49 protein-coding genes and 4 pseudogenes (1 of these 53 cut by a window edge) are annotated in these 56853 nt (G+C 72.4%); 26 read left to right on the top strand and 27 right to left on the bottom strand.

Annotated elements, in window-relative coordinates:
* The 6 genes in view from AB0B86_RS21440 to AB0B86_RS21415 are tightly spaced (at most 46 nt apart) and all read left to right on the top strand, a layout consistent with a single transcriptional unit that may run on beyond the window.
* Positions 1-1099 carry the 3' portion of a DegT/DnrJ/EryC1/StrS family aminotransferase gene (locus AB0B86_RS21440; RefSeq protein WP_357419551.1) on the top strand. It extends 59 nt beyond the left edge of the window, so 1099 of the gene's 1158 nt are visible here — the last part of the coding sequence; the start codon falls outside the window, past its left edge; its stop codon occupies positions 1097-1099.
* Positions 1100-1109: 10 nt separating this feature from the next.
* Positions 1110-1958: a hypothetical protein gene (locus AB0B86_RS21435; RefSeq protein WP_357419549.1), complete on the top strand. Its 849-nt coding sequence runs from the start codon at positions 1110-1112 to the stop codon at positions 1956-1958.
* Positions 1948-3762, top strand: coding sequence for a class I SAM-dependent methyltransferase (locus AB0B86_RS21430; protein WP_357419546.1), 1815 nt, complete (start codon positions 1948-1950; stop codon positions 3760-3762). The genes AB0B86_RS21435 and AB0B86_RS21430 overlap by 11 nt, the downstream gene beginning before the upstream one ends.
* Positions 3763-3782: 20 nt before the next feature.
* A complete protein-coding gene (locus tag AB0B86_RS21425; RefSeq protein ID WP_357404530.1) occupies positions 3783-4535 on the top strand; it encodes a glycosyltransferase family protein in 753 nt (250 codons plus the stop codon).
* A complete protein-coding gene (locus AB0B86_RS21420; protein ID WP_357404532.1) occupies positions 4532-5578 on the top strand; it encodes a spore coat protein in 1047 nt (348 codons plus the stop codon). The genes AB0B86_RS21425 and AB0B86_RS21420 overlap by 4 nt, the downstream gene beginning before the upstream one ends.
* A gap of 46 nt (positions 5579-5624) precedes the next feature.
* Positions 5625-6260: an alpha-ketoglutarate-dependent dioxygenase AlkB gene (locus AB0B86_RS21415; protein WP_357404262.1), complete on the top strand. Its 636-nt coding sequence runs from the start codon at positions 5625-5627 to the stop codon at positions 6258-6260.
* Positions 6261-6275: 15 nt separating this feature from the next.
* Here the strand turns inward: AB0B86_RS21415 and AB0B86_RS21410 are convergent, their stop codons facing one another.
* From AB0B86_RS21410 to AB0B86_RS21385, 6 genes and pseudogenes are all read right to left on the bottom strand, one after another.
* On the bottom strand, positions 6276-6794 hold the full coding sequence (locus tag AB0B86_RS21410; protein WP_357404264.1) for a TrmH family RNA methyltransferase: 519 nt from the start codon (positions 6792-6794) through the stop codon (positions 6276-6278).
* 250 nt (positions 6795-7044) lie between these two features.
* Positions 7045-9744, bottom strand: a complete 2700-nt coding sequence (locus AB0B86_RS21405) for a DNA topoisomerase (ATP-hydrolyzing) (RefSeq protein ID WP_357404534.1) — start codon at positions 9742-9744, stop codon at positions 7045-7047.
* A gap of 27 nt (positions 9745-9771) precedes the next feature.
* Positions 9772-10407: pseudogene (locus AB0B86_RS21400) on the bottom strand (LAGLIDADG family homing endonuclease); the annotation flags it as partial.
* Positions 10408-10578: 171 nt separating this feature from the next.
* Positions 10579-10833, bottom strand: a pseudogene (locus AB0B86_RS21395) (DNA gyrase subunit A); the annotation flags it as partial.
* Between the two features lie 32 nt (positions 10834-10865).
* A pseudogene (locus tag AB0B86_RS21390) lies at positions 10866-11504 on the bottom strand (toprim domain-containing protein); the annotation flags it as partial.
* Between the two features lie 6 nt (positions 11505-11510).
* A pseudogene (locus AB0B86_RS21385) lies at positions 11511-14472 on the bottom strand (ATP-binding protein); the annotation flags it as partial.
* A gap of 180 nt (positions 14473-14652) precedes the next feature.
* On the opposite strand from AB0B86_RS21385, the gene AB0B86_RS21380 reads away from it, so the two are divergent.
* From AB0B86_RS21380 to AB0B86_RS21370, 3 genes are all read left to right on the top strand, one after another.
* Positions 14653-15351, top strand: a complete 699-nt coding sequence (locus AB0B86_RS21380; protein ID WP_357404266.1) for a hypothetical protein — start codon at positions 14653-14655, stop codon at positions 15349-15351.
* 193 nt (positions 15352-15544) lie between these two features.
* Positions 15545-16801 carry a hypothetical protein gene (locus AB0B86_RS21375; RefSeq protein ID WP_357404268.1) on the top strand — a complete coding sequence of 419 codons (1257 nt, stop codon included), beginning with the start codon at positions 15545-15547 and terminating at the stop codon, positions 16799-16801.
* 100 nt (positions 16802-16901) lie between these two features.
* Entirely contained in the window at positions 16902-17765 is an 864-nt protein-coding gene (locus AB0B86_RS21370) for an alpha/beta fold hydrolase (protein WP_357404270.1), read from the top strand.
* A gap of 24 nt (positions 17766-17789) precedes the next feature.
* Here the strand turns inward: AB0B86_RS21370 and AB0B86_RS21365 are convergent, their stop codons facing one another.
* The gene (locus AB0B86_RS21365; protein WP_357404272.1) at positions 17790-17960 is read right to left on the bottom strand and encodes a hypothetical protein; all 171 of its coding nucleotides are present in this window, start codon (positions 17958-17960) and stop codon (positions 17790-17792) included.
* Positions 17961-18157: 197 nt separating this feature from the next.
* Here AB0B86_RS21365 and AB0B86_RS21360 point away from each other — a divergent pair, with 197 nt between their 5' ends.
* Entirely contained in the window at positions 18158-18787 is a 630-nt protein-coding gene (locus AB0B86_RS21360; protein ID WP_357404274.1) for a hypothetical protein, read from the top strand.
* A 158-nt stretch (positions 18788-18945) separates the two neighbouring features.
* Positions 18946-19356 (top strand): hypothetical protein, encoded by a 411-nt coding sequence (locus tag AB0B86_RS21355; RefSeq protein ID WP_357404276.1) that lies wholly within the window; start codon positions 18946-18948, stop codon positions 19354-19356.
* A 36-nt stretch (positions 19357-19392) separates the two neighbouring features.
* On the opposite strand, the gene AB0B86_RS21350 is transcribed toward AB0B86_RS21355, so the two are convergent.
* Complete coding sequence (locus AB0B86_RS21350) at positions 19393-20298, bottom strand: DUF72 domain-containing protein (RefSeq protein ID WP_357404278.1); 906 nt, start codon at positions 20296-20298, stop codon at positions 19393-19395.
* Between the two features lie 136 nt (positions 20299-20434).
* Here AB0B86_RS21350 and AB0B86_RS21345 point away from each other — a divergent pair, with 136 nt between their 5' ends.
* Entirely contained in the window at positions 20435-20938 is a 504-nt protein-coding gene (locus AB0B86_RS21345; RefSeq protein WP_357404280.1) for a DinB family protein, read from the top strand.
* A gap of 18 nt (positions 20939-20956) precedes the next feature.
* Here the strand turns inward: AB0B86_RS21345 and AB0B86_RS21340 are convergent, their stop codons facing one another.
* Positions 20957-23020: a glycogen debranching N-terminal domain-containing protein gene (locus AB0B86_RS21340; protein ID WP_357404282.1), complete on the bottom strand. Its 2064-nt coding sequence runs from the start codon at positions 23018-23020 to the stop codon at positions 20957-20959.
* Positions 23017-23424 carry an SCP2 sterol-binding domain-containing protein gene (locus tag AB0B86_RS21335; protein WP_357404284.1) on the bottom strand — a complete coding sequence of 136 codons (408 nt, stop codon included), beginning with the start codon at positions 23422-23424 and terminating at the stop codon, positions 23017-23019. The genes AB0B86_RS21340 and AB0B86_RS21335 overlap by 4 nt, the downstream gene beginning before the upstream one ends.
* Before the next feature lie 153 nt (positions 23425-23577).
* Here AB0B86_RS21335 and AB0B86_RS21330 point away from each other — a divergent pair, with 153 nt between their 5' ends.
* Positions 23578-24624, top strand: a complete 1047-nt coding sequence (locus tag AB0B86_RS21330) for an NAD(P)-dependent alcohol dehydrogenase (protein ID WP_357419536.1) — start codon at positions 23578-23580, stop codon at positions 24622-24624.
* Positions 24625-24639: 15 nt separating this feature from the next.
* On the opposite strand, the gene AB0B86_RS21325 is transcribed toward AB0B86_RS21330, so the two are convergent.
* Complete coding sequence (locus tag AB0B86_RS21325) at positions 24640-25149, bottom strand: DUF664 domain-containing protein (RefSeq protein ID WP_357419533.1); 510 nt, start codon at positions 25147-25149, stop codon at positions 24640-24642.
* A gap of 77 nt (positions 25150-25226) precedes the next feature.
* Here AB0B86_RS21325 and AB0B86_RS21320 point away from each other — a divergent pair, with 77 nt between their 5' ends.
* Positions 25227-25742: a 2'-5' RNA ligase family protein gene (locus AB0B86_RS21320; RefSeq protein WP_357404290.1), complete on the top strand. Its 516-nt coding sequence runs from the start codon at positions 25227-25229 to the stop codon at positions 25740-25742.
* Between the two features lie 184 nt (positions 25743-25926).
* Positions 25927-26112: a hypothetical protein gene (locus tag AB0B86_RS21315; protein WP_357245912.1), complete on the top strand. Its 186-nt coding sequence runs from the start codon at positions 25927-25929 to the stop codon at positions 26110-26112.
* A 15-nt stretch (positions 26113-26127) separates the two neighbouring features.
* Here the strand turns inward: AB0B86_RS21315 and corA are convergent, their stop codons facing one another.
* Positions 26128-27258 carry a magnesium/cobalt transporter CorA gene (corA, locus tag AB0B86_RS21310; RefSeq protein ID WP_357404292.1) on the bottom strand — a complete coding sequence of 377 codons (1131 nt, stop codon included), beginning with the start codon at positions 27256-27258 and terminating at the stop codon, positions 26128-26130.
* 185 nt (positions 27259-27443) lie between these two features.
* Here corA and AB0B86_RS21305 point away from each other — a divergent pair, with 185 nt between their 5' ends.
* Complete coding sequence (locus AB0B86_RS21305) at positions 27444-29384, top strand: amino acid transporter (protein WP_357404294.1); 1941 nt, start codon at positions 27444-27446, stop codon at positions 29382-29384.
* 52 nt (positions 29385-29436) lie between these two features.
* Here AB0B86_RS21305 and AB0B86_RS21300 read toward each other — a convergent pair whose 3' ends face one another.
* Together AB0B86_RS21300 and AB0B86_RS21295 are read right to left on the bottom strand one after the other, a co-directional pair.
* Entirely contained in the window at positions 29437-31011 is a 1575-nt protein-coding gene (locus AB0B86_RS21300; RefSeq protein ID WP_357404296.1) for a Na+/H+ antiporter, read from the bottom strand.
* A gap of 170 nt (positions 31012-31181) precedes the next feature.
* Positions 31182-34508, bottom strand: a complete 3327-nt coding sequence (locus tag AB0B86_RS21295; RefSeq protein WP_357419525.1) for a BTAD domain-containing putative transcriptional regulator — start codon at positions 34506-34508, stop codon at positions 31182-31184.
* 138 nt (positions 34509-34646) lie between these two features.
* Here AB0B86_RS21295 and AB0B86_RS21290 point away from each other — a divergent pair, with 138 nt between their 5' ends.
* From AB0B86_RS21290 to AB0B86_RS21280, 3 genes are all read left to right on the top strand, one after another.
* Positions 34647-35525, top strand: coding sequence for an alpha/beta hydrolase (locus tag AB0B86_RS21290; RefSeq protein ID WP_357404300.1), 879 nt, complete (start codon positions 34647-34649; stop codon positions 35523-35525).
* Between the two features lie 332 nt (positions 35526-35857).
* Positions 35858-36307: a hypothetical protein gene (locus AB0B86_RS21285; protein WP_357404302.1), complete on the top strand. Its 450-nt coding sequence runs from the start codon at positions 35858-35860 to the stop codon at positions 36305-36307.
* Positions 36304-36699, top strand: a complete 396-nt coding sequence (locus AB0B86_RS21280; RefSeq protein ID WP_357404304.1) for a hypothetical protein — start codon at positions 36304-36306, stop codon at positions 36697-36699. The genes AB0B86_RS21285 and AB0B86_RS21280 overlap by 4 nt, the downstream gene beginning before the upstream one ends.
* Positions 36700-36716: 17 nt before the next feature.
* On the opposite strand, the gene AB0B86_RS21275 is transcribed toward AB0B86_RS21280, so the two are convergent.
* From AB0B86_RS21275 to AB0B86_RS21265, 3 genes are all read right to left on the bottom strand, one after another.
* Positions 36717-38924, bottom strand: coding sequence for a hypothetical protein (locus AB0B86_RS21275; RefSeq protein WP_357404305.1), 2208 nt, complete (start codon positions 38922-38924; stop codon positions 36717-36719).
* Positions 38896-39318 (bottom strand): low temperature requirement protein A, encoded by a 423-nt coding sequence (locus tag AB0B86_RS21270; RefSeq protein WP_357404307.1) that lies wholly within the window; start codon positions 39316-39318, stop codon positions 38896-38898. Before AB0B86_RS21270 ends, AB0B86_RS21275 begins: the two co-directional genes overlap by 29 nt.
* A gap of 115 nt (positions 39319-39433) precedes the next feature.
* Complete coding sequence (locus AB0B86_RS21265; protein WP_357404309.1) at positions 39434-40381, bottom strand: SDR family NAD(P)-dependent oxidoreductase; 948 nt, start codon at positions 40379-40381, stop codon at positions 39434-39436.
* Between the two features lie 132 nt (positions 40382-40513).
* On the opposite strand from AB0B86_RS21265, the gene AB0B86_RS21260 reads away from it, so the two are divergent.
* The gene (locus tag AB0B86_RS21260) at positions 40514-41365 is read left to right on the top strand and encodes a helix-turn-helix transcriptional regulator (protein ID WP_357419515.1); all 852 of its coding nucleotides are present in this window, start codon (positions 40514-40516) and stop codon (positions 41363-41365) included.
* On the opposite strand, the gene AB0B86_RS21255 is transcribed toward AB0B86_RS21260, so the two are convergent.
* A complete protein-coding gene (locus AB0B86_RS21255; protein WP_357404313.1) occupies positions 41362-42129 on the bottom strand; it encodes a TetR/AcrR family transcriptional regulator in 768 nt (255 codons plus the stop codon). The genes AB0B86_RS21260 and AB0B86_RS21255 overlap by 4 nt on opposite strands.
* 179 nt (positions 42130-42308) lie before the next feature.
* On the opposite strand from AB0B86_RS21255, the gene AB0B86_RS21250 reads away from it, so the two are divergent.
* The 3 genes from AB0B86_RS21250 to AB0B86_RS21240 all read left to right on the top strand — a co-directional run bounded on the left by AB0B86_RS21250 (position 42309) and on the right by AB0B86_RS21240 (position 45397).
* Positions 42309-43595, top strand: coding sequence for a histidine kinase (locus tag AB0B86_RS21250; RefSeq protein ID WP_357404315.1), 1287 nt, complete (start codon positions 42309-42311; stop codon positions 43593-43595).
* Positions 43583-44248 carry a response regulator transcription factor gene (locus AB0B86_RS21245; protein WP_357404317.1) on the top strand — a complete coding sequence of 222 codons (666 nt, stop codon included), beginning with the start codon at positions 43583-43585 and terminating at the stop codon, positions 44246-44248. Before AB0B86_RS21250 ends, AB0B86_RS21245 begins: the two co-directional genes overlap by 13 nt.
* Positions 44249-44335: 87 nt before the next feature.
* A complete protein-coding gene (locus AB0B86_RS21240) occupies positions 44336-45397 on the top strand; it encodes a Gfo/Idh/MocA family oxidoreductase (protein ID WP_357404319.1) in 1062 nt (353 codons plus the stop codon).
* Between the two features lie 116 nt (positions 45398-45513).
* Here AB0B86_RS21240 and AB0B86_RS21235 read toward each other — a convergent pair whose 3' ends face one another.
* The 4 genes from AB0B86_RS21235 to AB0B86_RS21220 form a co-directional block, all read right to left on the bottom strand.
* Positions 45514-45675: a hypothetical protein gene (locus AB0B86_RS21235; protein WP_357404321.1), complete on the bottom strand. Its 162-nt coding sequence runs from the start codon at positions 45673-45675 to the stop codon at positions 45514-45516.
* A gap of 364 nt (positions 45676-46039) precedes the next feature.
* A complete protein-coding gene (locus AB0B86_RS21230) occupies positions 46040-46261 on the bottom strand; it encodes a hypothetical protein (RefSeq protein ID WP_030335934.1) in 222 nt (73 codons plus the stop codon).
* A 157-nt stretch (positions 46262-46418) separates the two neighbouring features.
* Complete coding sequence (locus AB0B86_RS21225) at positions 46419-46550, bottom strand: hypothetical protein (RefSeq protein WP_357404323.1); 132 nt, start codon at positions 46548-46550, stop codon at positions 46419-46421.
* Between the two features lie 67 nt (positions 46551-46617).
* Positions 46618-47715 carry a PIN domain-containing protein gene (locus tag AB0B86_RS21220; protein ID WP_357404325.1) on the bottom strand — a complete coding sequence of 366 codons (1098 nt, stop codon included), beginning with the start codon at positions 47713-47715 and terminating at the stop codon, positions 46618-46620.
* 220 nt (positions 47716-47935) lie between these two features.
* Between AB0B86_RS21220 and AB0B86_RS21215 the strand changes: the two genes are divergently transcribed.
* The gene (locus AB0B86_RS21215; RefSeq protein ID WP_357404327.1) at positions 47936-49972 is read left to right on the top strand and encodes a glycosyl hydrolase family 28-related protein; all 2037 of its coding nucleotides are present in this window, start codon (positions 47936-47938) and stop codon (positions 49970-49972) included.
* Positions 49973-50014: 42 nt separating this feature from the next.
* Here AB0B86_RS21215 and AB0B86_RS21210 read toward each other — a convergent pair whose 3' ends face one another.
* The 4 genes from AB0B86_RS21210 to AB0B86_RS21195 are packed head-to-tail and all read right to left on the bottom strand — an operon-like array spanning position 50015 to position 54001.
* Positions 50015-50644 carry a hypothetical protein gene (locus AB0B86_RS21210; protein WP_357404329.1) on the bottom strand — a complete coding sequence of 210 codons (630 nt, stop codon included), beginning with the start codon at positions 50642-50644 and terminating at the stop codon, positions 50015-50017.
* A gap of 13 nt (positions 50645-50657) precedes the next feature.
* Positions 50658-51752 (bottom strand): SRPBCC domain-containing protein, encoded by a 1095-nt coding sequence (locus AB0B86_RS21205; RefSeq protein ID WP_357404331.1) that lies wholly within the window; start codon positions 51750-51752, stop codon positions 50658-50660.
* A 49-nt stretch (positions 51753-51801) separates the two neighbouring features.
* Positions 51802-52854, bottom strand: coding sequence for a nitronate monooxygenase (locus AB0B86_RS21200; protein WP_357419505.1), 1053 nt, complete (start codon positions 52852-52854; stop codon positions 51802-51804).
* Between the two features lie 31 nt (positions 52855-52885).
* Positions 52886-54001 (bottom strand): hypothetical protein, encoded by a 1116-nt coding sequence (locus tag AB0B86_RS21195; protein ID WP_357404333.1) that lies wholly within the window; start codon positions 53999-54001, stop codon positions 52886-52888.
* A gap of 147 nt (positions 54002-54148) precedes the next feature.
* Between AB0B86_RS21195 and AB0B86_RS21190 the strand changes: the two genes are divergently transcribed.
* Both AB0B86_RS21190 and AB0B86_RS21185 read left to right on the top strand, forming a co-directional pair.
* The gene (locus AB0B86_RS21190; RefSeq protein WP_357404335.1) at positions 54149-55108 is read left to right on the top strand and encodes a hypothetical protein; all 960 of its coding nucleotides are present in this window, start codon (positions 54149-54151) and stop codon (positions 55106-55108) included.
* A 35-nt stretch (positions 55109-55143) separates the two neighbouring features.
* Positions 55144-55416 (top strand): hypothetical protein, encoded by a 273-nt coding sequence (locus AB0B86_RS21185; protein WP_357404337.1) that lies wholly within the window; start codon positions 55144-55146, stop codon positions 55414-55416.
* 62 nt (positions 55417-55478) lie between these two features.
* On the opposite strand, the gene AB0B86_RS21180 is transcribed toward AB0B86_RS21185, so the two are convergent.
* Positions 55479-56747, bottom strand: coding sequence for an Nramp family divalent metal transporter (locus AB0B86_RS21180; RefSeq protein WP_357404339.1), 1269 nt, complete (start codon positions 56745-56747; stop codon positions 55479-55481).
* Between the last annotated feature and the right edge of the window lie 106 nt (positions 56748-56853).

Here is a 56853-nt window from a genome sequence, read left to right as displayed (position 1 = left end):
GGCCGGTGTGCTGCGCGGCGACTGGCTCACCACGGGCCCACAGGTCAACGCCTTCGAGGCCGACCTCGCGGTCTGGACCGGTGGGGTCGGCGTCGCCGCCGTCTCCAACGGCACCGCCGCGCTGCACGTGGCGTACGCGGCGGCCGGGGTGGGCCCCGGCGACGAGGTGGTCGTCCCGCCGATGACCTTCGTGGCGACCGCCAGCAGCGCCGTCGCCCTCGGCGCGAAGATCGTGTTCGCCGACGTCGACGACGAGACGTTCTGCCTCGACCCGGCTGCCGCCGCCGCCGCGGTCACCGCACGGACCAGGGTCGTCGCCGCCGTCGACTACGCCGGCCACCCCGCCGACTACGACGCGCTGCGCGAGTCGGTAGCGGGCAGCGACGCGTTGCTCCTCGCCGACGCGGCGCACTCGATCGGCGGGACGTACCACGGTCGGCCGGTCGGCTCACTCGCCGACCTGACCACGTTCTCGTTCTTCCCCACCAAGAACCTGACCACCGCCGAGGGTGGCGCCGTCGCCGCGCTCGACCCGCGGCTGCTCAAGCGGGCCCGGCGCTTCCGCGGCGTCGGGATGGTCCGCGAACGCGACGAGCTGCGCCTGAATGACGAGGGCGGCTGGCACCAGGAGGTGCACGAGTTCGGGCTGAACTACCGCCTGCCGGACGTGCTCTGCGCCCTGGGCCGCAGCCAGCTGCGCCGGCTCGGCGAGTTCAAGGCCCGCCGCGCCGCCCTGGTCGCCCGCTACGACGAGGCACTCGCCGACCTGGACGGCGTGCTCCGACCGCACCGCAGGTCGTGGGCCGACCCGGCCTGGCACCTCTACCCGATCCGGGTCCTCGACGGGCGACGCCGCGAGGTGTACGACCGGATGCGCGCCGCCGGCATCGGCGTCCAGGTCAACTACATCCCGGTGCACTGGCACCCGGCCTTCGCCGACCTCGGCTACCGGCGCGGGTCCTGCCCGGTGGCCGAGTCGTTCTACTCCCAGCAGCTGTCACTGCCGCTCTACCCGGGGCTCAGCGACGCCGAGCAGGATCGCGTCATCGACGCGCTGACCGCGGCCCTGCGGTTCGGCTCGGTGCGTACCGCCGCCTGATGGGAACCTGATGCACCACGCCAACCACTTCTACGGCCACGCGCACGTGCTGGCCCGCTACGCCGGTCTCGGTGACCGGCACCCACCGCGGATCAACGGGTACGTGCAGCACGGCTGGAACATCGGCGACGGCCTGGCCCCCGGTCACCCGTACGCCGAGCGCGCCCCGAGCCTGCTCTGGTCCGAGCAGACCCGCCGGCGGGCCTGGTCGGTGGGGCGGCGCAACGTGGTGGTCATCGGCGCGCCGTTCATATACCTGCTGGCCATGCGCCCCGACGAGCCACCGGCCGAGGAGCGGGTGGGCACCATCTGGTACCCGTTCCACGGCTGGGAGGGCCAGCACGTCAAGGGCGACCACCGGAAGTTGATCGCCCTGATCCGGGACACCGAGCCCGGCCCGGTCACCGTCTGCCTGTACTGGCACGAGTACCGGATGCGCAGCGTCCGCCGGCTCTACGAGCGCGCCGGCTTCCGGGTGATCTGCCACGGCTACCGGGGGCACTGGTGGAAGGACACCGACCCGGATTTCCTGGACAAGCAGCTCACCGAGCTGCGTCGACACCGCCGGGTAGCATCCAACCGGCTGACCAGTGCGATCTTCTACGGCATCGCGGCCGGCTGCGAACCGGCGGTCTACGGCGACCCGATGATCCTGTCCAACGAGGACCCGACGTTCGGCGGGACGGCCCGCATCCGGCGGCAGTGGCCGCAGTTGCACGGCGCCGAGGTCGACCTGCCCACCGCTGTCGAGATCGCCCGCGCCGAGTTGGGCACCGACCACCGCTGCACGCCGGCGGAGCTGCGGGAGCTGCTCGGTTGGGCGAACCTCCAGGAGGAAGAGGACCACAGTGACGACTGAGACGGCACCCGCCGGCCGGATCACGCTGCCCGGCGGCGAGATGCTGGCCTGGTCGGACCTGCCGCAGCAGCGCCTGGCCGACGGCGGGCCCCTGGCCGCGCTGGCCGCCCGACTCGTGCCGCCCGGCGCCCGGGTGCTGGTGGCCGGGCCCCACGACCCGGCCCTGCTCGACCAACTCGGCCACGCCGAGGTGACCTGCCTGCTGCGCAGCCACCCGGACGCGGTCGCGCTCGCCCAGCGGGCCGCCCACCTGGTCGTGGGTGGTCCGGCCGGGTTGCCCGACGACGAGACGTACGACGTGGTGATCGCCCCCGCCGGCCTGGACCCGGTGGAGTCGGTGGAGGGCACCCGCCTCGGTTGGGACGGCGTGCTGGCCCGACTGGTCGCCGCGGTGCGACCGGGCGGCGCGCTGGTGCTACGCGTGGACAACCCGCTCGGCCTGCACCGGCTGGTCGCCACCACCCCCTGGTACGCCGACCGGGAGGATTCCGCGTGGACGATCGGCGGGGTCCTCGACCGGACCCACCCGGCCAACCGGGACCAGCTCCGCGAGCGGCTCACCGCGGCGGGACTGCGACCGGGTACGTGCTGGGCCGCGTACCCCGACGCCGGCACCCCGACGGCGCTGCTCGACGCCGACCACCTCGACCGGGACACCGGCTCGGGCCTCTTCGACGCGGTGCTGCACGGCGCGTGCGCCGGCGGCTGCACCGGCGACACGGTGCTCCAGGACCCGTCCCGGCTGGCGGTGGACGCGCTGCACGCCGGCCGCGCCGCGGACCTCGCGCCGGGTTGGCTGGTGCTCGCTCACCGGCCCGCCGACCCGGCTGATCCCAGCACGCCGGCCGACGGCGCGGATCTGCCGGTGGTGCTGGCGCAGACCGGGATCGGCGTGCTGGAGGTGCTGCACGGGCCGTCGGGACTGCGGTGGGGACGCGTCCAGACCACCGGCACGCAGCCGCCGGCCGCCGCGCCGTTCGCCAGCCGCGAGGCCGCCTACCGGGACGCTGACGCGTTGTCCGGGCCGGTGCCGGCCGGCCGGCTGTTGCGGACCCTGCTGCTCGACGCGGCAGTGCGCCGCGACCTGACCGCCCTGCGCGCGCTGCTGCACGGCTACGCGGGCTGGCTCGCCGACCAGACCGACGCCGACTCGCGGATCGCCGGCGCGGCGGCGCTGGCCGGCACCGACAACGTGGTCGTCGACGACGAGCGGTACGCGGTGCTCGACCCGAGCTGGCGGGCCACCGAGGCGCTACCCGCCGACGTGGTGCTGGCCCGCGGGCTGTGGCGCTTCGCGGCGGGCCTGCTCACCGGCGGGTACGCCCACCCCTGGTCGTCCACCCTCGACGTGGCCGGCCTGACCGTGGTGCTCGGCGGCCTTGCCGGCCACGACCTGGACCGCGCGACAGTTGGCGAGGCGGTGGAGGCCGAGGCGGCAATCGACGCGGCGCTGCACGGACTGGACCCCGACGGCCGGCTCAACCTCGCCACCGAGCTGCACGCCGTCGCACCCACCGACCCGCCGGTCGGCGCGCGCAGCTACCAACAGCTGCACGAGGCGTGGCTGCGCCAACGCGAGGAACTCGCCCGGCTGGCGGCGCTCACCGCGTGGACCGAGGAGCTGCTCACCTCCCGGGAACGGGCCCTGCGTCGGGCCGAGACGACGATCGGCCTGCTCAGCGGCTCGATCAGCTACCGGGTGGGCCGGCTCGCCATCACCCCGGCCCGACTGGCCAAGCGGGGCGCCCGCGCCGCCAAACGTCGAGCCACCGCCGTGCTCGCCCCGAAGGGAGAGCAGCAGTGACCGGCGTACCGGCAGGCGGGCTGGCCCCGACGAACGGCACGGCACCCCGGATCGTCGGCATCGTGCAGGCCCGGATGGGTTCGTCCCGGCTGCCCGGCAAGGTGCTCCGCCCGCTCGCCGGGCGTTCCGTGCTGGGCCGGGTGGTGCGCGCCGCCCACGACAGCGGCGTCCTGGCCGACCTGGTGGTCGCGACAAGCACGGACCCGGTCGACGACGCGGTGGTCGCCGAGTGCGCGCGGCTGGGCGTCGCCTGCCACCGCGGGCCGGTCGACGACGTGCTGGGCCGATTCGTGGGTGCCCTCGCCGCGCACCCGGGGGACGCGGTGATGCGGTTCACCGCCGACTGCCCGCTGCTCGACCCGGAGATCATCGCCCTGGTCGCGGCGGTCTACCGGGCGGTCCCCGGGCTCGACTACGCGAGCACGTCGATCGCCCGCACACTGCCCCGCGGGCTGGACGCCGAGATCATCGCGGCGAAGACGCTGCGCACCCTGGACCGGCTCGCCACCGACCATCACCGGGTGCACGTGACCTCGTACGCGTACACGCATCCGGAGCTGTTCCGGGTGCTCGGGGTGACGCTCACCCCGGACCGGTCGGCGCTGCGACTGACCCTCGACACCGAGCGGGACTGGACGCTGGTCAGCGCGATCGTCGACCACTTCGGGGACGTGAGCGTGCCACTTGCCACGCTCGCCGGGTGGCTGCACGGGCAACCCCACCTGCGCACCCTCAACGCCGACGTCCGACAGAAGCAGCTGGAGGAGTGCTGAGCACGCCGCGGGTCGGGTTGCGGTGCGACGCCAGCCCACGGCGGGGAGTCGGCCACCTCGTCCGCTGCCTGGCCCTCGCCGAGGAGTTGCTCACCCGCGGAGTCCACGTCGCCGTGTTCGGCACCGTCGAACGGCTCCCCTGGGCCACCGCGGAACTGGCCGCCCGGGGCATCCCCCTGCACCCGGGCCCGGACACGCCGGACGAGCTGGTCGACGCGGCCCGCCGGCACCACCTGGACGTGCTGGTCCTCGACTCCTACGAGCTGGACCCCGCCGGAGCCGGGGCGCTACGCACCGCCGGCGTGTTCACCCTCGCCGTGATCGACGGGGACACCCGGGGCCAGGTCGCCGACCTGTACCTCGACCAGAACTTCGGCGCGCAGCTGACCGGGCTGCCGGGCCGGCTGCTCGCCGGCAGCGGGTACGCCCTGCTACGCGACTCCGTGATCACCGCCCGACCGCCGGCGCCTCCGCCCGCCACGACTGTCAGCCGACCCCGGGTGCTGGCCTTCTTCGGCGGCACCGACGCGGTAGGCGCGGCACCGGTACTGACCCGGGTGCTTGTCGCCACCGGCCATCCGATGGACCTCACTGTCATCGTCGGCCGACCCGAGATCGAGGCCGAGATCGAGGACATCGCCCCCGGCCGCGGGCAGCTCATCCGGCCGGTGCCACCCACCGGCGCGCTGCCCGCCCTGATCACCGAAGCCGACCTGGTCGTCAGCGCCGCCGGCACGTCCACCTGGGAACTCTGCTGCCTCGGCGCACCCGCCGCGCTGGTCTGCGTTGTCGACAACCAACGCGAGTCGTACGCCCGGGTGGTCCGCCACGGCCTCGCCGCCGGGCTCGGCGAACTGCCGGAGCTGACCGCCGCCGGCGTCACCGGACGAGCAACCCGCGCGGCGGCGGCGCGGACCCTGCTCGGGCTGCTCAGCTCACCGCAGCGACGCGCCACACTCGCCGCGCGGGCCTGGTCGACCGTCGACGGCCAGGGCCGGGCCCGGGTCGTGGACGCGGTCCTGGAGGCCGTCCGGCCAAACTGACCCAGCCGTTGGCACGGGTGTACGAAAGCGCTGCTAGGGTGGGTGCATGACGCGGGCCGCCTATCAGCCGTCGATGCTCGACCTGGCCGACGCCGGGCCGACCCTGGGATCACTGCCCGGCCAGATCCGCCGACACCAGCTCAGCCGGGGCGCCTGGGTCGACCACCTCCCCGGCTGGGTGCACGGCTCCGACACCGTCCTCGACACCCTGCTCACCGAGGTGCCCTGGCGGGCCGAGCGGCGCACCATGTACGACAGCGAGGTCGACGTGCCCCGCCTGCTCTGCTGGTACGACGCCGACCGGCAACTGCCACACCCGGTGCTCACCGAGGCACGCGCCGCCCTGACCCGGCACTACGCACCCGACCTGGGCGAACCGTTCGTCACCGCCGGCATGTGCCTCTACCGCTCCGGCAACGACAGCGTGGCCTGGCACGGCGACACCATCGGCCGCTCGGCACACACCGACACCGTCGTCGCGATCGTCTCCTTCGGCGCACCCCGACCGCTGCTGCTGCGCCCGCGCGGCGGCGGCGACAGCCTGCGTTTCCCGGTGGGCCACGGCGACCTGATCGTCATGGGCGGCTCCTGCCAACGCACCTGGGAACACGCCATCCCGAAGACCGCCCGCCCGGTCGGCCCCCGGGTGAGCGTCCAGTTCCGCCCGCACAACGTCGCCTGATCCCCTCCGTCGCGCCTAGAGCATGCCGGCGAGTTTGTAGAGGACCAGCGAACCGGCGACGGCCACGTTGAGGCTCTGACCATGCCCGATCATGGGAATCTCCACGGCCGCGTCCAGCTGGTCCAGGGCCTCGGGCGGGATGCCGCTCGATTCGTGCCCCAGCAGCACGACGGTGCGCCCCCGAGCCGCAGGCAGGTCACCGAGTCGGACGGCCTCGTCGGCCAACTCCACACCGAGGATGCGGGCACCGGCGGCCCGTTCGGCTGCCAGCCACCGCAGCGGGCTGCCGACCCGGTGCACGCAGCCCGGCCGACGCAGGGTGTTGCCGCGGGCCAGAGCCTCGTCCACCCACCGAAACGGTGGCACGGCCAGGCAGGCACCGACCGCGTCGCAGGTACGCAGGAGGGTGCCCAGATTCGCACCGTGCAGCGGCCAGAGCGGGGCGGCGATCAGGTGCCCCCAGCAGCGATGCTGTCGGGGTCGGCGGGCGGCGCGCAGCTCGCGCGACGGCCGCACCCGGATGGCGGCGCTCACGCCGCGCCGGCGACTCCGCCGGACAGAAGAGAGGTCATGTGAGAGGTGCTTGGCGGCGCACCCGGGCCATCGTCGACAACAGAGCCGTCATTCTAGCGCGCAGACCCCTTCGCATGATCGTGCTCGATCCGGGATCGAGTGGCATCGCCGTGGGGTGACGCCACTACTTCCAGGATCGAGCACGATCTTCGGCGGCTCGCGCGCCGACATCCACGGATGCTGAGGCCGAGCGGCGGGCGGTCGGGGTGGGTCAGTCGCGCTCGATCAGGTGGCCTACCACCGTCGGGCCGAGCATCACCGCGAAGCCGGAGCCGTCCCGGCGGGGGTCCGCCGCTGGCAACTCCACCGGATCACCGGTGCCGGTCGCGCCGACCGGGCGCGGCCCCACCCAGGCCACAACCACGTCCGTCTCACCCTTGAGGAAGCGGTGCGCACGCACGCCGCCGGTCGCCCGGCCCTTCGCCGGGTACGCCTTGAACGGCGTCACCTTAACCGTCGCCCCGGTGGAGGTCACCACCATCGGCTCGCCATGCCCCGGGTCGTCAGTGCGGACCGCGCCGAAGAACGCCACCCGCGCCCCGGCCGGCAGGCTGATGCCGGCCATGCCGCCACCCTTGAGGCCCTGCGGACGGACCAGCGCGGCCGGGAAGCGCAGCAGCGACGCCTCCGAGGTGACGAAGGTCAGCGTCTCGTCGCCGTCGGTCAGCCAGGTCGCCCCGACCACCTCGTCACCGTCCCGCAGGCCGATCACCTCGAACTCGTCGGAGCGTACCGGCCACTCCGGCGCGCAGATCTTCACCACGCCCTGCCGGGTGCCCAGCGCCAGCCCTGGCGAGCCGTCCGCCTGCCCGCCCAACGGGGCCAGGCCGACGACGGTCTCCCCCGCCGCCAACGGCACCAGCTCGGCCGCGGACATGCCGCCGCGCAGCGACACCGTGCCGGCCTGCTCCGGCAGCACCGGCAGCGGTAGAACATCGACCTTGAAGGCCCGGCCGGCGCTGGTCAGCAACAGCACCCGACCACGGGCCGTGGAGTGCACGATGGCGCGTACCGTGTCGTGCTTGACCCGGCCGTTGCGCCGACGCCCCTCGGCGCTCTCCTCCGACTCGGCCGCGGTCCGCGCGACCAACCCGGTCGCGGAGAGGATCACCTGGCACGGGTCGTCGGCGACCTCAAGCGGGCCGGCCGGCGCGGACGCGGCCAACACCTCCTTGAGGTCCCCGTCGACAAGGGTCGTACGCCGCTCGGTGCCGAACTGCTTGACCACGGCGGCCAGCTCGTCGGAGACCAGCTTCTTGAGCACCCGCTCGTCGTCGAGGATCGCGCTCAACTCGGCGATCTCGGCCCGCAGCCGCTCCTGCTCGGTCTCCAGCTCGATCCGGTCGAACTTGGTAAGCCGCCGCAACGGAGTGTCCAGGATGTAGGTGGCCTGGATGTCGGACAGGCCGAACCGGCTCATCAGCCCGTCCTTCGCGGCCTGCGCGTCGTCGCTGCCCCGGATCAGCCGGACCACCTCGTCGATGTCCAGCAGGGCGATCAGCAGACCGTCGACCAGGTGCAGCCGCTCCTGGCGCTTACGCCGGCGGTACGAGGTGCGTCGGGTGACCACCTCGTACCGGTGGGCCAGGAACACCTCCAGCAGTGCCTTGAGCCCCAACGTGCGCGGCTGCCCGTCGACCAGGACCAGGTTGTTGACGCCGAACGACTGCTCCAGTGGGGTCAGCCGGTAGAGGTCGGCGAGCAACGCCTGCGGGTTGACCCCGACCTTGCACTCGACGACGAGTCGGGTGCCGCTCTCCCGGTCGGTGAGGTCCTTGACGTCGGCGATGCCGGTCAGCCGCTTGGTCTTGGTGACCTCGTTGGTGATCGCGGCGATGACCTTCTCCGCGCCGACGCCGTAGGGCAACTCGACCACGGTGATCGCCTGGCGGCCCCGGCTGCCCTCGATCGGGCCGATCTCCACCTTGCCGCGCATCCGCACCACGCCGCGCCCGGTCTCGTACGCCCGGCGCACCTCGTCCAGGCCGAGCAGCACCCCACCGCTGGGCAGGTCGGGGCCGGGGACGAACTCCATGAGCTTGTCCAGGGTGGCGTCCGGGTGGTTGATCAGCCAGCGGGCGGCGGAGACGACCTCCGCGAGGTTGTGCGGGATCATGTTGGTGGCCATTCCGACCGCGATCCCGGACGCGCCGTTGACAAGCAGGTTGGGGAAGGCCGCCGGCAACACTGTCGGCTGGGTCAGCGAGCCGTCGTAGTTGGGCTCGACGTCGACGGTGTCCTCGCCCAGCTCACCGACGAGCAGCATCGCCTCACGGGACATCCGGGCTTCCGTGTAACGGCTGGCAGCCGGGCCGTCGTCCGGAGAGCCGAAGTTTCCGTGCCCGTCGATGAGGGGCACGTTGAGGGAGAAGTCCTGCGCGAGGCGGACCATGGCGTCGTAGATCGCCGTGTCGCCGTGTGGATGGTACTTGCCCATGCAGTTGTGAACGACATGGCCTTCGGCAACGAAGGCGTGCTCGTCGCTGCCCACCTGGATGTCGTACGTGACATCCGGCGACACCGCCTCGACCGAGGTGACCCGCAGGAACGCATTACCGATCAGCGCCTCCAGCCGGGCAGCGAGCGGTGAGCCGATGCGCTGGAGCTTGTCGATCCAGCCGTCTCGTACCGCACGCTCCAGTTTGAATGATCGGTCGGCGAGCAGAACCCCGTTACGGTCCTTGCCATACCGCACCCTCGGTCCACCGCTCGCGGACAACGAAGCGCGAAACGCCTGTCCGGCCTGATCGCGGAACCATCCGCCACCCTGATGCGCTGCCGTGAACTCCGCTACCACAGGGCCGTACGGCAACCGGTCATTGCCCTGTTTGCCGCTGTACTGGTAGTCGATATCGGCAACCCGTTGCAGGCCATCGTGCTTGTAGCCGATCCGCACCCACGGCAGCAGCATCCGAGCGAGGACCGCAGCGTCTCGCCCGGATACGGAAAGCCCGTGAAGCGGATTTCCGTCAGAGTGACGACCGCTGGTCCAGTAGTGCCCGTGTAGCCCCAGGTCGGCCAGCATGGCGTATATCTGCCGTACCAGCAGCTCGCTGGTACTGACAAAGACCATCTCTCGGAACCGCTTGCGGACGTAGCCGTCGCCGTCGAAGAACCCAGCGAGAAACGGCGCCCACCCTGAACGGTTGCCCAGGATGTCGCGTGGCACGTGCTTGTCGCGGCTGAGCGGCTCGGTGACCTCCAACAATCCCTGGTTCCGGCTGAAAGTCAGAATGTGCTGGTCACGATGGCGGGGATTGACAGCCTCACGCTTCCCGCGGGAGACGTTCACTCCACTGGCGATGGCCCAGCCATGAGCGACGTCAAGCGGTTCGATGTCGCACATGTGGATTCGGACCCGGCCGTCCGCCGCGCGGTTCCGATCAACCGGGAAGCCCTCGGCTACCAGCAGCCCGCGCACGTAGTCGTAGACGTCGCCATCGCGCGGCGACACCTCATTACGGCGGCTGCCGTAGGCCAGTGCCAGGTATCCCGCAAGGTCACGAGCCTCGACCCACTGCACCGAGAGGTCATCCGCGACCACCCGGAAGCGCTGGCCCGGGGTGACGAGCATCGTGTGCCCATTGCTCCAGGTGACGCGAACGAGGTCAGAGGTCGGGTTCCGATAGACGGTGGTGACCGGAACCGACGCGCCCTGGCCGTCCAGCACGAAATCTCCGACCTCGATCTCCTCGATCGGCCGCAGGCCGTCAGGCGTGGAGACCAGCGTGCCGGCAACGAAGCAGTCGCCGACGATTCGGGCGGACTTCACGTGCCCGCGGTCCGGGCGGTAGCCCTGCTCGTACATCGACCAGAGGATGCGCCGGTGTACGGGCTTGAGACCGTCGCGGGCGTCGGGCAGGGCGCGGGAGTGGATGACCGAGAACGCGTACTCCAGATAGGAGTCGGACACCTCGGTGACCAGCGGGTTGTCGAAGACCCGCGCGCCGGCCTGGTCGAACGAGGAGAGGTCGACCTTGTTTTCCTTGCGGCGTGCCATGACTCAGCTCTCCACTCGAATGAAACGTGAGCTCATGCGTCGATCGCATCTCGGTCGACCCGGCCGGCCGAGTCGATCAACCAGTTGCGGCGCGGCTCGACCTTCTCGCCCATCAGCAACTCGAGGATGCGTTCGGCGGCGTCGACGTCGTCGAGGGTGATCCGGCGGACGGCCCGGGTGGCCGGGTTCATCGTGGTGTCCCACAACTCGTCGGCGTCCATCTCACCGAGGCCCTTGAAGCGTGGGATGGGCGTGACGATCTGCTTGCCGGCCTTCTCCAGCTTGCGGACCGTCGTCTCCATCTCGGCCTGGGTGTAGGTGTAGACGGTCTGCGGGTTGCGCCCCCTGGTGGTGATCTTGTGCAGGGGTGGCATCGCGGCGTAGAGCCGGCCGGCCTCGATCAGCGGTCGCATGTAGCGGGCGAAGAGGGTGATCAGCAGCGTCCGGATGTGGGCGCCGTCCACGTCGGCGTCGGCCATGATCAGCACTCGGCCGTAGCGGAGCGCGGAGAGGTCGAAGGTGCGCCCCGAGCCGGCCCCGAGGACCTGGACGATGGCGGCGCACTCGGCATTGTCCAGCACCTGCTGGAGGTTGGCCTTCTGCACGTTGAGGATCTTGCCCCGGATCGGCAGCAGCGCCTGGTATTCGGCAGTTCGCGCCACCCGTGCGCTGTTGTGGACGAACACGCCTGCATCGAGGGCGAAATTGTGATAGTCGTCCACCGTCAGGTCGTAGACGTCGGCCCTCTCGTCCAGCGCCTCCACTGCGACGACGCGGTGATTGACGAACGAGGCTGCTTCTCGAAGTCGCCGGTAATCCCCGTCGTAAAGGGCCAGAAGCCGGTTGAAGCGGAGCCCGGTACGAGCTGTCCGCATCCGCTCGGCGTCGTATGCGGTTGCCAATTCCTCGTCGCGGTGCGCCAGCAACGGCGCCAGACGACGCAACGCTGCCAGACGGCGGCCTTCCTGCTGGCGTTCGACTCGCTCGGCACGGGGCACGCTGTCGACGTAGCGGGACCGACCCGCCTGAACCTTCGCCAGATGGCCGGTGCTCGGATCCGTCATCCGCTGCCGCATTCGGCGGGAGTGGGCCTCGCCGAATTCCGGGTTGCCCCGGTACCAGGCCACCACCGCGTTGCGCTGACGGGCTCGCTCCCCCGGGTCCGCGAACTGTTCGACGGTCTTCCGCGAGCGCCAGGCGCGCAATTCGTGGTCCTGCCACTGCTGCACGGAACGGTCACGCCACTGTTGGCGACGGGACGGATCGGTGAAGTACTGACGGACGCGTTCGGCTGCCGCGGCGCGATGCTCAGGCTGCGACCAGTATGCCGCCTGCCGCTCACGCATCCGCTCGGCGTAGGAAAGCTTCTCCTCGGCACCGAGCGCGTCGTACCACTCCCGGAAACGCTTCTCAATCTTGGCCCGGAATGTTGGTGACTCGTTAAGTGCGAACAGGCGGGCAAGGCAGGCCACACGAAAATCAGGATCGCGCCACTGAGCCGTCAGCATGGCCGACCTGAATTCCCGGCCGCCGTTCTCAAACCACTCCCGCCAGCCGGCGTGAACGTGCTCACCCATCATCGCGGCATGGAGCGCGGAGTGATCCGGCCACGTCATCCATCGCAGGTTGCGAGGGTCGTTGTTGCGCTTGTTGATGTCGATGTGATGGCGGACGTTGCCATTGGCCGCACTGTCCCTGCCATGCCGCAGATTCCAGCCGTCAGCGAGGTAGTGGGTGTAGACCCACTCGTCCCGGTCGTTCATCCAGACCTGCTCATAGCCCTGGAGATCGTGGCCCTCTGCCTTACTGGACAGCCGCCGGTAGAGGGGCATCAGCGAATCGCCCGGTGCGAGGGCATCGGCTCGGCGGTAGGAGCCGTCGCGCAGCCGAAACTGGTGATCGGGAGTGCACCGCACGGATTCGCCGCTGTCGAGCGTCACTCGCACCAGCGGCGCATCGGACTTGGTGAGTCGCGGTTCCACGAGCGGAGCGACCACGACGCGGCCGGCCCTGTTGGTTGTGTATCCGAAGTGGCTGACCCCTCGCTGCCAGTCGGCGGCCAGTTCGGCGAAGGATCGACTCTCCCCGGAGGCCAACGCGACCCTGGTATCCCCGGTGAAGCAGCCGAGGGCGCTGTCACCCTCCACGATGAACAGCTCGCTGCGGTCGACGCCGGTGGCCCGGCAGTCGACCAGCTTCGGCGGCATGGACGCGCCCTCCAGGGCGGTCTTGCGTCGGGCGGCGTCCTTCTGTTGCTTCTGGGTGAGCCGGACCCGGGCGGCGTCGACGATCTTCTGCAGGACGGTGCGCGCCTCGGCCTTGGTGCGCTTGTCCTCCAGCCAGGCCTTGACGTGCGCGTCGACAAGACTCTGGATGACCTTGGTGATGCCGGTGGTGGACAGCTCGTCCTTGGTCTGCGAGGTGAACTGCGGCTCCGGGATGCGCACGTGCACCACCGCCGTCATCCCCTCCAGGACGTCGTCCAGGGTGGGCGGCTCCTCCTTGGCCTTGAGCAGGCCGCGGGTGTTGCGGACCGCGTCGGCGAGGGCGCGGACCAGGGCCCGCTCGAAGCCCTTGCGGTGGGTGCCGCCGTGCGCGTTGCGGATGGTGTTGGTGAAGCACTCGACGGTGCGTTCGTAGCCGGTGCCCCACCGGAACGCCACCTCGACCTCGGCGCGCCGCTGCACGTTCGACTGCATGACGCCGTTGGCGTCGGCGGCGTTCTCCCGGTAGGTGCCCTCGCCGTTGACGAGCAGGGTGCCGGAGACCGGCCGGTCACCGGCCGGGGCGAGGAACTCCACCATGTCGCTGAGCCCGTTGGGGTAGTGGAACCGCTCCTCGGCGGGCGTCTCGCCGGTCAGGTCGCTCAGCAGGTACGTCACACCGGGCACCAGGAACGCGGTGTTGCGCAGCTTCATCCGGACCGCGTCGACGTCGAGCGCCGCGCCGGTCTCGAAGTAGCGGGCGTCGTGCCACCAGCGGATCGAGGTGCCGGTGCGCTGGCCACGTTTCATCGCGCCGATGACCTGGAGCCCGGGGCCGGCGGTGAAGGGCGCGTCCGGCCCGTCGCCGTCGAAGATTCCCGGTACGCCGTGCCGGAACGACATCGCGTGGATCTTGCCGGCCCGGCGGACGGTCACGTCGAACCGGCGCGACAGGGCGTTGACCGCGGACGCGCCGACGCCGTGCAGGCCGCCGGAGGTCTTGTAGCCGGAGCCGCCGAACTTGCCGCCGGCGTGCAGCCGGGTGAGCACCAGCTCGACGCCGGAGATGCCGGATTTGGCGTGCACGTCGGTGGGGATGCCCCGGCCGTCGTCGTCGACCTGCACCGACCCGTCGGCGTGCAGAATCACCTCGACGGCGCTGGCGTGGCCGGCGACGCCCTCGTCGGTGGAGTTGTCGAGGATCTCGTTGACGAGGTGACCCACGCCACGGCTGTCGGTGGAGCCGATGTACATGCCGGGCCGCTTGCGGACGGCGTCCAGCCCCTCAAGGTGGGTGAGGTCATCGGCCCCATACAGGGTGTCAGGCTCTGCGGTCAACTGGTCGTACTCCCCGGTCTCGGCTGTGTGCTGCCGGTCACCGGCGACTTCAGCCGGCGTGGCGCGCCGCAGCGAGCCTAGCCCGAGGCTAGGACAAGTCCCGGACGACCTACGCGACCCGCCGCGCGGGGCCGCCCGGACGTGAGCCAACGAACAGTCTGCGGGTGATCACGGGACCACGCAGAGACAGCGTCGCCGATACGCTCGCTCATGATCTCGACCTGTTGGCGCGCGGGGTGCGCGCCGTCCGGGTCGAGGAGATCGGGAGGCGGTCGGGATGGACGCGACGATTCACGACGCCCTGCGGCGCTCCCTCGGCACCCGGACCCGACGGTGGCTGCTGGTGGGCACCCTGGTGGCCGGGTTGCTGGCCGCCGTCGCGGTGGTCGCGGCGGCGGCGCCCGCCGACCGGACGTTCGCCGAACTCTCCGGCACCGTGCAGAGCCTGATGTCGGTCGCGACGCCGCTCTTCGGCATCCTGCTGGTCCGCGACCTGCGCCGGGGGTCGCTCCGCGGCCCGGTCCTGCCCGCCGTGCTGGCGGTGGGGCTGCCGGCGGCCGTCGTCGGCGTTGTCGGTGTGCTGATCTGCGCCGCGACGCTGGCGCTCACCCCGGCCGACGTCGCCGACCAGCCGTGGCGGTTCGCCGGGACGGTCGCGGTGGGCAGCGTGCTCGTGCAGCTCGTCGCCGGCCTGGTGGGCACCGGGCTGGGGCTGTCGCTGCGCTCCACGGTGATCGCGTTCCTGGCCACTATCGTCCTGCCGTTGGGGCTGTTCGCGCTGCTGGGTGCCGTGGACGCCCTCCGTTCCGCGCAGCCGTGGCTCACCCCGTTCGGCAGCGTACGCAATCTGCTCTCGGGTGAGATGAGCGCGCTGCGGTGGGTGCAGTGGCTGTGCGTACTGCTGATCTGGGGTGTCGGTCTGAACGCGGTGGGCGTGGTTGTGCGGAACCGCCGCGACCACCCGACCGGTCGCTGACACCCGGCCCGGCCGCGCGGGTCGGGGTTCGACACCCGGCGTGTGGGTCCACTCGCGACCGGGTAGCGCGGCCTGCCTACGGGCCGATGTCGTTCATCGAAAGATTCTGTTACGGGCCATTGACGCCCGTCGTGCAGGAGTGATCTGATCGCGCTCTCAGAGAATCTTTCATCTTTCGATGGATGGGGGCCCCATGCCCAGGTTCCGGCGTACCGCGCTCGCCGCGGGACTCACGATCGCCCTGGCCGCGCTGTCGACAGCCGTCGCGCTGCCCGCACCCGTGTCCGCCGCGCTACCCACCGCCGCGGTGGCCCTCGGGGACAGCTTCATCAGCGGTGAGGGCGCCGGGGCGTACACCCCGGTGGTCGACGTCAACGGCGTCGCCCAGGGCTTCCCCGGCTGGACCGCGGCGAACAACAACGCGTTCTTCTGCCACCGGTCGGCCAACGCCTCGCTCAACCAGGCCAACCTGCCGGGCATCCAGAACCGGTTCAACCTGGCCTGCTCCGGCGGCCAGCCGCACGACATCGCCAACGCCTCCCAGGCGCGCACCAACGGCCGTACCGTCGCCGCGCAGCTCGACCAGCTCCGCGCCGTCGCGCAGACCCAGGACATCGACCTGGTGCTGATCGGCCTGGGGTCGAACAACAGCTCGTTCACCTTCGGCAGCGTCGCCGAGAAGTGCGCCAACCGGTTCATCGCCGACGCGTGGACCGGCTGGTGGGAGTTCTGGGCGTACCTGAACGGCCCGGTCGAGCAGAAGCCGTGCAGTGACGCCGACCTGGCCACCGCCGCGCAGGTGAGCGCCGCGACCGCGGAGACCACCGCCGCCGTCCGCCAGGTGCTGAGCACGCTCGACCAGATCGACGCGGACGGGCAGCACCGGGTGGTGTTCCAGGACTACACCAACCCGCTGCCGCTGGACCTGAACCCGCAGTTCCACGAGGAGGACAGCCGGGACGACACCCGGGACAAGTTCCGCGACCTGGGTGCCGAGCGGTACGCGGCGGGCTGCCCGATCCACCGCGCCAGCCTGGCGCCGGGCCACCGGTTCTCGCAGAGCCTGGGCACGATCGTGAAGTCCACCAGGGACACCCTGGCCGGCGAGTTCCCCGCCGACGACCTGGTGTACCTGAACGTGCAGCAGGCCTTCAACGGCGCCCGGCTCTGTGAGCAGACGAGCAGCCCGACGGGTGCGCTGGCGACCCCGATCCGGCTCCAGGACGGCGCGACCGGCACGTTCGTCACCAGCCTCGCGGGCAAGGACAAGATCGCCATTCAGCGGATCGCCAACACCTGCGTGAGCTACTTCCAGACCTGCCAGGAGTCGTGGCACCCGAACGCCACCGGGCACCAGGTGCTCGGCCAGTGCCTGAGCGGCGCGGCCACCACCAGCGCCCGGTCGGTGGCCTGCGTCCGCGCCGGCAACGGGACGATCTCCGTCTCCTGACCGCGTCGCCAACCGGAGGGCCCCGCCACGGCGGGGCCCTCCGTGGCGTCGACCCACCATCGGCTACCCGTCGGTAACGGTGAGGTCGTAGGCTGGGCGGATGGACGCAGACCCGGGGTACGCGCAGGAGTTCGTCGATGTCGACGGCGCCCGGTTGGGTGTGCAGATCTACCCCGAGCCGGCCGGCACGACCGGCGCACCGGTGGTCGTGATCTGGCCCGCGATGGGGGTACGGGCCCGCTACTACCGCCCCTTCGCGGCCGAGCTACGCGCCGCCGGGCTTGCCGTTGTCGTTGTCGACCTGCGCGGAAACGGGGCGAGCACACCTGCGCCGAGCCGGACCGACCGCTACGGCTACGCCGAGTTGGCCGACGACGTCGGCGCCGTGCTGGCCGCGCTCAAACCACGACTGGACGGGCGCACCCGGGTGCTTGCCGGGCACTCGCTGGGCGGTCAGGCCGCACTGCTGCACCTCGCCCTGCACAGCGCGGACGAGGTGGACGCGTTGGCACTGATCGCGGTCTGCATCCCGTACTGGCGAAGCTATCCGGGTCTGCGCGGCCTCGGCGTGCTGCCGTACACCCAGGGGATCGCCGCCACCGCGGCCCTGCTCGGGGTCTGGCCGGGTTGGGGCTTCGGCGGCCGACAGGCGCGCGGCGTGGTCCGTGACTGGGCGTACACCGCGCGGACCGGCCGTTTTCCCCGGCTCAACGGCACCGACGCCGAGGCGGCGGTACGCGCGGTGCGCACACCGGTGCTGGCGGTCAGTGTGGACGACGACCAGTACACCCCGCATGATGCGATGGACGATTTCTGCGCGAAACTCGCCGCCGCCCCGCTCACCCGTGAGCGTTACTCGACGGCGCAGGCCGGTGCCGCTCTGGACCACTTCACCTGGGTGCGCGCGAGCGCCCCGCTGGCGCGGCGGATCGCCGGGTTCGCCGGCGACCTGCCGCCCCGCTGAGCCGCACCGGAGCGTCCGGGCGGGTCACTCGTCCTGCTCCAGCGGGACCAGCTCGCCGTCGCGCTCCACCTGGATCTCGGCGTGCTCCCTGCGCGGCGCGACCTCCGCGGTGCTCCGGTGTGGGTCGTTGTCCGGGTGCATGAGCACCGCGTCGGTTTTCGGGGTCTTCTCCCGACTCTCGTCCGGCTGCGACATCCCGTTCCCCTCTCCGTCAGCGTCGCTCGGGATCTACCCGCCACCGCGCGGACGACTCCTGCCGGCGACGCTGGGCCTCGTCGAGACCCGAACGTCCCGGTCGAACCGGTGCGGCGCCGGATCAGCCGCCGGGCGACGGGGTTAGCCGCCCGGGCGGCGGGTAAGCCGCAGCGCCCAACACGGCGGAAGGGGATCACATGTCCGAACGGCATACCGCACTGCGCTCGATGCACGATCTGGGCCTCGCGGCCTGGTTCGGCGGCTCCCTCATGGGTGCCTTCGGCGTCAACGGCGCAGCCGCGAAGGTCAGCGACTCGACCCAGCGACTCTCGGTCGCGTCGGCGGGATGGTCCAGATGGACCCCGGTCAACGCGGCCGCCATCGGCGCGCACCTGGCCGGTGCGGTCGGCGAGTTGGTAACGGAGAGCCCACGCGTGGCGGCCCAGTCCGGGGTGGGCCGGACCAGCGCCATCAAGACGGCGTTGACGATCGGCGCGCTCGCCGTGACCGGCTACAGCCGGTTGGTCGGCATGCGGCTGCAGAAGGCGGGTGCCTCGCCGGTGAGCGGGACCACCGAGCCGAACCACCAGACCCCGGCCAGCGTGGCCTCCTCGCAGCGGCAGATGAAGCTGCTCCAGTGGGCCATTCCGGCGTTGACCGGAACCCTCGTGGTGGTCACCGCCTACATGGGTGAGCAGCAGAAACCCGGCCAGGTCTTCAAGGGGATCCTCGGTCGGGGCAGCAGCATGAAGGGTGCCTCGAAGGGCATGATCAAGCTGGCCGGCATGAGCAACGGCAAGCGACCGATGGCGATGGCGGGACGCTGAAAAGCCGGGCCGGCCAGCGTCCCGCCGCCCTCTCGACGGCGGGGCGCGGGCCGGCCCTGCGCGCGCACCGACGTGACGACGGTCCGGGGACGCAGTGGCGTGCCGGCGACCTGTCGGGCGACGCGCCCGGGTCGGCCTTCCCGGCCCGGGGACGGCAGATGTCCGCCGGCAACGGCGGACCGACGAGCGGGGTGGCCATGACGGCGCACAAGGGACGCGACGGCGACGACGACCGGCTGGAGCCGGAGGCGACCAGGCCGTGGGGCACCGGCGACGGCTTCGACGCCGACGCTCCCTGGGGCACCGACGGCGACTCACCGATGGACGAGGGCAGCGAGCCGACCGCGGTGCCCGAGGGGCGGCGCGGCGAACGGCGCGCGGGCGCCCGGCCAGGCAGTGCGGACCCGGCGGGACGACACGGCTTCGGCTCGGTGGAGCCGACCCGGACGACGATGGCCGGACCGGGTGCGCCACCCGACCCGGCGCCCAGCGGCCGCAGCTTCCCCGACGACGCGGACATCGGCGAGTCGACCCAGGACGCGCTGCGCAGCCGGGGACGACGGTCCTGAGACCACCCGCGACCGGTCGGCCGGCGGGTACGGCGATCAGCCGGTCGCGGGGACGGCGTGCTCGGCGACCATCGTCTCGGCGAGCAGTTGGGCCAGCCGGGTGGCGTCACGCTGGGCCTGCCCGGCGCAGCAGTTGTTGAACAGCACGTGCAGGTCGTCGGCCCCGGCGGCCAGCTCGGCCAGCAGCCCGGCCCAGTGCCGGAGCTCGTCCTCGGCGTACGCGTACCGGAACTTGTCCTGCTTGTCGCCCTCGCCCCAGGCGTCGCTGTGACCGTGGAACCGGACGATCGCCGGCTCCGTCGTCATGGTCAGGATCGGGGGCACCGACGACGGGTGCCCCTGTGGCATGTCGACGCAGACCATGGACAGCTCGTGCGCGCGCAGCAGGTCAAGTGTCTCCGGCGCGGCCGGACCGTCGAACCAGGAGCGGTGCCGCAGCTCCACCGCGACCCGCCACGGCCGGCAGCGCTGCGCCAGCTCGACGATCCGGCGTTCGGCCGCGGGGCTGCGCACCAGCCACGGGGGAAACTGCAACAGCACCACACCCAGCTTGCCGGCCGCCGCGATCGGGTCGAGGGCCGCCCGGAACCGGGCCCACAACTCGTCGTACGCCTCCGGCGGCAGGTCACGGCGGCGGATCCGGCTCGGGCCGCCGGCCGGGCGCAGGTCCCGAGGTAGCACGGCGACCGGCGTCGGATGACCGGTGAACAGGCTGAACGCCTTGACGTTGAAGGTGAAGTCGTCAGGTGTGGCGTCGACCCAGCCCGTCGTGGTCTCCGGCACGGGAATCGCGTAGTAGGACGTGTCCACCTCGACCAGCGGGAACCGGGTGGCGTAGAAGCCGAGCCGTCGGGCCGGCGTGTTGGCCGAGCGTGGGTACCACCCGGAGCGCAGCAACGACTGGTCGGCCCAGGACGACGTGCCCACCTTAATCACACCCATGTCATTCAGTGGACCGCCCCGGACGCGGATCGGCAACCGCTGGCGACTCGTTCGTCGCACGTCGGGTCCGACACCCGGAACTGTCGGTGCGTCGTCCTAGGGTGGCACCGAGTGGACATCGACGGAGGGTGGCGGCATGACCAGCACGGAGCAGCTCACCGGCGAGCGGGCCGACCTACTGCAGACGCTCCGCCGGCACCGGGGCTTCCTCCTGCAGACCGTGGACGGGCTCACCGACGAGCAGGCGGCCACCCGCCCCACGGTCAGCGAGCTGAGCCTCGGCGGCCTGATCAAGCACGTGGCCGGCGTCGAGCACCGGTGGATGCTCTTCGCGGTGGGCGGGGCGGAGGCGATGCAGCGCGAGGAGATCAACTGGGTCGGTCAGTTCCGGATGACGCCGGGCGAGACCCTCGCCGGCCTGGTCGAGCGGTTCCAGGAGGTCGCCGACGAGACCGACGCGCTGATCGCCACCCTCGACCTGGACTCGGCGCACCCGCTGCCGCAGGCGCCCTGGTTCGAGCCGGGCGCGAGTTGGACGGTCCGTCGGGTGCTGCTGCACCTGATCGCCGAGACGTCCCAGCACGCCGGGCACGCCGACATTCTGCGGGAGTCGATCGACGGCGCGAAGACGATGGGCTGACCGCCGTTCCTCAGCCGCTCAACCCAGCCGGGGCCCGGGTCGGTGCGCCGTGGTCCGGTCCCTGGCGTAGGCGTCGGAGCGACCCCACCGGCCGGGAATGTCGAGCAGTTCCAGCCGGCCGAACCCCTCCGGCACTGCCGGGTTGACGAGCAGGTTGTCGCCGATGGGTCGCAGCCCCAGCATGGTGCCCAGCAGCATCAGCAGCGCCCCCGACGACCACGCCTGCGGGCGAGCGGCCGCCGGCAACTGGACCGGATACTTCGTCAGCCGGCGGTCGTGGCCGGCGATCATCTCCGGCACGGCCCCACCGAGGGTGTGCGCCAGGTCGAAGATGCCGGCCGCGATCGTGGCCGCCTGCGCGTCGAAGCCGTAGCGGCGCAGCCCGGCGGCGATCAGGGCGTTGTCCGCCGGCCACACCGCGCCCAGGTGTGAGCCCATCGGGTTGTACGGGCGCTGGCCGGTGGCGAAGGTCCGCACTCCCCAACCACCGAACAGCCGCGACCCGATGAGGTGCTCGGCGACCGCTCCGGCGCGGTCGTCGGTGACGATCCCGCTCCACAGCAGATGCCCGATGTTGGAGGCCAGCGCGTCGACCGGTTCGCCGTACGGGTCGAGTGCCAACGCGTAGTAGTCCTGGTGGGGCAGCCAGAAGTCCCGGTTGAAGCGCTCCTTGAGCGCTGCCGCCTCCCGCTCCAGCCGGTTGGCGTACGCGGGGTCGTCCCAGACCTCCCGGGCCAGCCGGGCACCGCGCCGCTTCGCGTCGTACGCGTAGCCCTGTAGTTCGCAGGTGGCCCGGGGAAAGGCCGGCTCCTGGCCACGCGCGCTGGTGATCGCGTCCGGCGTGTCCTTCCAGGACTGGTTGATCGCGCCGCTGTGCTCGTTGCGGCGCTGGTAACGCAGGTAACCGTCGCCGGTCAGGTCGCCGTACTCGTCGATCCAGTCCAACGCCATCCGGGCCGGGTGCCGCAGCTCGCGCACCAGGTCCGCGTCACCGGTCCAGCGCTCGTACTCGTCGAGCAGGACCACGAAGAGCGGGGTGGTGTCCGCCGAGCCGTAGTACAACGCGTTCGCCCGGTCGCCGAAGGCCCCGGACTCGCCGTAGCGCAGGTGGGCCAGGATCTTGCCCGGCTCCTCGTCCAGGTCGTCGTCGAGCTGGGCGCCCTGCATGAACGCCAGCATCCGCAGCGTGGCGGGGGCCAGCTCGGGGGTGAACGCCATCGTCTGCAGGCAGGTGATGATGCTGTGTCGTCCGCACAGCCACATCGTCCAGGGCAGACCTGCGATCGGCACCCGGTCCGGGGACGACCACGGCTTGTACCGCAGTGCCGCCAGGTCGGCCAGGGCGCCCCGGTACATCTCCTCCAGTCCGTCGCGTTCGGCGGTCAACGACGGGGCCGCGTCCATCCAGTTGGCCAGGTCCTCGCGCATCCCCACCCGCACGGCCCGCTGGTGCGACTCCAGGGAGGCGCGTACGTCCTGGCCGCCTTCGCCGCCCATGGTCAACCCGATGTGCAGGTCGGTTTCCCACTTGCCCTCCGGGGCGACCCGGATCCGGAACGTCATGCCCTCCTCGTCCACCTCCACCGGCTCGGTGCTCTGCACTGTGGTCTGGCGGACGAAGCGCTGCCGCTGGTAGCGCAGCACGAGCTGGCGGTTGGCCGAGTCCGGGGTGACCTCGACGAGTCGCCGCCGCAGGTGCCCGATCTCGGCGATGTCGGTGAAGTCGCTGCCCATCTCCACCCGTACGGTGAACTCGGCGGGTGCCGCCGAGTGGTTGAGCACAGTGATCTTCTCGTGCATGCAGTCGTGCACCGAGCGGTGCCGGATGATCGACACGTCGGCATCGACGTAGTGGCTCGCCACGCCGGGGACCAGGACGAACCGGGTCTCGAAGTACGTCATGTCGTCGCGGGACAGCGCGTTGATCCGTTCGCCGTCGATGGTGAGCACCCAGCGGGACAGGAACCGGGTGTCGTACCCGAAGAGACCGACAGGCGCCTGCGCGTCGGCCTCGATGTCGCCCTGGGCGTCGCTGATCGCGAACATGTTTCCGGCGATCACGTGCAGCAGTTCCTGCTTCACGACCGCCCCTCCCGGGCGGCCGGCGCACTCCGGTGCGCCAGGGCGGCTCGACCCAGCTCCCGAGGGTGGCGGGCGTTGGCCGGTCCGGCGAAGATTCGCCGCAGCACCATCAGCAGGTGCATGTCGCCCCGCATGGTCAGCTCGTTGCGCAACATGGCGGAGCCGGGATGCAGCTCACCGTTGACCATCCGGTCGAACACCAGACGATCGGCGCGGACCACCAGATCGGCGTCGTCAGCCGAACGGGTCACCCGGACGTGCTGGTCGCAGACGGTCAGATACCAGTGCTCGGTGCAGCCGTCGCCGCCGATGTCCAGCCGCAGCGTGCCCGCGGTGGTCTCCGGCAGGTTGGGGCGCCGACCGGCGTCCAACTGTTGCAGGTACTGCGCTGCCGTCGCGCCCATCAGGTCCCCTCCCCACGCTTCTTCGCAGGATTACCCGCGTCCGGGTGAGGCCGGTTCACCCGCAACGGGTGAGTGTCGGGGTGGACCGACGCCGGCCGTTTGGGCGTCGGCCGGGTGGGCAGCCAGCGGTGCCGTCAAGGGAGGGAGCATCGGATGCGCGCGCTGCGATTGCGGGACTGGAAGTCGACGCCGGAGTTGGTCGAGGTTCCCGACCCGACGCCCGGGCCGGGTCAGGTGGTGGTCCGGATCGGCGGTGCCGGCGCCTGCCACTCCGACCTGCACCTGATGGACGAGTTCGAGCCCGGCAGCATGCCCTGGAACCCGCCGTTCACCCTCGGCCACGAGAACGCCGGCTGGGTACATGCCCTCGGCGACGGGGTGACCGGGCTGTCCGTCGGGCAACCGGTGGCCGTCTACGGCGCGTGGGGTTGCGGTACCTGCGCCCGTTGCCGGGTCGGTGTCGACACGTACTGCGAGAACCCGGCCGGCGCGCCGGTGCCGAGCGGAGGCGGCGGCCTCGGGTTGGACGGGGGAATGGCCGATTTCGAGCTGGTCCCGGACGCGCGACACGTCGTACCCCTACCTGAGGGTCTGGATCCGGTCGACGCCGCGCCGCTTACCGATGCCGGGCTCACCCCGTACCACGCGATCCGCCGCTCCTGGCCCAAGCTGCCGCCCGGCAGCACGGCCGTGGTGATCGGGGTCGGCGGGCTGGGGCACGTGGGCGTGCAGATCCTCAAGGCCACCACCGCCGCCCGCGTGCTCGCCGTGGACAACCGCGCCGAGGCGCTGGAACTGGCCGAGGAGTGCGGTGCCGATCGCACGGTCCGGTCCGGTCCGAACGCCGCCGAGGAGATCCGCCAGGCCACCGGCGGTCGGGGCGCCGACGTGGTGCTGGACTTCGTGGGTAACGACGCCACCCTCGCGTTGGGGGTCGCGTCGGCCCGCACGGTGGGCGACCTGACGATCGTGGGTATCGGCGGGGGCACCGTGGGGGTGTCGTTCTTCTCCGTGCCCTACGAGCTGAGCATCGCGACCACCTACTGGGGTAGTCGCGGGGAGCTGATCGAGGTGCTCGACCTCGGCGCCCGTGCTCTGGTCCGCCCGAAGACCACCCGCTTCGCCCTCGGCGACGCTCTCGACGCGTACCAGCAGATGCGCGACGGAACGCTGGAGGGCCGGGCCGTCATCGTGCCGTGAGCCGGCCGGGCGCGGTCAGTCGGTTTCGAGCAGGCCACGCAGGTAGGCGGCCTGACCCACGTGTTGCAGGTCGTCCTCGGCGACACTCACCAGCCGCACGCCGAGGGTGACCGGCGGGTCCCACCCTTCGTCTACGACCCGGTCCAGGTCCGCCGGACGCAGGCCGGTCAGGAACTTTCCGGTACGCGACGCGACCGCCCCGTAGTAGTCGACAGACGCCTGCGCGCTCTCCGGCCGGACCGCCGCGACCTGCTCGGGCGAGTGCCCGTAGCCCGTGTTGTCGGGGTCGGCGGTGAGCCCGAACCGGCCCGCCCAGTCGCCACTCACCCAGATCTGCTCGGCGTCGAGCACCTCGGCGACGTGATGGTCCTGCACCCGGGTGAGGTGCCAGACCAGCCAGCCGATCGAGTTGTGGCCCGGTGCGGGCTGGTAGCGCAGTTGCTCCGGGCTGAGGCCCCGTACCGCCGCGCGGACGAGGTCGGGCAGCCGGTCGTACGTCTCGGTAAGCAGCTCACTCACGTCCACCGGTGCGCCTCCTGGTCGGTTTCCGGTGAGGTACCGCCGAGGGCGGGCGCTCAAACCTCGGCCGCTACGGTGATCGAATGGTCGCGGCGGTGGAGTTGTATCTGGACCCGGACGCCACCCGCCGGATCCGGGTGTTGTGGGACGCGCTGGAGGCCGAGGGCGTGCAGAGCATGCGTTCGCTGCTGGAGCAGCGCCACCGTCCGCACGTGTCGCTGGCGGTGGCGCCCCGCCTCGATCCGGAACAGGTGGCCGCCGCCCTGCACACGACGGTGGTGGCCGCTCCCCTGCGGCTCGACTTCCAGCACAGCGGCCAGTTCGTCGGTCGGGTGCTCTGGCTCGGTCCGACGCCCACCCCGGAGTTGCTGGCCCACCACCGCGCGGTCTACGACCGGCTCACCGCCGCCGGCGTCCGGTTGACCGAGCACTACCAGCCGGGCCGCTGGGTGCCGCACTGCACGCTCTCCATGCGGGTGCCGAACGCGCTGATGGCCGCCGCGGTGCGGCGCTGCCTGGAGGTGTTGCCGCTGGCCGCGACAGTGGTCGGGGCGGCCATCACCGACCACGCCCGGGGCATCACCCGCCCGCTGCCCTGACCACGGGAGGAAATGTCCGGTTTGGCGGGCGACAGTCGGGAAACCGAAAAGAAGCGGTGGTAATGGGGTCCGACGTGGGATGGTTCGACGTAGATGTCGTCCGGCTGAGCGCGGTTCGCCCGGCCGGTGGCGCGGGCTCACGCCGCGCCGCCCGCGACGGCTTCGACGAGGAGAGGCGGGGCCCATGCAGGCTCAGCGCAGACCAGCACGTGCGGAGCGGAGCCAGGCCCGCGACGACCGGACCGGCGGCGGCATGACCGGGGCGGCGACGCCACTGACGATCTGGGCCGCGGCCGTCCTGCTCGGACGGATCGCCGCCGGCGACGACGACGTCGAGGACGAGCGGCACATCCTGCGCGGCATCGAGTGATCCCGGCCGGGTGGCTCAGAGCCAACCGCGCCGCTTGAAGATCACGTAGAGGGTGCCGCAGACCAGCAGCATCAGCAGCAACGCGAACAGGTAGCCGAAGCGCCAGTTCAACTCCGGCATGTGGACGAAGTTCATCCCGTACACGGTGCCGATGAGCGTCGGAGCGAACAGGATCGCCGCCCAGGACGAGACCTTCTTCAGTTCCTCGTTCTGCGCGTAGCTGGCCGCGGTGAGGCTGCGCATCTCCTCGTTCTGCTGCTGGGAGACGAGGGTGGCGTTGACGGTGAGGATGTTCTGCAACAGGTGCCGGAACCCGTCCACCCGCTCCACCACCTGGGTCAGGTGGTCTGTCACGTCCCGCAGGTAGCGGCGCAACTCCTCGTCCCGGCTGGTGTTGCTGGCACCGTCGGCAAGCGCGTCGAGCACGGCGAGCAGGGGACGGGCAGCCCGCTGGAACTGGATGACCTCACGGCTGAGGCCGTAGATGCGCCGGCTGGCGTTCGGGTCGCCGCCGAACACCTGGGTCTCGATCTCGTCGATGTCGTTCTCCAGCCCGGCCACCACCGGGGCGTACCCGTCGACGACCTGGTCGAGGATCGCGTACAGGACCGCCTCGGGGCCCCGGGCGAGCACCTGCGCCTCGACCTCCATGCGCCTGCGCACGGCGGCCAGATCCGGTGCCTCGCCGTGCCGGACGGTGATCACGAAACCCGGCCCGATGAACAGGTGCAGCTCGGAGAACTCGACCTCCTCCCGCTGGTCGTCGTAGCGGGCGGCGCGCAGCACCACGAACAGGGTCTCCCCGTAGCGTTCCAGCTTGGGCCGCTGGTGGGCGTTGATCGCGTCCTCGACCGCCAGGTCGTGCAGCCGGAACTCCCGCGCCAGCGAGGTGATCTGCTCGATGTCGGGCCGGTACAACCCGATCCAGGCCATCGCGCCGTCCTGCTCCTGCAGGCAGCGGTACGTCTCGGCCAGGCCGGACGGCGAGGCGAACCGGTGCCCCCGGATGTACACGGCGCTCTCCACCAGGCCGCCGGCGGGCGCAGCGGGTGGCTCCGCGGACGGTGGGACGCCCACCCTGCTCTCGTACTCGTCGAGTTGGCGACCGAAGCCACCACCAGGGCGGAAGCGACGGCCACCGACCATGCCCTGTCCCCTCCCCCGGTGACGCCCGGTGCGGCACCCTCCCGCCAACCCGGGGGCGCTGCTTCCCCTCTGTTCCGGACGCGAAACCCGCGCCGCACGGGGCGGGTTCCCCGCACCGGCGGACGGACCCGCCGCCGTGGGCGGATACTCACGGTGACCAGGCGGGACTGACGGGGGACGCGCCGGTGGGGGTCGACGATCGCGCGGGCCGGCTGCGGGGGTGGCTGCTGCGTGCCGGGGCGGGCGAGCCCGTGCAGCATCCGGGGCCGCACGGGCGTCCACCGGAGCACCGGCACCACCCGTGGTGGAAGGTGATGTGCCTGACCGGCGTCGACTACTTCTCCACCCTGGGCTACCAGCCGGGCATCGCGGCGCTGGCCGCCGGGGCGCTGTCGCCGGTGGCGACACTGGTGCTGGTGCTGGTGACGCTGCTGGGCGCGCTGCCGGTCTACCGGCGGGTGGCGGTGGAGAGCCCGCACGGTGAGGGCTCCATCGCGATGCTGGTACGTCTGCTCAGCTACTGGCCGGGCAAGTTGCTGGTGCTGGTGCTGCTCGGCTTCGCGGCCACCGACTTCATCATCACCATCACCCTGTCGGCTGCTGACGCGACAGCGCACATCGACGAGAACCCGTTCTGGCCCAGCGCGCTCAAGGGCCACGAGGTGGCGCTCACCCTGCTGCTCGTGGCGTTGCTGGGCGCGGTGTTCCTCAAGGGATTCACCGAGGCCATCGGGATTGCCGTCGTTCTGGTTGCGGTCTACCTGGCGCTGAACGCGGTGGTGGTCGTCGACGCGCTGTGGCGGGTGGTGACGCACCCGAGCGCGGTCGGAGACTGGACCACCGCGCTGACCACCGGCCACGGCGACCCGTGGATGGTGGTCGGGCTGTCGCTGCTGGTCTTTCCGAAGCTGGCGTTGGGCCTGTCCGGCTTCGAGACCGGGGTGGCAGTGATGCCGAGCGTACGGGGCGACCCGCAGGACTCGGAGGCACGACCGCTGGGCCGGATCCGCGGCGCGCGCCGGCTGCTCACCACCGCCGCGGTGATCATGAGTGTCTTCCTGATCACCAGCAGCGTGACGACCACCATCCTGATCCCGGCGGAGGACTTCCGGCCGGGCCGGCCGGCAAACGGCCGCGCGCTCGCCTACCTGGCACACGAGCACCTCGGGGAGGTGTTCGGCACCGTCTACGACCTGTCCACCATCGCGATCCTGTGGTTCGCGGGGGCGTCGGCGATGGCCGGTCTGCTCAACCTCGTCCCCCGGTACCTGCCGCGCTACGGCATGGCACCGACCTGGGCACGGGCCGTCCGGCCGCTGGTGCTGGTCTTCACCACTGTGGCGTTCCTGATCACTGTCGTCTTCGACGCCAGCGTGGACGCGCAGGGCGGCGCGTACGCCACGGGCGTGCTGGTGTTGATCACCTCGGCGGCAACGGCGGTGACGCTCGCGGCGGTCCGGCGGCGCCAACGCGGTCGCACCATCGCGTTCGGCGGCCTCGCGGTGATCTTCGTCTACACCACAGCGGCGAACGTGGTGGAACGTCCCGACGGCGTCAAGATCGCGGCCTGCTTCATCAGCGGGATCATCGTGGTCTCGCTGCTCTCCCGGCTGTCCCGGGCCTACGAGCTACGGGTCAACAGGGTCGAGCTGGACCCGGTCGCGACCCGGATGATCGACGAGCGCGCCGGGCGGCGGATCCGCCTCATCGCGCACGAACCCGACCACCGGGACGAGGCCGAGTACCGCGCCAAGCTGGCGCAGACCATGGCGGACAACGACTTCCCCGACGACAGTGACGTGATCTTCGTCGAGGTGCACGTCACCGACCCGTCGGACTTCGAGACCGAGTTGCTGGTGCGCGGCAGCATCGCGGACGGCAGCTGCCCGGTGCTCAGCCTGACCAGCGCCGCGGTGCCGAACGCGCTCGCCGCCCTGCTGCTGGAGATCCGCGACCGGTCGGGGCGGCGACCGCACATCTACTTCGAGTGGAGCGAGGGCGGCCCGGCCCGCAACTTCCTGCGCTACCTGGCCTTCGGGCAGGGTGCGATCGCCTCGGTCACCCGGGAGATCCTGCGCCGCCAGGAGCCCGACCCGCGTCGCCGGCCACACGTGCACGCCGGCTGATCCCCCGGGGGGAGGTGACCGACGGTGATGGGACCAGACACACCCGAGGCGATCAGTCGTTGGGCTCGCGCCCCAGCAACCGGATCTCCTCGTTGTCCAGCGCGGCCTGAAGCTCCTGCAGCACCAGGTCGTCGATCTCCCGGTTGTCCCGCAACCGGGTGACCTCCCGCCGCTTGTGGGCGAGGACCCCGAGGCGCAGTCGACGTTCCACACGACGTTCCTCGGCGGTGCTCCTCCCGGTCTCGTCGACGTCCGCCAGGTGCCGCTGGTACTCGGCCTGCAACCGGCGCACCGACTCCTCCTGGGCACCGACCTCGGCGGCGACCTGCGGTAGGACCGAGAGCCCCACCTCGGTGGCGCGTCGCTGGGCGTGCCTGGTCTCGTCGACGCGTCCGGGGTCGCCGACCAGCCCCGCCCAGCGCACCACGAGCGGCAGGGTGGTGCCCTGGACGAGCATGATCAGCACGATCACCAACGCGGTGACGAAGATGATCAGATCGCGTTCGACAACTGGTCGACCGGTGACCGTCATCGTCGGGACGGCCAGCGCGGCAGCCAGCGACACCGCGCCCCGGAAACCGGCCCAGCCGCCCACCGCCCCCACCCGCCAGCCGGACGGACCCCGACCGTCGTCGACCATCCGGCGACGTCGCAGCCGCGCCGACTGCGCGGTGAGGAAGATGAAGAGCAGCCGGGTGAACACGACCACCAGGGTGACCACCAGCACGATCACCAGCGCCCGTTGCGGCGAGGTGCTGGTGATGCCCCGCACCGCCCTGGGGATCTGCGTGCCGAGCAGGACGAACAGCCCGCCGTTGATCAGGAACGTGGTCAGGTCCCAGAACGCGTACGCCAGCACCCGGGACCGGGCGCGGATCACCCGGGGGCCGGCGTAGGCCAGCACCAGCCCGGCGACCACCACCGCCAGTACGCCGCTGGCGTGCACCGAGTCGGCGAGCAGGAACGCCCCGAACGGTGTCAGCACACTGAGCGCGCCCTCGCGCAGCGGATCGTCGAGCCGCTTGCGGATCAGCACCACCGCGGCCCCCACCAGCAGACCGGCGAGTACGCCCCCGACGCTGGCACCGACGAACTCCTCGCTGACGCCCAGCACGCCCGGCTCCGCGCCGCCGGTGAGCAGACCCACGGCCACCGCGAAGACCACCAGGGCCGTCCCGTCGTTGATCAAGCTTTCCGCGTGCAGCGTGGTCAGCAGCTTGCGGGGCAGCCGTTTGGCGAGCCCGGTGACCGCGGCGGCGTCGGTCGGCGCGAGGACCGCGCCGAGCACCCAGGCGGCGGCGGGGTTCACCCCGAACGCCTGCGCGGTGAACGACACAGTCACCATGGTGAGCACCACGAGCACCACGGCGAGCATCCCGATCACCGGCAGGTTGGCCCGGATCTCGCGCAGGCTGATGGTGAGGCTCTCCCGGTACAGGATCGCCGGCAGGAAGATCAGCAGCACCAGGTCCGGTTCCAGGGTCACCGCGGACAGCGGCGGCGTGAGCCCGAGCAGCACCCCGAACGCGATGAGCAGCACCGGCGGGGCGACCCGGTACCGACCACCGAGGGTGGTGCCGATCAGGACGGTGCCGCCCAGCACCACGATCAGGACGAGCACCTCCACGCGTACCCCCTTGATCGGTGGCGCGACTGTGCACGCGCCCGGTGGTTACATCTGACCGCAACCCGGTTGCCGGGTCGGCCGGTTCCGGCAAGTCCTCGGATGCCCGAGCGCGGGGGCCGGGTCGGGTGGCACGACGATCGGCACCGGGAGAAAGCGTGCGTGGTACGGGATCAACGCCGGGCTGCGCGGGCGGCGAGCATTCGGGCGGTACCTCGGTGGGCTGCGGCTTCCTCGTCGCGGCCCAGCGCGGCGGCCAGCTCGGCGAGGTGCCCGGCCACCGGGCCGACGGTGACCACGCCACTGCCGGCGGCCAGTTCGCCGGCGGCCGGCCGGAGCGCGGCGGCGACGCGTTGCATGGTGGGCCGGTCGCCGATGGCCAGCGCCGCCCGGGCGGTGAGGCACAGCCGCACCTCCCGCAGCAGGTCGTGCGGCCCGTCGGGCAGGGCCCGCAGCGCCGCTCGGGCGGCATCGTGGTCGGCGGCGGCGGCGAGCAGCAGGGGCTGGACCCAGGGCTCGTGCGGACCCCAGTCCAGCCGCGCCCAGTCCTGGTCGTCCGGCCCGGGAATCGCCCGCCGCCCGGGGACCAGCCGGGCGTCACCCGCCGGCGGGGTGTCGCTCACCGCGGCGGCCAGTCGCAGGCCGAGCAGGGCGAGCGGGAGCAGCCCGCGGGTCAGGCCCGGCATGCTGTCGGCGGGCAGTTGGTCGGCGGCATGCCGGTACGCGTCCGCCGCCCCGGCCGACTGCCCGTCCAGCGCCAGCCGCAGCGCGGCGTACCACCCGGTGAACGCACCGACCAGCGGCAGTTCGTACCGTTCGGCGAGGCGGTCGGCGGCGCGGGCGTGCGCGTCGGCGCCGGCCCGGTCGGCAAGCGCGCAGCCGGTCTGGACCAGGATGAGGTGGCCCAGCACCTCGAACGTCACAAGGTGGTGCCGGGCGGCCAGATCGACGAGTTCGGCACCGAGCTGGGCCCGCTCACCGGCCTGGCCGACCCGGTCGAAGGCGTGCATGAAGCGGGCGTTGAGCGCGAAGGCCAACAACCCCGGGTCGCCGACGGTCCGGGCGATCGTCTCGGCCTCGTGCGCCGCACGGCGGCCACGGGCGGTGGTGCAGCCGCGCAGCTCCAACGCGAGGGTGCTCAGCAGCCGGCTGCGCCGCGCCGAGGCGGTCGAGCCGAGAGCGGTGAGTGCGTGTTCGGCGGCGCTGACGATGTGCCCGGAGAGCAGGTCATCGTCGTTCCGCGTCCAGATGGCAGGCACGTCGAAGCCCGCCAGCACCTCCTCGATCAGCAGGGGGTCGCCGACGGACTCGGCGGCGGCGATCGTCTCGGCCCGCCGCCGCCGCGCCTCGGCCAGCCGGCCGGTCACGGCCAGCGCACGCCCCAGGCCCAGCAGCGCTGTCAACCGCTCGCGGTGCGCGACACCACCGGCGCGGTCGTACGCCTCGATCGTCTGCCCCCACAGGCGGGCTGCCTCGTGCGGGTTACCGTCGCGTTCGGCACGGTCGGCGGCGGTGCGGGCGTACGCCGCCGCGCGACCGGCAGCGACCGGCCCACCGGCGCGGAGCAGGTGGTACGCCAGGGCGGCCGGCTCGACGGGTTCCCGCTGCCGCAGCACCTCGGCTACGGCCGCGTGCCAGGCGGCGCGGCGCGGCGCCGACAGGTCGGCGTAGAGCGTGTCGCGGACCAGGATGTGGGTGAAACGCAGCCGCCCGTCGGTCTCCCGCTCGCTGAGGAACCCGGCGTGCAGGGACAGGTCCACGGCGTCCAGCGCCGCCGTCGGGTCACCGGCGAGCGCGCTGAGCACCTCCGGGTCGAGGTCCCGGCCGAGCACGGCGGCCTGCCGCAGCACGGTACGGGCCGACGCGGGCAACTGGGCCAACCGGTGCCGGATCACGTCGCGCACCCCGGCTGGCACCGTGGCCAGGGCCGCCTCGCCCTCGTCCGCGTACAACTGGGCCAGCTCGCGGACGAAGAACGGGTTGCCACCGCTGCGGTGCTGGATCAACTGGGCGGTGGCCGGGTCCAGGTCCGCCCCGACGACGGCGCGGGCCAACTCACCGGTCGCCGACCCGGACAGACCAGCGAGATATTCGCGCACCGGTTCCAGCCCGGCGACGCGGGCCAGGGCGGCGGTCAACTCCGGGCTGATCTCGGTGGCCCGGTAGGTGCCGACGACCAGCACCGGCCCGGTGGCCGGCTGGGGGCCGACGAGCAGTGCGGTCAACAGGTCCAGGGTGTCGCCGTCGGCGCGGTGCAGGTCGTCGAGGACCAGCAGCAGCGGCCTGCGGGCGGCGACCGCCGAGACCAGTGACGCCACGGCACGTTGCCGACGGAACCGCGTCCCGGCCGGGTCGACCGGGCCACCGGGCACGCCGACCCGGTCCGGTCCGGCGCCCTCGTCCGGCCCGGTCAGTGCCTCGGTCACCTGCGTCCACGGCCAGGCCGGCGGTGCCCCCTCGTACTCCGGGCTGCGTCCCCACGCCGTGGTCCAGCCCGCGGCGTCGAGCCGTCGGGCCAACGCCTCGGCCAGGGCGCTCTTCCCGGCACCCGGCTCGCCGCTGAGCAGCGCCAGGGTGGGTCGGCGGCGCAGGACAGCCGCGTCGGCGGCGCGCTGGAGCCGGCCCAGCTCGGCATCGCGGCCGACGAACGGCCGCTGCGGCACCGCCCCCGACCCGCCACCGCGCTCGGGTCCGACCACGGCGGGGGTGTGGCTGAGGTGTGCCGCCTGGGCCAGGATGTCGGCTTCCAACTGCCGCAGCTCGGGCCCCGGATCCACCCCCAACTCGGCCACCAGGACCTCCCGGGCGTCGCGCAGCGCGGCCAGCGCGTCGCCCTGCCGGCCGGCGCGGTACCGAGCCGTCGCGAGCAGCCGCCAGGCGGCCTCGCGCAGCGGATGGCGGGCTAGCTGGGCGGGCAGGTCGGCCGCCGCCTCGTCCGGCCGACCCAGCGCCAACAGCGCCTCGGCCCGCCGCTCGACGGCGAGCATCCGCAGCTCGTCGAGGCGGTTGATCTCCGCGACCGCCCAGGTCTGGTCCGCGCAGTCGGCGTACGCGGGACCGCGCCAGAGCGCCAGTGCCGCGTCGAGCGCGGCCAGGGCCGGCGCGGGGCGTCCCGCCGCGAGCAGGCGGGCGGCCTCGCCGACGGCCGCCTCGAAGCGTGCGGCGTCCACCGCGTCCGGGGCGGTCCGCAGCGCGTACCCGGAGGGTTCGGTAACCAGGATCCGTGGTGGTTGCCGGGGCGGCCGGTCGGGCTCCAGCGCCCGGCGCAGGTCGGCGACGAAGGTCCGGATCGCGCCCACCGCGCCCTCGGACGGGGTCTCCCACAGGTCGTCGACGAGGCGGTCCACCGGCACCACCCGGCCGTGGGCGATCAACAACCGGGCCAGCACCAGGCGTTGCCGGTGCCCCCGCAGCGGGACGGGCGCGCCCCCGGTGGCGGCGGTCACCGGCCCGAGTACGCCGAACGTCACCTCCGCCGGAGGCGTCGGTTGCCTGGTCATGGCACCAATCTAGGCGGCGGTGCTGGTCCGCACTGATTCGGCGCTGACCGTCCGCTGATCACCGCGGAGCAGGCTCGACACCGTACGACGGCGACGGGTCACCGCCCGTGCCGGCCCTGCTCACCAGGAAGGTTCCCCGTGGAGCCGAGGATCAACGGATTCGACTACCAGCGCGTCACCGTCGCCGACGGTGTGACGCTCGCCGCCGCCGTGGGTGGCTCCGGACCACCTGTCGTGCTGTTGCACGGCTTCCCGCAGACCCACCTCATGTGGCGGCACGTCGCGGCCGACCTGGCCGCCGACCACACTGTCATCTGCCCCGACCTGCGCGGCTACGGCGACAGTGACAAACCTGTGGACGCCGACGGCACCGGCTACGCCAAGCGGACAATGGCCGCCGACGTGGTGGCCCTGGCCGGTACGCTCGGCCATGAGCGCTTCGCCCTGGCCGGGCACGACCGGGGTGCCCTCGTCGCGTTCCGCGCCGGCCTCGACCACCCGGCGGCGATCAGCCGGCTCGCCCTGCTCGACGTGCTGCCCACCCTCGACATGTGGGACGTGCTGCACGGTGTCAACGCCGCGGTCGCCTTCCACCTGTATCTGATGGCGCAGCCGCCCGGCCTGCCCGAGGAGCTGATCGGCGCCAGCCCGGACGCGTTCTTCGGCCACTTCCTGGACGTCTGGACCCGCGACCCGGCGGCGTTGCCGGCCGACGTACGCGCCGGCTACCTGGGCGCGTCCCGCAACGCGGTCGCCTCGATCGTCGCCGACTACCGGGCGTCCGCCGGCATCGACGTCGACCACGACAGCGCCGACCGGGCGGCGGGCAACCGGCTGCGGATGCCGGTGACAGTGCTCCAGCAGGACTGGGGCGCGGCGCTCGGCTACGACGCGGCCGGGGTGTGGCGGGCCTGGGCACCCGACCTCGAACACCAGACGGTCACCTGCGGGCACTTCATGGCGGAGGAGGCGCCCGCGGTGGTGGTCGGTGCGCTGCGCGCCCTGCTGCGACGGTGACCGACCTCCGCTGACCGCCGGCCGGCCCGGGTAAGAATTCCGACACTTTCGCCGCCGGGGACGCGTAGCCGCAGCTGCTGCGCACCCCGGCGGCGGCACGTCGCCGATTAAGCCCCTGACCTGCGGAAAGGCGACTTCGCCCAGGTGGACGCGAACCGGCGGGCGGTGATAAACAGGCACATACGGCAGCCAACGGCGGCGAGTCGCCCATCGATCGTTTCCCCTGCCGTCGCCCTGGCCTTCGCCACCCGGACCGCCCCGATCGCGATCCACCCCACGGCACCGGCCCCGGTGGCGGACCGGTGAGCACGATCAACGACCAAGGAGTCGCTGTGGGGCATCTGCGGAACCGCGCCAAGCACCAACCGTTCGAGGTGGCCGCGCTGATCACGACGCCCATCTGTGGAATCCTGCTGCTCACGCTCGATGTCCGACCACCGTCGGTCCAACTGGCCATGCCGGAACCCATCCAACTCGGCTGGGAGGTCTCCCTGATCGCCGTCGGCGTGGGCGGGCTGCTGGGCATCCTGTGGCCCGGTCGACTCTCCACCGGTCTCGGCATCGAGTTCGCGGCCGTGCTGGTGCTCGGCACCATCACCGGCATGTACGCGATGGCGCTGGTGGCGGTGGCCGGCAAGCAGGGCGTCGTCGCGGCGTCGTTGATCAGCGCGGTGCCGCTGGGGTCGTTCTGGCGGGCCGCCATGATCATCTCCGATCTGCGCTGCCTGGCGTACGGCCACCAGTGCACGACACACCGTCCGGTGGCGGGAGGTGTCACGTGAATCTGGCAGCCTCACCCGAGGCGCCGCACTGGGTGCAGGTGCTGCTCAGCCTGCTCGGTGTGCTCGGCGGGACGACCGGCCTGGCCGCCATCGCCACCGTCGTGACGCAGCGGGGCAAGTTCAAGGCCGACGCCGCCGACACGCTCACCGAGGCCGCCCTGACGCTCGTGCAACCCCTGCAGATGCGGATCACCGAGTTGGAGAGTCAGGCGGTGAGCGCCCGCTCGGAGTTGTCGCTGCTACGCGAGCAGGTCAACCAGTTGCAGTTCGTCGTCCGGGTGCTGACCCGCACCCTCGACCGGTGGCGTACCGCCGTGCACGCCCCCGACGCCACCCTGCGCAAGATCCGCCTGGTGGTCGCGGAGTCCGATCGACTGTCCGAGGGCCAGTGACGGAGGTCGCCGGCGGCTCATCCGTCTCCCGGGAGGCGCAGCCGGGCGGCGAGTTCCCGCAGGGCTGCCCGGAACTCGGGCTCGGACTCGTCCGGATGGTGACCGCGCAGCGGTGGCGGCCGACGCTCCCCCGGTGACGGCAGCAGGTCCAGTGGGTCGCGCAGCCTGCGGTCGACCCGCCCGGCCGGGTCGGCGGCGTTCGGCGGCGGATCGCCGGGCCGGTGGGCGGCGAAGATCCAACCGCCGACCGGGTCCGTGTCGCGCCAGAGGTTGAGCCACCGCCAACCGACCCGCTCCCCCACCTCGCGGAGCACGTCGTCGTTCAGGTACGCCGGAAAGAGCCGGGCGTAGAGGCGGTCCAGCGGAGAGCCGTAGGTGATCAGCGCGACCCGTCGACGGGTTCGCGGCGGCAGCCGCAGCACCGCGAGGGCCAGCAACGCCGAGCCGTGGCTGTGCCCGCACAGCACCACCCCCGTGTGCCGCTCGGCCAGTTGGGTGATCCGGTCGGCCAGCTCCGGCACGGCGCGGTCGGCGTAGCTCGGGGGTGCGAACGGGTGGGCGGCCCGGGGCCAGAAGGTGCCCAGGTCCCACAGGATCCCGACGTGCCGACGGAACCACGCCGTCCGGTAGGCGAACACACCACCCGACAGCAGGACGACGACCAGGACGGCGACGACGGAGGTGCCTCCGGTGAGTGCCATCCCCACGAACCCGGCCGGCAGCCCGAACACCTGCCAGGCCACCTCGTCCGGTTCGCGCCCGAACTGCCCGAGCAGACTCGTGGTCAGTCCGATCACCGCGAGCGTGGCGTACACGGTGGCCAGCCGGCCCAGCCACTCCGTGAACCGGGCCCGGGCCACCGCCTTCGTGACCTCCCGCAGCCGCCCGGCCGCCGCCGGTGGCGGCGCGGGAAAGTCGCGGGCGGTGATGTCCGCCGCAGCACGGCCTCGGCGCCGCCGTGACCCGGCGGTCAACGCGCCGCACGCCAGCGCCGCCGCGACCACGTGCAGGAACACCGCCAAGATCGTCCAGCGGTACGGCAGCGGTGGCTCCCCGTCACCGCGATAGCCGCCGAGCAGCACCCCGGTCTGATAGACGAGGCCGCTCGCGAGAGCACCGGACAGACCGACAGCGATGGCCGCTATGACAGTCGCGCCCAGGCCTTGCCGCAGCGCGGACCGACCGTCCGCCCGACCACGGTGCCACAGCACCAGCCCGCAGAGCAGCACCAACAGCACCATCTGGCCGAGCAGCGCCGCGCCGGTGATCGCGGCGTAGCCGGGGAGCGCTGTCGACGACGGCCAGCCCTGCACGTCGCTCGCCACGACGACCAGGGTGACCACCGTCAGACCGGCCGCCACCAGGCCCACCGCGCGGGCGGTCCAGGTGGCCATCCGCGCGGTCGCCGCGCCGTCGATCAGCCCCGGCACGGCGAGCAGGGCGACGCCCGCCAGCAGGACCGCCGCGCTGAGCGTCAGCAGCAGCGTCGTCACGGGCGTCGCGCCACCGGCGCGGCGGGCCGTGAGCAACACGAGATCGAGTACCGCGAGCGCGGCGGCGACGTGGATCGCCCGTAACCGCTCCACGAGCGGTTCGACCGCCCACAGCGGGTTGCCCGGCGGGCGGGACCGGCGGGACCCGAGCAGCCGCAGGAGCGCGACAGCGGCGATCGGCAGCAGCGCCAGCACGGCCAGCCGCAGCCCGACGTGCCGGTCGTCGAAGCCGGCCAGTGTGTCGAAGGGCGCCCGGCAGTGGGCCGCGCCGAGACACCGCCAGGCGAGCAGGTCGAGGCTGACCCCGGCGATGGACACCACGTAGACCACTGTGAGGTTGAGCGCGAGCAGCCGGCACAGGATGGTGACCCCGGCCGAGGCGCGACCGGCCGGCCGCATCCACACCGCCAGGTTGCTGAGCATGAACGGCAGCAGGAAGACCATGGAGAGGGTCCGGGCCACGGTGCCCGAGGGCAGGTCACCCCAGCGGTACGCCTCCAGGGTCAGCCCTTCCGCGTCGGTGCCGTCGGTCCCGGCGCGGCGGTGGAAGCCTCCGCTGTCGTCGCCCGCGACCTGCCGGGCCCCGGCCTCGTGCAGCACCGCCGAGGGTCGGGCCCCCGACACGCCGTGCACCCGCAACTCCACAACGTCGTCGCGTCGCGGATGGTCGCCGTTCCTGGGTGCCCGCTCCGGCATCGGGCGCTCACCCGTGCCGTAGCGGATCGGGCGCATCGCTCCCGCCTGCCGGGCGGGACTGACGCCACAGTGCGGGCATCGCGTCGATCACGACGATCAGCAGCAACCCGGCGTGCGAGTCGAATGCGGTGGGCACGGCGGAGGCCATCAGCAGGCCGCCGACCATCACCCAGAGCAGGAGTACGACGATCAACGGGGCACGCGGGTCGAACCAGTCCGCCGACCAGGCGGTCACGAACCACACCCACCACAGTGCCGCCAGCATGACCAGCACCTGGAAGGCACCGTTGACGCTGTGGTCGCCCAGCAACGTCCGGGACAGCCGGGTCAGCGCGAAGATGAAGGCCAGGTCGAAGAAGAGCTCCAGGAACGACGTCCGGCGCGGGTTCTCCCGCTGCTGGAGCAGCCGCCCGGGGAGCCCGTTCGCCATCGCCCCCCTTCCCCGACGTCACCTGCCGTCCCAGTCGTATCACCCGGGTGGCCGGGTTCGGGTCGGTTCCGCCAGGCCCGGCCGCGGCGCGCACGCCATCGGTCGGCGCACGCCGTCAGCGGGTGCGCTCCGACGTCGGGGCGCCGGCCCCGACCAGGTCCGCCGCCACGTCCCAGAGCCGCTGCGCGTTGCCCGGATCGATCGCGTACGCCGCCACCCCGCTGTAGTCGGCGGGCCGCTCGGTGACGACCGGAGCCTCGGCGCAGTCCTCGAAGTAGCGACCGCCGACGCCGGCCAACAGCGGGGACGCGGCGAGCAGTACCGAGGTCGCGGCGCCCTGCTGCGGGGTCTTCTGCCGCTCCTTGGGCGTACGCAGCCCGCCGGTGTGCTTCTGCAGCCCGGTGGCGATCGCCCCCGGGTTGAGCGCGTTGGCGTAGATGCCCTCGCCGGACCAGCGGCGGGTCACCTCGACGGCGAGCAGGGCCTCGGCGCTCTTGGACTGGCCGTAGGCCAGCAGCGGGTCGTACGGCCGGAACGCGAAGTGCAGGTCGTCGAAGATCACCGGGGAGAAGAGGTTGCCACTGGAACTGACCGACACCACCCGGGCACCACCGGCGGCGGCGAGCGCGTCGTGCAGGCCGACGGTCAACGCGTAGTGCCCCATGAAGTTCGTGGCGAACTGCATCTCCCAACCCTCGACGGTGCGCTCCAACTCGGGCAGCGCCATGATGCCGGCGTTGTTGACCAGGATGTGCAGCGGCTGGTCCCAACCGGCGACGAACCGGCGTACCGAATCCTGGTTGGCCAGGTCCAGCTCGCGTACGCTTACCCGGTTCGCGCCGAGGCCGGCCGCGATGTCGGCGGCGGCCTGCTCACCGGCGCTGACCCGACGTACCGCGAGCACGACCTCGGCGCCGGCGGCGGCCAACGAGCGGGCGGTTTCGACGCCGATGCCGGCGGCGCCGCCGGTGATCAGGGCCCGCCTGCCGCTCAGGTCGACGCCGGCGAGGACCTCGTCGGCCGTCGAGGCGAAACCGAACGGGGTGGTGACTCGCTCGCTCATCTCTGTCCCATCTGTCGCTGTCGCTTACGCCCCAAACTCTCACCCGGGCGGCCGGGGTTAGCCGGGTTCCTGCTTTTCCTGGTAGTGGCAGGACCAGGATGGGCGGCCGGTGGCCACTCCTACGATGGGTTGGTGCGCACGGCCGGTCCGCTCGGTGAGTACCTGCGTGCCCGGCGCGAGCTGATCCGGCCGGGCGACGTCGGGCTGCCCGCGCACGGTCGTCGGCGGGTGCCGGGCCTGCGGCGCGAGGAGTTGGCGCTGTTGGCCGGCATCAGCGCCGACTACTACCTGCGGCTGGAGCAGGGGCGCGACCGGCACCCGTCGACGCAGGTTCTCGACGCGCTGGCCCGAGCGTTGCGGCTGGACGCGACGGCCACGACGCACCTGCACCGGTTGGGCGGGCAGGCGTCGACCCGCCGCCCGACGCCACGGCCGGAACGCGTACCGGTGGGCATCCGTCAGTTGGTCGGCTCGTGGACGCAGACACCCGCCCTCGTGCACGGCCGGCACCTGGACGTCCTCTTCGCCAACCCGGTGGCGACCGCACTGGCGCCGATCTACGCGGTCGGCGTGAACCTGCTGCGCGCTGTCTTCCTGGATCCGGACGTGCCGGCGCTCTACCCGGCTTCGGAGGCGGTCGCGGCGAACGCGGTGGCCGGGCTACGCGCGCAGGTGGGCGCCGACGTCGACGACCCGCGCCTCACCGACCTTGTCGAGGAGTTGTCCGCCGGCAGTGAACGGTTCCGGCGGCTGTGGGCACGGCACGACGTGGTCGCCCGCGCCGGTGGCGGGGTCCGGGTGTTCCGTCATCCCCGGGTGGGTGAGCTGGAGTTGCGCTACGAGAAGCTCACGATCGCCGGCACCACCCAGTCGCTCGTCGTCTACCACGCCGAGCCGGGCAGCCCGTCGGCCCGGGCACTCGCCCGGCTGGCCCGGCACGCGGCGGGCGGGCTGCCCGGTCCCGCCGGGGCCGGGGCGCGTTAGCCGGCGGTGGCTCGTTCGGCGACCACCACCGAGATCCCGTCGAGGACGCGTTGCAGGCCGAACTCGAAGGCGTACTCCGGGCCGTAGGCGGCGCCGTGCTGCTGGCCGGCCGCGGTGCCGACCCGCGCGGCGGTCGGGTAGGCCCCGGCCGTCAGGAACGTCTCCAGCCAGGGCGCGTGCGACTGCCACCACTGGCCGTCGGTCATGCCGGTCTCCCGCTCCAGGTCGACCACCTCGGAGGCGGCCCGGGCGGAACTCTTCACGTGCCCGAGGACGAGGGTGAGCACCGCGTCCATCTCGACGTCGGTGAGCCCGATGTCGGCGACCGCGCTCAGCTCGCGGTCGTACTTGGCCACCAGGTGGGGGCCGAGCACGGGCCGGGTCGTCTCGGCCCGGAGCATCCAGGGGTGCCGTTGGTAGAGCGCGAGATTGTCGCGGGCGACCCGCTCCAGCCGGGCCCGCCAGTCCCCCTCGACGGCGGGGTGTGGCATCTCGCCGTACGCGCTATCGATCATGACGGCGACGAGTTCGGCCTTGCCCGGCACGTAGGTGTAGACGGACATGGTGCCGACACCCAACGCCTCACCGACCCGACGCATGGTCAGCGCGTCGAGGCCCTCCGTGTCGGCGATGTCGATAGCGGCCCGGACGATCCGGTCGACGCTGAGCCCCGGGCCGGCGCTGCGGCTGGCCGGTTCCCGGGTGCGCCAGAGGATAGCCAGGCTGCGGGCCGGGTCCGTGGTCGCCCTGCGTTCACTCGCCATGGTCCGGTCATCCTAACAACGGGGTCGTACGCCGTACGTCGCCCGCCGGCCGGGCCCGTGTGGCCGCTGTCGACGGTCGCGGACATCGGCGAGGACCGCGCCGGGTAGTGCTGGGCCTACCCGGGAAAGTGGATCTGGACGGCTGGGAGGCCCGCTCGTGCGCGATTAGCGTCAGCGGCATGACCTCGGAACTTCCCTCCCGGCTGGTCGCGGCGCTGCGTCGCCGCGACTGGCTGATCTCCGCGTGGCCGTGGCGGGCGCTGGCGTACCTGATCAGCACCGTGCCGCTCGCGGGCCTGCTTGCCGTCGGGCTGCTCGTCATCGGCGCACCGCTGCTGGCCGCCGCGAACGGACTGCAGCAGGGCCGGCCGCCGAGCGTCGCGCTCCTGCTGTTCCTGGCGGTCGGCAGCCTCACCCTGCTGGCGTTGGCGCCGATGGTGAGCTACCCGGTGGCCGTCGTCGAGCGGTGGCGGCTCGGGCTCGTCGACAACCGCCCGCTGCCCGCGTCACAGTGGCCGGGGCTGCTCGCCCGCTACCGCAGCGCCGCGACCTGGCGCGAGGTCGCGTACCTGTTCTGGCTGGGCGGGTTCGTGCCTGTCGCGTACTGGGTCTTCCTGCTGCTGGTGCTGCTCGATCTCGGGATGATCACCAGCCCCTGGCTGGCCGACGCCGCCGAACCGGTTGTCGTCTGGCGGCCGATCGAGAGCACCGGCGAGGCCATCCCGTACGCGATCGTGGCGGTGCTGCTGCTGCCGGTCTTCTTCTACGCGGCTGGTCTGCTCGCCGCCGCCCAGGCCGTCGTGGCCCGGTGGGCACTGGCCTCGCCGGTCGACACGGCGGCGCTGCGCGAGGTCGCCCGGTCACGCACCCGGCTGGTCGGCGCGTACGAGGCGGAACGGCGCCGGATCGAACGGGACCTGCACGACGGCGCACAACCACGACTGACAAGCCTCAGCCTTCAGTTGGGTCTGGCGCGGTTGGACGTACCCGAGGACTCCCCGGCCGCCCGACCCCTCGCGGTGGCGCACGACCAGGCCCGGGGCCTGATGGCGATGTTGCGTCAGTTGGTGCACGGCATCCGTCCGCAGAGCCTCACCGACCTCGGCCTGGCCGGTGCCGTCAGGGAACTGGCGGACGCTGCCACCATCGGTGTCACAGTGCACGCCGACCTCGACGGCGAGTTGCCGGAGATCGTCGAGACCACCGCCTACTTCGTGGTGTCCGAGGCACTGGGCAACGTGGCCCGGCACGCCGGGGCGACGCACGCCGAGGTTCGCCTCGGCCGGGCCGGTGGGGACCTCGTCGTCGAGGTGACCGACGACGGTCGTGGCGGTGCCGACCCTGCCCGGGGCACCGGCCTGACCGGTCTCGCCGACCGGGTGGCCGCCGTGGACGGCCGGCTGCTGCTGTCCAGCCCGCCCGGCGGGCCTACAGTGGTTCGGGTGGAACTGCCGTGTCGTCGATGACCCGAGTGGTCCTCGCGGAGGACGAGGTGCTGCTGCGGGAGGGCCTTGTCGCGCTGCTGACCCGCTTCGAGTTCACTGTCTGCGCCGCCGTCGGCTCCGCGCCCGAGCTGCTGGACGCGGCCCGCGCGCACGAACCGGACCTGGTGCTCACCGACATCCGGATGCCGCCGGGCCGCCACGACGACGGGCTCCGGGCGGCCGTCGCGTTACGCGCCGGACGACAGCACCTGCCGGTGGTGGTGCTCAGCCAGTACGTGCAGACCGGGTACGCGGCGGCGCTGCTGGACAGCGGCGACGGTCAGCGGGTGGGCTACCTGCTCAAGGACCGGGTGGCCGAGGTCACCGAGTTCGTCGACACGCTGCGCCGGGTCGCCGCCGGCGGCACCGCCATCGACCCGGACGTGGTGCGGCAGCTGCTGCACCGCCCGCGCGATCCGCTCGGCGCGCTCTCCGCCCGGGAACGCGAGGTGCTCGCGCTGCTGGCCGAGGGCCGGTCGAACGTGTCGATCGCCGGCCGACTGCACGTCAGCGAGGCGGCGGTCGGCAAGCACGTCGGCAACATCCTGCTGAAGCTCGATCTACCGCCGAGCGACGACACCAACCGTCGGGTGCTCGCGGTGCTCACCTACCTGCGCCGCAACCCGGCGGGCTGACCAGGGCGGGGCCGAGGTCGGGGCGTAGATTCGGCAAACGGTACCGCCGCCGCTGAGGGGCGCGGGCCGGCGAGACGGGGGTACGGCATGGCGGAGGCGTTGCGGGTCGGTCTGCTGGGGTACGGGCTGGCCGGTCGGGTGTTCCACGCACCGTTGATCGCCGCCACCCCGGGGCTGCGGCTCGACGCGATCGTGACCCGCGATCCGCAGCGGCGCGAGCAGGCCCGGCAGCACTTCCCGGACGCCCGCCTGGTCGACGACGCCGACGAGCTGTGGCGTACGCCGGGGATGCTGGACCTGGTCGTGGTGGCGACGCCGAACCGGCAGCACGTGCCGCTGGCCCGAGCGGCACTCGCCGCCGGGCTGCCGGTAGTGGTCGACAAGCCGCTCACCCCGACCGCGGCGGAGGGGCGCGCCCTGATCGACGAGGCGACCGAGCGAGGGGTGCCCCTGACGGTCTTCCAGAACCGGCGTTGGGATGGCGACTTCCTGACCGCCCGCCGGTTGGTGGAGCAGGGCGAGTTGGGGCGGGTGCTGCGCTTCGAGTCCCGCTTTGAGCGGTTCCGTCCGACGATCAAGCCGGGCTGGCGGGAGCTTGCCGGCCCCGAGGAGGCCGGCGGCGCCCTCTTCGACCTCGGCGCCCACCTCGTCGACCAGGCGGTGCAACTGTTCGGCCGGGTCGACCGGGTCTACGCGGAGGTGGACCGGCGGCGCGCGGGGGCGGCCGTCGACGACGACGCCTTCGTGGCGTTGACCCACGCCAACGGGGTGCGCTCGCACCTGTGGATGGGCGCGGTGACCGCTCAGCTCGGCCCCCGGCTGCGGGTGCTCGGCGACCGGGCCGGCTACACGACGTACGGCCTCGACGTGCAGGAGGCGGCGCTGCACGACGGAGGCCGACCGGGCCAGCCGGGTTGGGGCGAGGTCCCGCCGGAGCGGTACGGCATGCTCGGCGTGGATGGTGCCCTGCGGCCGGTGCCGACCGAGCCGGGCGCGTACCAGAGCTTCTACGCGCAGGTGGCGGCGGCGCTACGCGACGGCACGCCGATGCCGGTGGACCCCCGCGACTCGGTCGCGACCGTCGAGTTGATCGAGCTGGCGCACCGGTCGGCGGCCGAGGGTGTGGTGCTGCCCGTCCCGGCCGGCTGACCAGCGCGGGCGACGGACCGCCACGCCGCGCCACACGCCGATGATCGACTCGGTTTCCGTGATGTCGCGGTGTCAGACCTGCCCGGACACACCGATTTCACCGAAGCCGAGTGGATCTACTTGTCCGTGTCCCGCTCGGAGGGGGCATCGTCCGGCGCCCGGGCGTCGTCGTCGGTAAGCGCGTCGTCCGATGAGGTGGTGAGGTCGCCGAGCCGCCGCTCGGCCTCCCGGGCCTCCTCGTCGAGCCTCGAATTCTCGTCGTCGGGACCTTGCGACATGAGCGACCTCCATTGGGCACGACCGGCCGACCTCCGGGTACCCCGCCCGACAACGGGAACACCGGCCGCATGCCCACTCGATCACCGGTCACGGAGGTGGTCAGCGCCGCACGTCAACTGATCAAGGAGATCCAGTGTTCCGGGCGGCCCACCGACCACGGCCTGAACTGCCCACAGTTTGATTGCGTATCGGCGCTGATGGCGGACGTCGCTTCGGTAATGCTCCAGAAGCGGTGAGTCGCGGGCCGCGCGTCGTTGACGAGGCGAGCCGAGCGCCGGGCGCGAGGCGAGCCGAGCGCCGGGCCGGCCGGGGAGCGCACCGGGCGGAAGCCCAGGAGCGTTGCCGGCCCGGCCCGGTGCCGGATCAGCGCTGCTTCAGCTCGCGCCAGGATGGGTGGGTGCCGCGCCACGCATCGGCGAGGATGGCCGCCGAGGCCCGGCTTGGGCACTGCTGCACCCGCTCACGACCCGACGCCCCACCGATCTGGGCGCGGACCTCCCAACCCTGCCCGTCAGTACGGATATACACGTCCCGGCGCCCGCGCGGGGTCGTGTCTCCGTTCCACCAATGCTCCTCGACCTTCATTCGCCGACCGTATAGCAAATTCTGCGCCGGGGGTACGGCGCAGGTGGGCGGATACCGGGGCGATAGCCGTAATTCCGGCGCATTTCGGCCTATGCGTTGACGATGAGGACCCGCAACGGCAGGTCTTCCCCGTCCTGAGCGACCAATCAGGGGTCACTCATGTGTCGCCGTGCACCCCGGCCAGGGTGTTCGCCAACGCGTCCTGCCTGGCCGGGCCGAGGTGCGAGCCACCCTCGGCCGTGATCTGAATGTCACCGGGCGTGAACGGCGGCGGGAACACCACCCGCACGGCCGGGCCGAACGGGACGCCGAGCTCGGCAGCGGTCGGTGCGATGCCGGGCGCCGGGGCGGGACGCTCAGCCCTGGGTGGTGAGCAGGTAGTCGTCGGCTTCGGGGCTCCACCTTAGGTCGACAGCGCCGCCGGTGGCCGCGGCCTTGCAGAATTGCAGAAAGCTGCGGTAGCCGAGCTTCTTCTCGCTGAAGTCGGGCCGGGCTCGCCGCAGCTGGTTCTTCAACCCGGACAGCGCCACCGGGTTACCGCTGCTGCCGAGTTCGGCGACCACGCCACGGAGCAGGCCGAACGCCACCTCCCGGTCGCCGTGCTCGGGTAGCGAGACCTCGGGATCGCCCTTCGCCGGCCCCTCGGCCAACTCGATCACCGTGTGCTCGGCGAGGTGCCGCAGCAGTTCGCCAAAGGTGCGGAAACCGTAGTCGGACTCACTGAACGTCGGGTCCTTGCGCAGCAGGGTGCGCTTGAGCCGGGACGCGGTGACCTCACCGTTGGCGCTGCCCTGCAACCCGGCCACCGTCTGGGCGACGAGCACGGCGAGCGCGTCCACGTCCCGTTCGGGCTCCTCGCCGGCCGGTCGACGGCCCACCTCCGGCTCCGGCTCCCGCTCAAGCTCCGGCTCGGACGGGCGCTGGTCGGTGCCGGCCTGCCGGGTCGGACGACCGCGCCGGCCGCGGGTGGGCGGGATGTCCACGCCTTCCAACCGGTCGTAGTAGAGGAACTCGTCGCAGGCCGGCGGCAGCAGCGCCGAGGTGGACCCCTCGACTCCGACGCCGATGACCCGCTTGTTCAACTCGCGAAGCTTGTGCACGAGGGGGGTGAAGTCGCTGTCGCCGCTGCAGATCACGAAGGTGGAGATGTAGTCGCGCTCGAAGGCCAACTCGATGGCGTCGACTGCCATCTTGATGTCCGCGGCGTTCTTCCGGGACGCGCCCATCCGCTGCGGGATCTCGATCAGCTCGACGTGGGACCGGGTGAGCATGCGGCGGTCCTCGTCGAAGTAGGACCAGTCGGCGTACGCGCGGCGGACCACCACCCGACCCCGCTCGGCGAGCGCGTCAGCGATCGGCCGGAAGTCGAAGTCCGCGCCACCACGGTGGTCGCGCGCCCCCAACGCGAGGTTCTCGTAGTCGAGGAACAGGGCGATCCGGTCTTCTTGATCCACGCGCCCAGGGTACGCGGGCCGCGAGCGGTAGGGGCGCAGGCGAGGCGCGACACCCCAACTCGTCAACCGTCCATTTCTTGCGATCTTATAGTCGCCAATTTTCGCTGTTCGATTGTTCTCTTGCAGAGCGCTGTTCGGTGCTGCATCATGACGATCAATGTCGGGCGTCGGGGGAAACGCCGGGCGGACCTCCACCACCACCCACCCAGGAGGGTCACCGATGATTCGCAGACTCCTGCCCGCCCGGGGACGCCCCGGCCGACCGGCCGGCACCGCCGTGGCGTTCGCGGCCGGCCTGGCCGTGCTTGTCGTCGGGCCCACCGGGGCCGTCGCCGGGCCAGCCGCGCCCGCCGGCACTCAGCCGGTGGTCACCCGTGCCGCCCTCGATCCGGCCCTTGTCGCCGGGCGCGGCGCCGACGTCGACTTCGTCGAACAGGAGGCGGAGAACGCGCGCACCACCGGCGAGATCATCGGCCCCGACCGGTCGGCCTACACACTGCCCGCCGAAGCCTCCGGCCGCCGGGCGGTCCGGCTCACCCCCGGTGAGTACGTGGAGTTCGTCCTCCCCAACGCGGCGAACGGGATCACCGTGCGGTACAGCATCCCGGACGCACCGCAGGGCGGTGGGATCACCGCGCCGCTGCGCGTGGACGTCAATGGCAAGCACGTGCGCACCATGACGCTCACCTCGCAGTACTCGTGGCTCTACAACCAGTACCCGTTCACCAACGACCCCACGGCCGGGCTGCTGCACCCGGACTGGTGGATCACCGAGTGCCAGTGCGTGCCGGCGGCCACCACGCCGTACCCGAGCATCACCACGCCGTTTCGGCCCACCCACTTCTACGACGAGCAGCGACTGCTGCTCGGGCGCACCTACCGCGCCGGTGACCGGATCCGGCTGACCGCGCCAGCCGGCAGCGCCGCCGCCTGGACCGTCATCGACCTGCTCGACTCCGAACGTGTCGCGCCGCCGCGCGTCCGGCTGCTCGCGGCGAACGTGCTCGCCTTCGGCGCCGACCCCACCGGCCGACGGGACTCCGCCGACGCGCTGGACCGGGCCATCACCTTCGCCCGGCGGGCCCACCTCAAGGTCTACCTCCCGCCGGGCACCTACCAGGTCAACCGGCACATCGTCGTCGACGACGTGACTATCGAGGGCGCCGGCAGCTGGCACACCATCATCAAGGGCCGAGAGGTCGCCCTACCCACGCCCGCGCCGGACGGCTCGGTGCACACCGGCGTCGGGTTCTACGGTCGCGACGCCGCCGACGGGGGCAGCCGCAACGTCCACCTCTCCGGTTTCACGATCGAGGGAGACGTCCGGGAGCGCATCGACACCGACCAGGTGAACGCGATCGGTGGAGCCATGAGCGACTCCACTATCGACGGACTCTACCTGCGCCACACCAAGGCCGGCCTGTGGTTCGACGGGCCGATGCGCAACGTCCGGGTCACCAACACCATCGTCGTCGACCAGATCGCCGACGCGCTCAACTTCCACACCGGCGTGACCGACTCACTGGTGGCGCACAACTTCGTCCGCAACACCGGTGACGACGGGCTGGCGATGTGGTCGGAGAAGACGGCCAACGCCCGCAACACGTTCGACCACAACACCGTGCAGTCACCGACGCTCGCCAACGGCATCGCCATCTACGGCGGCACGGACACCACCGTCTCGCACAACCTCGTCGCCGACCCGGTCCGTGAGGGCAGCGGCATCCACGTCGGGGCCCGCTTCGGCGCGGAACCCTTCAGCGGGCACCTGCGGATCACCAACAACAGCACCGCCCGCGCCGGGACGTACGAGTTGAACTGGAACATCGGGCTGGGCGCCATCTGGTTCTTCGCCCTGGACCGCAGCATCGACGCGGCCATCGAGGTGACCGGCGACGCGTACCTCGACAGCACGTACAACGCGATGATGCTGGTCAGCGACTGGCCGGTGAAGGACCTCTACTCGATCTCCAACGTACGGTTCCGGGACATCCGGGTCGACGGCACCGGCACCTCGGTGGTCAGCGCCCGCTCGGCCGGATCCGCCTCGTTCGCGAACGTGGACGCCCGCCACGTGGGCGCGGTGGGTGTCAACAACTGCGGTTCGTTCCACTTCACGCCGGCCGGTTCGGAGTTCACAGTGACCGACCTGGGCGGCAACGACGGCGGGTGGCTCGCACCGTGGCTGCTGCCCAACACCATCACCTGCGACGACCGGCCGCCGGTGACACCGCCCCCGCCTCCGGCGCGGTGGTGAACGCGGTGGGCGGTCCGACTCATCGGGCCGCCCACCGCTCGCTCAGCGCGCCCGGACGTACGCCAGCGGCACGCTCGCCGGCTGGCCGGGCCAACTGCCACTCAGGACAGCCCCGCCCGCCTCGGCGGCCTCGGGGCGGCGGACCACGACAAGTTCGACGGTGTCGGTGACGACCAGCGTGCTGTCCCCGTCGACCACCCGGCGTACGGCGCCGACCGGGCCCGCGTCGGCGTCCAGGACACCGCCGACGGTGATCGTCATGATCGGCTCGCGCACCACGCGCCTACCGTCCTCCTCGAAGTACTGCTCCGCCTGACCGGAGCCGGTGCGCACCGCGTGGGCGAGCGCCGCGGCGTACACGTGGTCGACGCAGCCGTCGTACACCCAGCGTCGGCCGAGCACCGAATGCTCGGTGGTGCCCACCAACCAGGCGTCCGCTCCGTCCAGGGGCGCGGCCCGATAGGTGAGCGGGACCTGATGGACCGGCCCGTCGGGGGTGCTGACCAGCAGTGTCTCGATGCCGACCTCGCCGGCTGGATCGTCGAAGCGGTAGGCCCCCCGGCTCACCAACTCGACGTCGGCGGAGCCGACGTACCACTGTCGGTCGGGAAGCCAGGTCGCCAGCAGGTCGAGCTTCGTGGGGCGCAGGGTCGCCCTGTGCAGCAGTGCCATGGCGGCAGCCTAGTCAGAGGCCCGCGCAGGGTTGCCCGCCGATCGTGCAGCTCGCCGGTTCCCGGGCCTTCGGCCGGCTGTCGCGGACATCGAAGCTGATCGTCCGGGACCCACCGGGCTCCACCGCGGCCCCGGTGAAGGTGATCGACCGCCCGTCCTGTCGCCAGTTCGCGCCCTCGACATCGTCGACCGTGGTGCCGTCGCCGAGAGTGACCACCACGGCCCAGTCCGCAACCGGTACGCCGCTGGGGTTGTCGACAACGACCACGCCCGTGTAGCCGAACAGTCGGCTGGTCCCGGTCTGGTAGCGGGCCACCATCGGCGCCGGCGGCGGGGGTGGTAGCGGAGTGGACGCGAGCGGACTCGACGGCTTCGCCGACGGGGTCCGGCTCGGCCGGGAGGTCGCCGACGCGGTGGCGCTCCGCGAGGGTCGCGCCGGCGGGGTCGCCGTCGGGGTCGCGGCGGCCCGCCCGGCCGTGCCGGACGGCGAGGGCGCGTCTGTCGACGCAGGTGCGGCGGTGGGCGTCGACTCGGGCGGCATGGTTATCCAGGCCGCCGTCCCCGCCAGCAGCGCGGCCCCGGCGATCAGGGCGGCGAGGGTGCGACGCCGACGGCGGCGGCGGCCGGACGCGCCCAGCGCGACAAGCGGCAGCTCGGTGGTCATCGCCGCGTCGCCGCGGTGCAGGTCTACCTGCTGGAACGCGAGCCAGTCGAGAATGGCCGGCAGTCGTACGGTGAGTGCCTGCCGCAGCTGCTGCTCACGGGGATCGTGCTGGTCGGCGGACCACGCGCCGTGCGTCGTGACCTCCCGCACCTCCAGCCGGCAGCCCTGGCTGGTGGCCGTGACCGCGCAGGTGAGTTCACTGAGCCGGCCGGCCTCATCGCAGGCCAGCACGAGCAGTGCCGCCTCCTGCCGCTCGGTCACCTCGACCTCGACGTCCGCCTCGAAGCCGGGCAGTTCGGCAGTGTGCAGCAGCAGTCGGTCCGCTACGCCCTCGACCATGTCGGCCTCGGCGAACCACCGTCCGAGCAGCTGCCGATCGGTGAGTGCGAGCCAGACCCGGTCGGGCGGGTGGGACACGTCGACCTGCGCACCGATCTCGATCACGGCGAGACTCTACGGGTTTCCCGGTCGGCCGTCCCGTCGAGGCCACCGGTCAGTCCCAGCGTGCCGACCACTCGACGGCCGCCGCCGCCAGGGCGGCTCGGGCACCGGCACTGACCTCGGTGACCACCTCGGCTGCCGGCAGCTCCCGCGCGAGGGGGTGCGCCTGCCCCGCCCACAGGTTCGCGACCGACGCGTCACCGTCGCGCCGGGCGGCGGCCAGCAGCGGACGGGTCAGGTGCAGCACCTGGGGATAACCGGTAGGCGCCGACGCGTCGTGCTGGCGCAGGAAGTCGTTTGCCACGCCCCGGGCCCGCCTCCCGGTGTACGCCCGGGTCAGCGCGGTCGGCGCGTCCCCGGCCACCGCCGCCCGGTGCATCGGCGAACTGCCCGCCTCCGGGCAGCGCAGGAAGGCCGTGCCGAGCTGCCCGGCGGCGGCACCGGCAGCCAGCACGGCGGCCAGCGCGGGACCGTCGACGATGCCCCCGGCGGCCACCAGGGGCCTGTCGCAGCGGGAGGCGGCCAGCCGCAGCAGGGGCAACAGCGCGTAGTCGTCGTCGTCCGGCAGCCCACCGCGATGCCCCCCGGCCTCGGTGCCCTGCACCACCACCGCGTCCACCCCCAGGTCGGCGGCGGCCGTCGCCGCGTCCGGGCGGGTGACGGTGGCCCACACCTCGGTGCCCCGCTCACGCAGGGCGCGCACCGCCGCCCGGTCCGGCAGCCCGAACACGAAGGACACCACCGGGACCGGGTCCGCGAGCAGCGCTGCCATCTTCTCCGGGTACGCGTCGTCGCCGCCGACCGGCTCGCCCAGGCTCACCCCGCGCTCGGCGGCCTGCGGGGCGAGCCGCTCGGCGTACGCCCGAACGGCGGCGGCGTCGACGTCGCCGGGGTCGGGCAGGAAGACGTTGACGCCGAACGGCCGGTCGGTGCGGCTGCGAACCTCCGCGACGTCGGCGGCCAACCGCTCGGCGTCGATCATCCCGGCGGCCAGGAAGCCCAGTCCACCGGCGGCGGAGACGGCTGCCACGAGCGCCGGCGTGGACGGACCACCCGCCATCGGGGCCGCGATGATCGGGTGACGCAACGTGGACAGCACGGACATCCCACCATCCTGCCGCACCTGCCGCGTCCGTTCAGCGACGTGCCGTGTGCCGCCAGCGCAGCACGCCGGCCAGGCCGAGCAGCGCCACCAGGGTGCCGGCGCCGGCCACCAGCAGCCAGGTCCGGCCGTCCAGTCCGGTGGTTTCCTCGGCGATCGGACCGACGAGGGTGGGCAACGCCGAGGCGGCGGCGCCCGTCGGGCGCCCGGCGGTGGTCGGTGCGTCGGTGACCGGGTAGCGCAGGATGGTCGGCCAGGTGCCCGCCGGCTGGTCGGCGGATTCGGAGACGGTGAGCAGCGACCGCCCGTCGCGACTGTAGGTGACCGACTCACCCTGGGGCTCGTCCGGCAGCGGGGTGATCCGCGCGGTGCCGGTGGTCAGCGCGCGGACCACATCGCCGTCGGGCACGTCGTACTCGAAGGCGTCGGCGTAGCTGCGCAGCACGACCCGACGCCCGTCCGGGGCGCTCGCCGCCCCGGTGATCACGCCGCGGCCGAGGAATGAGAACGGGTTGCTGGTGCTTGTCGTCGGCACTGTCACCTGGCCGACCGAGGCCAGCGGCGTCGTCGCCCCCGGCCGCAGCGCGGCGGTTGGGGCGTAGACGAAGACGGTGCCGCTGCCGCCCTTGGTGATGACAAGCGGCCGATCGGACGCGTCGAGCAGCAACGCCTCCGCGTCGTGCGGGCGGTCCGGGTAGGTCATCCGGTACAGCACCGGCTCGTCCGCGCCGGGGGCGAGCCGCCAGACGGCGATGGTCGGCCGGGAGTGGTCGTTGTCGCCGATGTCGGCGACCCAGACGGTGCCGTCGCGACCGATGGCCAGATCCTCGGTGTCGCGGGGGCGGGACGGGAAGGCCACCGCCCGGACCACCGCGCAGCGCTTGTCGAGGAAGAAGATCCGACGGCGGGCCTCGTCGTCGGCACCGTCGTTGATGACCACGTACCCGTCGTCGGTGGCGACCATGCCGGAGATCTCGCGCAGCCGGTCGTCGCGCACCTGGCACACCGGCGTCCCGGCCGCCGCCGTCGCAGCCGCCGCCCCTGCCGGCGTCAGCGCGACGGCCGGCGCCATCGAGCCGGCGAGCAGCGCCGCCAGCGCCGCACCCGCGCCGGCGCGCCGCCCCCAGGTCAACCGCCCGCGTACCCGCATCGCCCATCCTCCTCGTCGCGGCCGCGCCCCGGCCACCTGCCCATCCTGGCCGATCCGGCCCACCGACGGTGGTAGTCGCCGCGACGCGTCCACCCCTCTGGTCGATGTACTGTCGCTGCGCCTCGTTGTCGATCGGGAAGGGTGATCATGCCCGGAACCAGCACCTCGGCGGCCCGCCCGTTCGGACGGCGGCTGCTCCGCCGCCTGGGCCGTCCGAGCAGGGGCACGGCCGTCGCCTGGGTGCCGCTCGCCGCGATCGTCTGCGGTCTCTTCACCGGCGCGTTGGCGAGCCGGGCCGCCTGGGAGACCTCCCGAGCGCAGCCCGACCGGGCCGAGGCCAGCAGCATTCTGACCATGGCCTTCCCCGGCCACGACCTCGGCGAGATCGAGACGCCGCCCGCGCTCTTCGTCGTCTACGGGCACGCGCTGCGACTGGGCACCGTGAAGACCCTGGTGCTCGGCGACGGCGGTGAATACCAGGAGAGCGCCACCGGCGCCGCCGCCCTCGGCGCGCCACCGGTGCCCGCCGAGCAGATCGTCGCGGTGGCCCGGGACCGCCTGACCGGTGCCGGCTGGCGGGTGTACGACCCGCGGGTGACCGAGGGCATGAGCTGCGGGGACAAGACCTGCGCCACCCCGCTCGCGATCACCCACACCACGCTTGTCGCTCGACGGGGCGACACCATCCTGAACGCCTCGATCTCGGCGCAGACCGCTGTCGACGCCACCTATCTGGCGGTCGAGTTGCAACGCGCGCCACCGCCGCTGGTGGTCCCCGCCGGGGCACTCGGCACGCTGTTGGGCGCGGTGGCCGGGTGGTGTGTCTTCGGCTGGGCCAGTCGCCGCACCGCGGGACGACAAGTCGGCAGCGCGGTGAGCGTCCTGTTGGGCGTGGCAGTGGTGCTGTGGTGGCTGCCGGTGCTGCTGGCCGTCCCGTCGCTGCTGCGCCACCAGCGCGGCGAGTCACACCCGGCCTGGCACCCGTACTGGGAGTGGCTCGGCCAGCCGGCCGCCTCGCTGCTCTTCCTGGTCGGCGCGGTGTGTGCGCTGCTGGGGCTGGGACTGGCCGCCAGAACTTCAGGGCGTGACGGCGGTGCTGGCGGGTAGGCAGCATGTCGACACCCGCCGGGCAGGAGGCTCCGATGAGCACGTATCGGGATGATCAGGGCGACACGTTTCCTCCCCCGGAGGCGGACGCCCACGAGCAACGGCAGAACGCCGTCGACTACGGGCCGCCGGACCGGGTGTCGGGTGACGTCGACCCCGAAGCGTCCGAGGCGGACCTGGCCGAGCAGGGCGCCCTCCCGGCGGGCGCCCTCGAGGAGGTGACGTCGCTGCCGGCCGACGCCAATCCGGCCGACGCCCTCGAACAGCGCCAGGAGATCCCCACCCGCGACGAGGGTCGCCGAACCTGACCCATCCGCTGCCGCCGGGCACCCCTGGCTGACCGACACACGCGCAAGCCGGCTCAACCGGCTCAGCCAGCGGTGACCTGCCAGAGCAGGAACGCGTTGAGCGCGACCACCAGGACGGCTACCAGGGACGCGGCGACGGTGGTGAGCGGGTGGTTGACCAGGTTGCCCATCAGGTCGCGGCGCCGGGTGAAGGCGACCACCGGGATCAGCGCGAACGGGATGCCGAAACTGAGGATGACCTGGGAGAGCACCAGCGCCCGGGTGGGGTCGAGGCCGATGGCGAGCACGGCCAGAGCGGGCAACAGGGTGACCAGCCGGCGCAGCAGCAACGGAACCCGCCGCCGCAGGAAGCCCTGCATGATCACCTCACCGGCATAGGTGCCGACGCTCGTGGAGGCCAGCCCGGAGACCAGCAGCGCGACGGCGAACCCGAACGCCGCGGCGGTGCCGATGGTCTGGCCGAGCCCGGCGTGCACTCCCTCCAGGCTGTCCGCGCCACCCGGGCCGCCGCCACGGAAGCTCGCAGCGGCGATCAGCAGCATGGCGAGGTTGACCGCGCCGGCCGCGCTCAGGGCGAGCAGCACGTCGGTGCGCTGGCCCCGGAACAGGATCCGGCGCTCGGAGTCGTCGGCGGCGGGGATTCGGTCGCGGGTCAGCGCAGAGTGCACGTAGATGACGTGCGGCATGACGGTGGCACCGAGGATGCCGGCGGCCAGCAGGACGCTGTCGGTGCCCTGGAGCCGAGGCACCAGGCCGCCCATCGCGGAGCCGGGGTCGGAGCCGGAGGCGAGCAGATTCGCGGCGAAGGCCAGGACGATCACACCGAGCAGTACGGCGATGGTGATCTCGAAGGCGCGGTACCCGCGTGAGCGCAGCGCGAGCACGGCGAACGCGGCCGTGCCGATGATGAGCCCGCCGGGCAGCAGCGGGATGCCGAAGAGCAGGTAGAGGGCGACCGCGCCACCGATCACCTCGGCCAGGTCGGTGGCCATGGCGACAAGTTCGGCCTGCACCCACATCAGCCGGTTCAGCGGTCGGGGCAGCCGCTCCCGGCACAGCTCGGGCAGGCTGCGCCCGGTGGCCAGACCCAGCTTGGCGGTGAGGGTCTGCACCAGCATCGCCATCAGGTTGGCCACCACCACGACCCACACCAGCAGGTAGCCGTAGCGGGCGCCAGCGGCGGAGTTGGTGGCGAAGTTGCCGGGGTCGACGTAGGCGACGGCGGCGACGAAAGCCGGACCGAGCAGGATCAGCCGCCCGCGTACCCGCCCCCGGGCGCGGGCCTTCTGTAGTGGAGTCGCTCTCGGCGTCGCCAGGTCGTTGGTGACCATCGCATCCTCCCCCTTCCACCTGGATTGCTGCCGGTTCCTTCCCGAGCGACTGACCCCCCGGTGCCAGTTCGTGGCCTACCGGTGCCACCACGGTCGAGCCGCCGGG

It is taken from the genome of Micromonospora sp. NPDC049047 (genome assembly GCF_040649135.1).
Lineage (GTDB): Bacteria > Actinomycetota > Actinomycetes > Mycobacteriales > Micromonosporaceae > Micromonospora.
Note: the sequence above shows the minus strand (reverse complement) of the source record. Positions and strands in the feature narration are given on the sequence as shown.

Excerpts from the sequence above, each read along its gene's own strand:
- AB0B86_RS21435 (WP_357419549.1), top strand. The coding sequence starts at position 1,110 with ATGCACCACGCCAACCACTTCTACGGCCACGCGCACGTGCTGGCCCGC.
- AB0B86_RS21415 (WP_357404262.1), top strand. The coding sequence starts at position 5,625 with ATGACGCGGGCCGCCTATCAGCCGTCGATGCTCGACCTGGCCGACGCC.
- AB0B86_RS21405 (WP_357404534.1), bottom strand. The coding sequence starts at position 9,744 with ATGCTGCTGCCGTGGGTGCGGATCGGCTACAAGCACGATGGCCTGCAA.
- AB0B86_RS21380 (WP_357404266.1), top strand. The coding sequence starts at position 14,653 with ATGGACGCGACGATTCACGACGCCCTGCGGCGCTCCCTCGGCACCCGG.
- AB0B86_RS21375 (WP_357404268.1), top strand. The coding sequence starts at position 15,545 with ATGCCCAGGTTCCGGCGTACCGCGCTCGCCGCGGGACTCACGATCGCC.
- AB0B86_RS21370 (WP_357404270.1), top strand. The coding sequence starts at position 16,902 with ATGGACGCAGACCCGGGGTACGCGCAGGAGTTCGTCGATGTCGACGGC.
- AB0B86_RS21365 (WP_357404272.1), bottom strand. The coding sequence starts at position 17,960 with ATGTCGCAGCCGGACGAGAGTCGGGAGAAGACCCCGAAAACCGACGCG.
- AB0B86_RS21360 (WP_357404274.1), top strand. The coding sequence starts at position 18,158 with ATGTCCGAACGGCATACCGCACTGCGCTCGATGCACGATCTGGGCCTC.
- AB0B86_RS21355 (WP_357404276.1), top strand. The coding sequence starts at position 18,946 with ATGTCCGCCGGCAACGGCGGACCGACGAGCGGGGTGGCCATGACGGCG.
- AB0B86_RS21350 (WP_357404278.1), bottom strand. The coding sequence starts at position 20,298 with ATGGGTGTGATTAAGGTGGGCACGTCGTCCTGGGCCGACCAGTCGTTG.
- AB0B86_RS21345 (WP_357404280.1), top strand. The coding sequence starts at position 20,435 with ATGACCAGCACGGAGCAGCTCACCGGCGAGCGGGCCGACCTACTGCAG.
- AB0B86_RS21335 (WP_357404284.1), bottom strand. The coding sequence starts at position 23,424 with ATGGGCGCGACGGCAGCGCAGTACCTGCAACAGTTGGACGCCGGTCGG.
- AB0B86_RS21330 (WP_357419536.1), top strand. The coding sequence starts at position 23,578 with ATGCGCGCGCTGCGATTGCGGGACTGGAAGTCGACGCCGGAGTTGGTC.
- AB0B86_RS21320 (WP_357404290.1), top strand. The coding sequence starts at position 25,227 with ATGGTCGCGGCGGTGGAGTTGTATCTGGACCCGGACGCCACCCGCCGG.
- AB0B86_RS21315 (WP_357245912.1), top strand. The coding sequence starts at position 25,927 with ATGCAGGCTCAGCGCAGACCAGCACGTGCGGAGCGGAGCCAGGCCCGC.
- corA (WP_357404292.1), bottom strand. The coding sequence starts at position 27,258 with ATGGTCGGTGGCCGTCGCTTCCGCCCTGGTGGTGGCTTCGGTCGCCAA.
- AB0B86_RS21295 (WP_357419525.1), bottom strand. The coding sequence starts at position 34,508 with ATGACCAGGCAACCGACGCCTCCGGCGGAGGTGACGTTCGGCGTACTC.
- AB0B86_RS21275 (WP_357404305.1), bottom strand. The coding sequence starts at position 38,924 with ATGCGCCCGATCCGCTACGGCACGGGTGAGCGCCCGATGCCGGAGCGG.
- AB0B86_RS21270 (WP_357404307.1), bottom strand. The coding sequence starts at position 39,318 with ATGGCGAACGGGCTCCCCGGGCGGCTGCTCCAGCAGCGGGAGAACCCG.
- AB0B86_RS21265 (WP_357404309.1), bottom strand. The coding sequence starts at position 40,381 with ATGAGCGAGCGAGTCACCACCCCGTTCGGTTTCGCCTCGACGGCCGAC.
- AB0B86_RS21255 (WP_357404313.1), bottom strand. The coding sequence starts at position 42,129 with ATGGCGAGTGAACGCAGGGCGACCACGGACCCGGCCCGCAGCCTGGCT.
- AB0B86_RS21250 (WP_357404315.1), top strand. The coding sequence starts at position 42,309 with ATGACCTCGGAACTTCCCTCCCGGCTGGTCGCGGCGCTGCGTCGCCGC.
- AB0B86_RS21240 (WP_357404319.1), top strand. The coding sequence starts at position 44,336 with ATGGCGGAGGCGTTGCGGGTCGGTCTGCTGGGGTACGGGCTGGCCGGT.
- AB0B86_RS21235 (WP_357404321.1), bottom strand. The coding sequence starts at position 45,675 with ATGTCGCAAGGTCCCGACGACGAGAATTCGAGGCTCGACGAGGAGGCC.
- AB0B86_RS21230 (WP_030335934.1), bottom strand. The coding sequence starts at position 46,261 with ATGAAGGTCGAGGAGCATTGGTGGAACGGAGACACGACCCCGCGCGGG.
- AB0B86_RS21215 (WP_357404327.1), top strand. The coding sequence starts at position 47,936 with ATGATTCGCAGACTCCTGCCCGCCCGGGGACGCCCCGGCCGACCGGCC.
- AB0B86_RS21210 (WP_357404329.1), bottom strand. The coding sequence starts at position 50,644 with ATGGCACTGCTGCACAGGGCGACCCTGCGCCCCACGAAGCTCGACCTG.
- AB0B86_RS21200 (WP_357419505.1), bottom strand. The coding sequence starts at position 52,854 with ATGTCCGTGCTGTCCACGTTGCGTCACCCGATCATCGCGGCCCCGATG.
- AB0B86_RS21195 (WP_357404333.1), bottom strand. The coding sequence starts at position 54,001 with ATGCGGGTACGCGGGCGGTTGACCTGGGGGCGGCGCGCCGGCGCGGGT.
- AB0B86_RS21190 (WP_357404335.1), top strand. The coding sequence starts at position 54,149 with ATGCCCGGAACCAGCACCTCGGCGGCCCGCCCGTTCGGACGGCGGCTG.
- AB0B86_RS21185 (WP_357404337.1), top strand. The coding sequence starts at position 55,144 with ATGAGCACGTATCGGGATGATCAGGGCGACACGTTTCCTCCCCCGGAG.
- AB0B86_RS21180 (WP_357404339.1), bottom strand. The coding sequence starts at position 56,747 with ATGGTCACCAACGACCTGGCGACGCCGAGAGCGACTCCACTACAGAAG.